The sequence below is a fragment of the Kitasatospora sp. NPDC051984 genome (genome assembly GCF_044593455.1).
Classification (GTDB): domain Bacteria; phylum Actinomycetota; class Actinomycetes; order Streptomycetales; family Streptomycetaceae; genus Kitasatospora.
The window spans coordinates 258991-316661 of sequence record NZ_JBIUCB010000002.1; the positions used below are offsets into that span (position 1 = coordinate 258991).

The following is a 57671-nucleotide window of genomic DNA, read 5'->3' on the forward strand; positions in this document are numbered from 1 at the left end:
CCGCGGTCGAGCAGCGCGGCGGCGTCCGCGGGGCCGAGGTCGGGTGCGTCGGGCAGGGCGAGCAGCCGCAGGGCGCGGGCCTGTTCCTCGGTGAGCCGGGCGTAGGAGAGGGCGAGGACGGGCTCCACCGCGGCCTGTTCGTGGGTGAGTTCGCCGAGCCGGGTGCGTTCGTCGGCGAGGTTCGCGGCCAGCTCGGCCAGCGACTGCGCGGGGTCGGCGGCCAGCCGGGAGCCCGCCACCCGGACCGCGAGCGGCAGGCAGCCGCAGGCGGTGACGATCGCGGCGGCCGCCTCGGGTTCGGCGTCGATCCGGGCCCGGCCGACGACGGCGGCGAGCAGGTCGAGCGCCTCGTCCGCCGTCATCGCGTCGAGCGGCAGGTGGCGGGCGCCGGGAAGCGTGGTGAGCCAGCCGCGGCTGGTGACCAGCACCGCGCAGGTCCGGGAGCCCGGGAGCAGCGGGGCGACCTGTTCGGCGGTGGCGGCGTTGTCGAGCAGGACCAGCAGGCGACGGCCGGTGACGGTGGTGCGGAACAGCGCGGCGCGTTCGGCGAGATCGGCGGGGATGTCGCGGTCCGCGACGCCCAGCGCGGTCAGGAAGCCCGCGAGCGCCTCGCCCGGGTCGAGCGGTACGAGCTGCGCGCCGCGCAGGTCCACGTGCAGCCGTCCGTCGGGGAAGCGCGCCCGCAGGATGTGTGCGACGTGGACGGCCAGGCTGGTCTTGCCGACGCCGCCGAGGCCGTTGATCGCCGAGATGACGACGGCGCCCGGGTCCGGGTGGGAGAGGGCGTCGGTGAGCCGGACGACGTCGGCCCGGCGGCCGGTGAAGTCCGGTAGCCGGGTGGGCAGTTGCTCGGGCACCGCGGACGCCGGGCCGGTCGGCCGTCCGCCGGCGGCGGCGGGGCGGGCGGCGGCGGGGCGGGCGGCGGCGGGGCGGGCGGCGGTGGCGGGGCGGGCGGCGGCGGCGAGGCCCGGGTCGGAGCGGAGGATGCGCCGGTGCAGCGCGTCCAGGTCCGCGCAGGTCAGCCCCTCGCCGAGGTAGAACCGCCGGGCGTCCTCGTACACCGCCCGGGCCTCCGCGGGCCGGCCCGACAGGTGGTACTCCAGCATCAACAGAGCGCGAAATCGCTCCCGGAAGGGGTGCGCGAAGACCGCCTGGTCGAGCTCGACCAGGCAGGACGGGCCGCTCCCGAGTTCGACGTCCAGGCCGAGTTTGGTCTCCAGCGCGTCCAGCCGGCGCTCGGTCAGGTGGCGACGGAGTTCGTCGGCGTGCCGGCCGGGCAGTCCGGCCAGCGGCTCGCCCTCGTGCAGGGCCAGCGCGTCGGCCAGCAGGTCCCGCGCCCGGGGCCGCTCACCGGCGGCGAGCGCCTCGGCGGACCGGGTGACCAGGCGGTCGAAGGCGACGAAGTCCAGCGCCTCGGCGGGGACGTCCAGGCGGTAGCCGCCGTCGACGGTGACCAGCAGGTGCCCGACCGCGTGGTTGCGGAGCTCCCGGCGCACCCGGTAGGCGTGGGTGGCGAGCACGGACTTGGGGTTGCCCGGCGGGTTGTCCTCGTCGAAGATCCCGTCCCCGAGGCGACCGGTGGTCAGCACCCGCCCGGGCGCGGCGATCAGCATGGCGAGGAACGCCTGCTGCTGACGGCGGCCGAGCGCCAGGCCCTGCCCGCCCGCCCACCCGGCGAGCGGCCCGAGCAGCCGGAACCGGATCCCAGCCTCCCCGGCCCTGTCGGCGGCGATGGCGGCTGTCTCCATGTCAGGTCTCCCCGTGAGCTCGGTGCCCCCGTGCCGTCGCGGGCGCCGGACCGGCCGGACACCCACGACGGCACGGGGTGGTGCGTGGTGGTGCGTGGTTCTGCGTGGTGCGTGGTGCGTGGAACGTGGTGGTGCGAAGTGACGGGCCGGGCTCAGCAGTCGGTCGGCACCGGCATCACGACGTACGGGCTCTCGACCGAGCTGGGCGCGTAGATCCCGCCGTGCGTCTGCCCGGGGACGTACGTCGTGCCGGGCTGGCGCTCGAAGACGGTGCGGTTGCAGGCGTCGGTGATCAGCAGGTCACCGCTGCGCCAGAGCGTCACCCGGGCGTGCGGGTACCCGGCGGTGCCGCTCTCCCAGCACAGGCCGCCGTTCGCGTCGAGGACGACCAGGTTGCCGTCGGTGCGGATGACGGCCTTGGCGCCGCACCCGACGGTGCCGGTCGCCCAGGTCGGGTACTGGCGCGAGAAGTCGTTGTTCGGCGCGTAGTAGGCGACGAGGTTGCCGTCGGGCTGCATGACGAGCCGCGCCGTGCCGAACCCGCCCCGGTTGTCGATGTGCGCGCCGTTGTTCGTGAGCTGTTCGCCGTCCCAGATGGTGGCGGTCGGCTGGTCGTAGACGGCGTGGGCGGTGCCCTGGGCGGTCAGCACGCTCGCTGCCGCCAGTGCGAGGGCGGCGAGGGTGGTTCGTACGGTGGTGCGACTCAACGGTCCGGTCCTTTCGATGGTGCTGTCCACGACGGCCGGCCATGCCCGCAAGCTGCGTCTCCGGGCAGATGATCACGTCGTAATCGGATTCTGCGGCGCCCGGATTGACGCGCGATGAACGGTGGCGTTTACGCGTCGGCGGACGACCCGGACGGGAGCATCGCGGAGATCGGCCAGGCGGGACGGCGCACCAGCCGCTCGGCGGCGTCCCGCAGCGCGCGGGGCAGGTGGCCGCAGGCGGCGGCGAGCGCCCGGGCGGCGTCCGGTTCGCGGTCGGTCCGCTCCCGGCCGATCATCCGGCCGAGCAGCTCCAGCGCCTCGTCCGGGGCCAGCGGCCCGACCTGGACCGCACTCGAACTCCCCTCCCCCGCCGTCCCGTTGACGACCACGACGGCGGCGCAGCCCGGCCCGGCGGGCAGCAGCGGCCGGACATCCTCGACGCCCCCGGCGCCGTCCAGTACGACCAGGATCCGGCGGTCGGCGAGCAGCCGGAGGTACAGCGCACGGCGCTCGGGGGCGCTCGCGGGCACCGCCTGTTCCTCGACGCCCAGTGCGCGCAGGAACGGCGCCAGGTACCCGGAGGCGTCGTCCGCGCCGTGCAGGTCGGCGTACAGCTGCCCGTCCGGGTGGTCGGGGCCCGCGAGGTGGGCGGCGCGGACCGCCAGCGCGCTCTTCCCGGCGCCGGGCGGGCCGGCGACGGTGACGAGCGGCGACTGCGTCCGCCCTGGCACGGCCAACAGCTCGCCGATCTCGGCGAGTTGAGCAGTCCGACCGGTGAAGTCGCCTGGATCGGGCGGCAGTTGGAAGGGCCGCAGCACCGACCGGGCGGCACCCGCCCTGAGTTCGACCGGCCCCGCGCCCGGCCCCGCGTCCAACTCCCTGACCGGCAGGTCGAGTTCGCGCAGCGCCTCGTCCCGCCGCCCGGCCAGCATCCGGCGTTCGTGTTCGGCGAAGGGGCCGGGGACGCCGTCCAGGGCGGCCGGGCCCTGCCAGAGGTCGAGCGCGGCGGTCAGCAGCTCGCGGGCGCGCTGCGGCTGCCAGTTCAGGCGGGCGGTGGCGGCGTCGGCGAGCGCGGAGAGGAAGACCGTCCGATCGATGCCGGCCGGGTCGACGTCCAGGCAGTACCCCTTGCCGACGTGCCGCAGGAGGTTCCCGCCGCCGCCCAGCGCGCTGCGCAGCCGGTACATGTTGCCCGGGAGCGCCCCGGCCCGGTCGGGCGCCTCGTCCCCCTCCTCGCCCCAGACCCCGTCGATGATCTCACCGACCGTCACCGGCCGGCCCGCCTGCGCGAGGAGCACGGCGAGCACCGCCCGGTCCCGGGCCCGGTTGATGCGCAGCTCCTGGCCCGCGCGCCGGGCTGTCAGGGGGCCGAGGGTGGTGAAGTGGAGCTCCAGCGCGTCCTCCCCGAGACGATCGTCATGTTGACGTTCCGTCATGTTATCGCTCTCCCTCACGCCACCCCCGGGCCCGCATATGGCCGGCCCGTGCCCGTGCCCGGGTACGGGCCAGGGTTCTCCACGGGCTCGACCGGCCCGCGTTCCCGGGATCGTGAGCGGTGGAGGCCGAAGGGCGGCTTCCCGCACCAGCAGAGGGAGCTGACGAATGATGGAGTTCAAGATCGAGGTTCTGGTCCTCCCGGTCTCGGACGTGGACCGGGCCAAGGACTTCTACGCCCGGATCGGGTTCCGCGAGGACGTCGACTACTCCGGCCCCGGCGGCTTCCGGGTCGTCCACTTCACCCCGCCCGGCTCGGCCGCCTCGCTGATCATCGGCAGCGGCGTGACCGACGCGGCACCGGGCTCCGAGCGCGGCGTGCACCTGATCGTGGACGACGTGGTCGCGGCCCGCGCCGAGCTGGTGGCGGCCGGGGTCGAGGTCAGCGAGGTCTTCCACGACGCGGGCGGCGTCTTCCACCACGCGGGCACCGCCGGCCGGGTGGCCGGCCCGCACCCGGAGCGGCGCTCGTACGGCTCGTTCGCCTCGTTCACCGACCCGGACGGCAACGTCTTCGTCCTGCAGGAGGTCACCGTCCGTGGCCCGGGCCGGATCAGCCACGTGGTGCACCGCGATGCCGCCGAACTCGAGTCGGCGCTGCGCGACGCGGCCGCCGCCCACGGCAAGTACGAGGAGGCACTCGGCCACCACGACGCCGACTGGCCCGCCTGGTACGCCGCCCACATGGCCCGCGCGGCCGGTCTCGACAGCTGAAACGGCCGAAACGGTCAAAACGGAGGAATCAGGCATGAACGGGTACGGCGAGCAGGCCGAACTCACCGCGTTCGTGACATCCGCGTCCGGCGGCGCCCTCGTGCTGCGCGGGGAGGCGGGGTCCGGCCGCAGCACGCTGCTGCACCACGCCGCCGCGCTGGCCGAGCAGCAGGGCCGGGCCGTGGTCCGGGCGGCGGGCGCCGAGGTGGAGTCCGCGCTGCCCTGGGCGGGCCTGCACCAGCTGCTCCACCCGCTGCTCGGCCACCTCGCCCGTCTGGACGACCGGACCCGGGCGGTGTTCGACTCCGTCTTCGGCGGCCTGCGGAGCTGCTCGCCGCCGGTCATGCCGATGGGCATCGCCGTCCTCCGGCTGCTGGAGCTCGCCACCGAGCAGCGGCCACTGCTGCTGGTCCTCGACGACGGGCAGTGGCTGGACGAGGCCAGCGCCGACGTCTGCGGCTTCGTCGGCCGCCGACTGGCCGGCCGCCCGGTGCAGCTGCTGGTCGCGGTCCGCACCGACCTCCCGTCGCGCTTCGACGCCGCCGCCCTGCCCGAACTCCCGGTCGCCTCCGGCCCCGACGAAACCGCGCTGCTCCGGCCGGCCCCGGACGAACTGCACGCCGCCCGGGCCGCCCGCCGCGCCTGCGCCCCCGAGCCGGGCGCGCTGACCTGGCAGGAACGCCGGGTCGCCGACCTGGCGGCGGGCGGCCTGACGAACAAGCAGATCGGCGTGCGGATGCACCTGTCGCCGCGCACCGTCAGCTCGCACCTCTACCGCGTCTTCCCCAAGCTGGGCGTCACCAGCCGGGCGGCGCTGCGCGACGCGCTGAGCCGCGCCGCCGGATGACGTTCTCCCCCCTCGGAAAGGACCGAACATGATCAGCAGGCGTACCTTCACCACCGCGGTCGGCCTCGGCCTCGGCGCCACCGCCCTCACGGGCACCGCGTCCGCCGCCGCACCCACCCCGACCGTCCCGGACATCGCCCCCGGCACCCACACCGCCTTCACCGACCTGAAGCGCGTCCAGGCCGGCGTGCTCGACATCGGCTACGCCGAACTCGGCCCCGAGCACGGCCCGGTGGCCGTCCTGCTGCACGGCTGGCCGTACGACATCCACAGCTACGTCGACGTGGCCCCGCTGCTCGCGGACGCCGGCTACCGGGTGATCGTGCCGTACCTGCGCGGCCACGGCACCACCACGTTCCTGTCGCCGACCACGCCCCGCAACGCCCAGCAGTCCGCGATCGCGCTGGACATCCTCGCCCTGATGGACGCCCTGAAGATCCGGCAGGCGACGCTGGCCGGCTTCGACTGGGGCTCACGGACCGCCGACATCATCGCGGCCCTCTGGCCGGAACGGGTCCGGGCCCTGGTGTCGGTCAGCGGCTACCTGATCACCAACGTCGCGGCGCAGCGCACCCCGCTGCCGCCGAAGGCCGAACACACCTGGTGGTACCAGTACTACTTCGCCACCGACCGCGGCCGCCTCGCCATGGAGACCAAGCAGAACCGGCACGACCTGTGCCGCCTGGTCTGGGACGAGGTCTCGCCCACCTGGGACTTCGACGACGCCACCTTCGAACGCACGGCCGCCGCCTTCGAGAACCCCGACTACGCCGCCATCGTGATCCACAACTACCGCTGGCGCCTGGGCCTGGCCGACGGCGAACGCCGGTACGACCACTACGAACAACTGCTCGCCGCCCGGCCCACCATCCCCGTACCGACCATCACCCTCGACCCCGCCCTCGACCCGTTCCTCCCCTCCACCGACGGCGCCGCCTACCGGCAGCTCTTCACCGGCCCCTACGACCACCGCGTCCTCCCGGGCATCGGCCACAACGCACCCCAGGAGGCCCCGACCGCGTTCGCCCGGGCAGTCCAGGACGCCGACCGGCTGGCGGCCCACAAGTGACCGGCCCCGAGCAGGTCGCCGAGGCCCGCCGCACCCGCTTCGGCACCCTCCCCCAGCGAATCCCCTTCGCGGACATGGTCGAGGAACGCCCGGAGATGTCTACCGATCCGGCCGCCTTCGACCCCGACAGCCAGGCAATCCGGTTCTCCTGCCTGGCTGCCGATCTGGGCCTCTGACCACCCCGGCCGAAGCGGGGACGCCGTCCTACCTCAGCGACCTGAAGGCGGTGCGGAGTTCCTCGGCCAGCAGCTGCGGCTGCTCCCAGGCGGCGAAGTGGCCGCCCCGGTCGACCTCGTTCCAGTGGATGATGTTGCCGAAGGTCCGCTCGCCCCAGCTGCGCGGCGCGGGGTAGATCTCGGACGGGAAGACCGTCACCGCGACCGGCAGCTTCGGAATGGACACCGCGTTGAACGGTCCGCCGCCCGCCTGGGCGCCCTCCCAGTACAGCCGGGACGACGACGCGCCGGTGCCGGTCAGCCAGTACATCGAGATCGCGTCGAGCATCTCGTCGTACGTCAGCACCTTCTCCGGCTGGCCACCGGAGTCCGTCCACTCCGCGAACTTGTCGTAGTAGTACGACGCCATGCCGACCGGGGAGTCGGTGAGCGAGTAGGCGATCGTCTGCGGGGTCTGGTTCATCATCGCCGCGTAGCCGAAACCGTCGCGGTAGAAGTGCAGCAGCCGGTCGTACGCCCGCTTCTCCTCGGCCGACAGGTTCGTGGGGGCCGGGTCGAAGTTGCGCACCCGGCGCAGGATGTCGTCCGGCACCGTCCCCGGCATGTTGACGTGGATGCCGAGCAGCCCCTTCGGCTGCTGGACGGCGAGCACCTCGGAGAGGATCGCGCCGTGGTCGCCGCCCTGCGAGACGTACTCCGGGTACCCGAGGCGCAGCATCAGCTCGTGGAAGGCGTGCGCGATGCGGGTGAAGTTCCATCCGGGCCCGGTCGGTTTGCCCGAGAAGCCGTAGCCGGGCAGGGTCGGCAGGACCAGGTGGAAGGCGTCCTCGGCGCGCCCGCCGTGCGCCGTGGGATTGACCAACGGGTCGATGACCTTCAGCAGTTCGACGATCGAACCGGGCCAGCCGTGCGTCATCAGCATCGGCATCGCGCCCGCGTGCGGGGAGCGGATGTGCGCGAACTGGATGTCCAGCCCGTCGATCTCGACGATGTACTGCGGCAGGTCGTTGAGGCGCCGCTCCAGCGTCCGCCAGTCGTACCCGCTGCCCCAGTACTCCATCAGCGGCCGCATCTTCGCCAGTTGCGCACCCTGGGTACGGTTGCCGACCGTCTCACGGTCCGGCCACCGGGTCGCCCGGATCCGCCGCCGCAATTCGTTGAGCTCCGCCTGCGGAACCTTGATCCGGAACGGACGGATACCCGCCCCCGGTCGCGGCGCCTCCCCGGCGCCCGTCCATCCCGCCACCCGCCCGGTGATCGCCTGCGCCGGAGCGGACAGGGCAACCTGGCCGGCGACGACCCCGGCCGCCGCCAGACCGAGGAAACGGCGTCGGCCGGTGGTGTTTTCGTGCGCTGCCATCGAGGCCTCCTTGCATGAGAAAGAGATGTGAGGTGTTCCGCCCGCGACAGGACGGAATCAGACCGGGACCACCCGGTAGCTCAGCGCCGGCCACGGCAGGTCGAACTGGGCCAGCGAGCCGGTCGCCCACGGGTGGTCGCCGGTGCAGCCCGCGCCGGTGTACAGCACCACGGACGCGGCCCCGGAGGCGACCTGCACCGACCGGGCGGGCGCCGACAACGTGTGGCAGGTGCCGGAGTCGTCGAGATCGACGACGGTCACCGCGCCGCTCCCGCCGCTGCCCGAGTAGAGGTGGGCACCCGGCTGCAACGGGGGCCACCCGGCGGCCTGCGCCGATCCGGCACCGAGGCCGATCACGGCCGCGACGAGAGCCGCCGCGACGGCCGAGGCCTTGGGAGTGAACATATGAACCACCTTCCGCTCGTGGGACGTTGTTGCTGAGGGGATCAGGCCCGGTTCTCCGCCTGGAACATCCAGCTCTGCTTCTCCAGTTCGGCGATCAGCCACCAGCGCCGGATCGAGCAGGTCGACCAGCGGACAGACACGGCGTGTCCCTTCGGAGCGGGCGTGCCCTGTCCATCATTGGCGCCGAACCGCCTTTCGAAATCGGTCATTTGACCGCACATCCGCTTCCCCCGATCCGGCCCCGGGTGCGCGGCGCGTTCAGTCAGATCACGGCCGCCGGCAACGGAGGTCCTCACCGGAGTCGATCTGACCTGGCGGGGCCCCGGGGATCGGTGCCGGAACGGATGCGAGCCCCTCGCGGGGGCGGGCGCGCGGGCCGTGCTGCTGGCCCTGCCCGAGGTGTTCCCGTGCAGCAGGCACCTGTCAGCCGAGGAGGTACGCGAGTTCGTCGTGGACCTCGTCAACGCGACGCGTGATGCCGTCGAACTGTATTCAGGCGATCTCGTACATCCCGGCGCCGTCGAGGTACCGCACCGTGTTGAGGTCGCGCTGGAGCACCGCGTCCACCGGGTGCTCCAGCGTGAGGGTGGCCGGGTAGCCCCGGTCGTAGGTGGTCGGGGTGATCGGGTCACCGGGTTCGAGCAGCACGGTGAGGTCGCGAAAGCTCTCCAGCTCGCGGATCCGGTCGAGGGCCCGGTAGCGGACCAGTCGCCCGGCCGCGGGGGCGACCAGTGCGGCCCAGGCGAACGCGTGCCGTCGTTGGTACGCCCGGCCGGCCCGGGTGCGGAAGCGGTCGGGGCGGGCGTAGGCGTCGACGATCCATTCCAGTTGGCCCTCGCCCAGCAACCGGTCGGTGTAGTACGGGAGTCCGGACATCCGGGCGCCCGCCTCGATCAGCCGCGGGCCGTCCGGCGTCAGCTTGATCTCCAGGTGGGCGGCGCCGTGCCGGATGCCGAGCGCGTCCAGCACCTGGCGTCCGTACGCGGCGAGTTCGGGCACCGGCGGTTCGTCGGAGCGCAGCAGCACCTGCGCGACGACCAGGTCGCGGACTCCGTTGGCGGTGATCCGCTCGGTGCGCCAGGCGTCGGTCAGGTGGTGAACGCCCCTGCTGCTGACGGTGTTCAGGATGTACTCGGTGCCGACCAGGTACTCCTGGGCCACGACTTGCTCGATCGGCTCGCCGTGGATCGTCCCGCTGCCGCGGAGCCGGCGCAGCGCCACGACCGATTCGTCCGGCGAGTTACAGAACGACACGCCGTCGCCCCAGTAGCTGCGCAGCGGTTTGACCACCGCCACCCCACCCAACTGCGCGTGCCAGGAACGGAGTTCACTCTCGCCCCCGGTGCGGAGCTGCCGCATCGCAGGGACGCCGCGGGCCCTGAGTGTCTCGATCTGCACGTACTTGTCCCGGCGCGCGGCGCTCAACTCGGTGCCGTTGGTGGGCAGTCCGAGCTTCTCGGAGAGCGCGTCGGCGAGTTCCACCCCGGTCTCGCGTCCGGGCAGCACCGCGACGACCCCCTCCAGCCGCGCGGTCAAGGCGTCCAATTCACCGTCGTGGACCAGCACTTGAGCAAAACGCGCCGCATCCACCGGCTCGACACCGAACGGCAGCCCGGGCGTGCTCTGCACCTGGACGACCTCGCCGCCGACCGCCGCGAAGGCGTCGATGTGGCCGTAGGCCGGCCCGAACGCGTCGACGACTGCCACACGGAACGCGGACATTCTGCCCCCTACTGGTTGGCCGGAGCCGATGCGGACGAAAGGACTTCCCGGCGGAGTTCGAGCAGCCGGTGGACGGCGTTCGTGAGGACGTCTCGCACGCTGAACCCGGAGGTGCCGGGGTGCTCGGCGTTCAGAATCCCCCGCTCGCCGGCCTGCGCGCCGATCTCCCTGCGGGTCAGCCCGGCCCGGTCCGGGAACGCCTCCGGCAGCATGCGCCGGGTGATGCCGAGGTGCACCATGCGGAAGTCGACGAACCTGTCGATCAGTTGGACCAGCCGGTCGGCCCCGGCTTCGTCGAGCACCAGCCGGCCGTCCCGCACCGACTGCCACACGTTCGTGCCCAGGCTGGAGGCGCTGCGCCACTGGGCGACGACCGGCCGGGACCAGGTCGGGAAGTAGGACATCGCCAGGTCCAGGTAGCTGCCGTACTCGGTGGTCGGCGGCAGCAGGGCCATTTCGAGCAGCTGCACGCTGGGCATGAACGCCCCGCTCGCGCCGCGCGGACCGCCGGGGTGGCCCATGTGGAAGTGCCGGAACCGGCCGAACGCCTCCCCGGACAGCCGGCGGTAGCTCGCCATGTGCGAGGTGAACTCCGCGACGCAGCGGGCGGCGTCGTCCAGCACCGCCACCGGTTTCACGGCGTCCGGCGCGGTGATCAGCGCGCGAAGCCCGTACGCGGCGGACCTGATCCACGGCTCGGACAGGTAGTGTCCGAGGTAGAAGTCCCGTTCCAGGGTGCCGAGTTGGCCGGGCGAGAACACTCGGATGTCACCGCAGCGCCGGTACTCCTCGCAGTTCACGTCGATCAGCAGCTCGTAGCTCAGGTGCGGATCCAGCGAGCGGAACCGCGCGCTCTGCGCGGAGATCAGCTCCGTCAACTCGCGGGGCGCGGCCAGCGGCCCGGCGGGGGCGAACCCGCCCAGCATGAACAGCAGGTCGAGCTGTGTGACGCGCGCGGCGCGCGGATCGTCCCCGACCAGACCAACTGCCTTCACCAACTCCCGCTGCTTGAACGCCAGTTGCCGATAGGAAAGGCCGCCGCGCCCGACCTCGGCCAGGTCCCCCGGAAGGTCGTGCAGAACGTAGTCGCGAAACGGCGACGGGGACGGAACCAACGCACGAGGCGCGGATTCCACGGAACCGTTGAAGAGATCGTTGCTGTCCACTTCCACTCCTTGTCCGCAACCGAAGCAACCGGAGCAACCGAGGACGGGGGGCGGATCGGCGACCCGCCCCCCGTTCAGGTCAGGGCTTGACGCAGCGGAAGCTGCTCGCGGCGTTCGGGTCGCCGAAGGCGTAGCGGGAGACCATCGGGTACCGGCACACGTCCCGGGTGACGTTCCGCCCGTCGGCGGTGGGCAGGGTGGCGTGCAGCACGCCGGGGGCCTGCCCGCGCTCGACCCAGGCGGTCAGCGCGGCCATGTCGTCGGCGCCGTTCAGGGCGCAGTGCCCGACGCCGGGGGCCAGGAAGACCCGGTAGAAGTTGTCGACCTTCGCGCTGCCGCCCATCCGGTCCTCGACGCGCTTGCGGTAGTCGACCGTGCCCGCGGTGGGGATCACCGGGTCGGCGTCGCCGTGCCAGCTGAGCAGCTTGCCGCCGGCGTCGCGGAACGCGGACAGGTCCGCGTCGCGGGTCCCGATGGCCGGGTCGAACTCGGCGCGCGCCTTGCGGAAGATCTCCTCGAACTGCGGGTACGTCAGGTTCGCCGAGCTGAACCCGGGCTGCTTCTGCACGAAGTTGGCGACCCACTCGGCGGGGACGATGAACGGCGCGCCGGTGGTGATGCCGTCCGTGGTGGTGCTGGCGGCGAGGGGGCCGAAGTCGGCGCCGATCGGCAGCCCGTACCAGAGCCGCTTGCCGTCGCCGGAGCGCGGGCCGTCCCAGATCCGGCGGACCACCTCGGCGTCGGCGGCGCTGATCGTGTACTCCTTGCCCTCGCACACCACCTTCGTGCCGATCAGGCGGCGCGGGTCGAAGTCGCAGCGGTTCGGGTTGCTGATCAGTCCGTCCGCGATGCCGTCGAGCTTGTCGCAGGCCTTCAGCGCGGCCTTGTTGAACTCGTTGAACTCGCAGGCGGTCGGGTAGGTGTGCTGCTCGTTCATCACGACCTGCGGCCACAGCGTGGCCACCTCGAACTGGTTCCAGTTGATGGCGGGGGACGCCGCGTTGATGCCGTCGAAGTCGGTCGGGTACTTCTGCGCCTCCATGTAGCCCTGGCGGCCGCCGGTGGAGCAGCCGTTGAAGTAGGAGCGGAAGGCGGTGTGGCCGTAGACGCCGTCGACGACCTGCTTGCCGACGAGCGCCATCTCGTGGACGGAGCGGGAGGCGAAGTTCTCCAGCAGCGCGGCGTTGATCCGGCCCTGCCCGTCCAGCGCCCAACTGCTGTCCAGACCACTGGTGTCGACGCCCGCGTCGGTGGTGGCGGCGGCGTAGCCCTGCTTGACGGCCGCGGCCACCGATCCGATGTTCCCAGCGGCGTACGCGGCGCCGCCGGCCGCCTGGAAGCGACCGTTCCAGCCGGACTCCGGCAGCCAGATCTGCACCTTGGCACGGTCGTTGGCGCCCGGGTGGGTCAGCGTGACGGTCACCTCGCAGTGCGCCGGCACGTCGGGGACCACGCCGCCGCCCAGCGGCGGACTGCCGGGCACCTGGAACGCGCCCGCCGGCACGGCCGTCGCCGTCACCGACTCCACCGAGGCGCCCTCCGGCGCCGAGGGCTGGAACGGGGTACAGGCGAACGGTACGGAACCGGAGGCGGTCAGCGTCGCGCCGCCCGCCTGGCCGGCCGAGGCGCTCGCCGGTGCGTTGACGGCCGCGGCCGCCGCCAGCGAGAATCCTGCCGCCGCGAGCCTCAGAAGCCGTCGATTCATGTGTCTCTCCTCGAATTTCGGGAATCGCGCGACCACTGTCGCCGCCCCGCCGACTGGAACACATCAGTCATCCGACGCTCTGTGGCCATGCAGTCATCCAACCGATGCGGACGCCCGGCGCGCGGGAGACAGTGAACGCCCAAGCCCCCGAAGACCGAAGACCGAAGCCAGGAGCGTCGCCATGTCGATCACCCAGAACGGCCGCGGACGGCGGCTCGTCGCGGCCCTCGCCGCAGCCGCGGGCGTCCTCGCCCTCACCGGCGCGACAGCCGGCCCTGCGACAGCCGGCCCCGCGGCGGCCGACCGCGGACCGAAGCCGACCGTCGTCCTGGAGCACGGCGCGTTCGCCGACGCGTCGAGCTGGAACGGCGTCATCGCCCGTCTGCGCCACGACGGTTACCCGGTCGTCGCCGCCGCGAACCCGCTGCGCGGCCCGGCCTCCGACGCCGCCGCGCTGCGCGGCGTCATCGACCACATCGACGGCCCGGTCGTGCTGGTCGGCCACTCCTACGGCGGCTCGGTCATCAGCGCCGCCGCCGTCGGCGAACCGCGCGTCAAGGCACTGGTCTACGTCGCCGCGTTCCTGCCCGCACCGGGCGAGTCCGCGCTGCAACTGACCGGACAGTTCCCCGGATCCACCCTGGCCGGCGCCCTCGACCCGGTGCCGTACCCGCTCCCCGACGGCAGCACCGGCACCGACCTGTACATCCAACAGGGCAAGTTCCGCGCGCAGTTCGCCGCCGACGTCCCCGCCGAGAAGGCCGCACTGGCGGCCGCCACCCAGCGCCCGATCGCCCAGGCCGCGCTGACCGAACCGGCCACCGCAGCCGCCTGGCAGACCGTCCCCAGCTGGGACATCGTCACCACCCAGGACCTGAACATCCCGGCCGCCGCCCAGCGCTTCATGGCCGAACGCGCCCACGCCCGCACCACCGAGGTCGCCGCGTCCCACTCCGTCGCGGTCTCCCACCCCGACCTGGTGGCCGGCGTCATCGAAAAGGCGAGCATGAGCTGACGCTCGGTCAACTCGAAGCCAGCGCCCCCTCGATCTCCCGCCGGTTGGTGATCCCCAGCTTGCCGAACACCTTCCGCAGGTGCCACTCCACCGTCCGCGGGCTGAGGAACAGCTGCGCGCCGATCTCCGCATTCGGGTGCCCGGCGGCGGCGAGGCGGGCGATCTGCGCCTCCTGCGGCGTCAGTTCCGGCCCGCCGACGGCCCGTTTGCGCACCGTCTCACCGGTGGCGAGCAGCTCGCGCCGGGCCCGCTCGGCGAACGCCTCCTGGCCCATCCGCGCGAACTCCCCGTACGCGGCGCGCAGTTCGTCGCGGGCCAGGGCCCGCCGGTTCTGGCGGCGCAGCCATTCGCCGAACAGCAGCCGGGCCCGGGCCTCGAGCACGCCGAGCCCGCCCGCCTCGAAGTGCCCGACGGCCTCCCGGTAGCGGTCCTCGGCCTGCTCGGGCGGCCCGGCCAGCGCCTCGGCGACCGCCCGCGCGCCGAGCGCCCACGGTGTGCCGGCCCGACCCCAATCGGCCAGCCGCTCCCGCGCCCCGGCCGCCGCGGCCGGGTCCCCGGCCCGGACGGCCGCCTCGACGAGTTCGCCGCACGTCCACTGGTGCACCGCGAGATCCCGGTACTCCGCGCCCCGCAGCGCCGCCTCCAGCGCCAACGGGTAGTTGCCGAGGCCGTTGTGGAGCACGGCCCGCGCCCACGCCGCGGTCGCGGTGAGCCGGCCGAGGCCGCACCGCTCGCCCTCCCGTTCGGCCGCCCCGATCGCGGCCAGGGCCGGCCGTTCCCGGCCCTGGTACGCGCCGATGCCGGCCGTCGCGGCCAGGCGCATCGCCAGGCCGGCGCCGTTCTCGACGGCGCTCGCCCCGGCCAGCAGTTCGCGGGTCTCGGCGAGCCGCCCCGCGAAGCCCAGTGCGGCCGCCCGGTGCGGCAGCGCCGTCGAGAGGATCGACAGCGCGCCCGTCGTCCGGGCGGAGCGGACCGCCCGCTCGGTGACGTCCAGCCAGGCCGCGAGGTCGCCCAGCTCGGCGGCGGCGTTCGCGGCCGCCCACAGCAGGGCCGGGTCGTCGATGTCGGGGACGGCGCGCAGCGCCCGCGCCAGCAGCGGGTGCGCGGCGGCGGGCCCGTCCGTGGTCCACGCGGCGAGGGCGCGCAGCAGGATGCCCGCCGGCTCGTCGCCGGGCGGCAGCGCGCGGGCCGCCCCGGCGACCTGCCGCAGTGCCCCGTCGTCGTGCCGGCCGGCCCAGATCGCGGCGCCGAACGCCATCAGGGCGGTCTCCCGCGCGGCGGCCGGGTCGAGCGCGCCGAGCCGGTCCGCCGCGTCCAGCAGCGGCCGCACCACACCGAGTTCCGGGCCGGCCAGGGCCGCCACCCTGGCCCGCAGCCGGTGCACGTGGGCCTGCTGGAGCGGGTCCAGCGCGCCGAGTTCGGCGGCGGCGAGCAGGTCGGGCACCCGGGCCGTCAGCCCGGCCGCCAGGTACGCGTCCGCGGCGGCCAGCGCGCGCCGGGCCCGTCCCTTCGGGTCGGGGGTGAGCGCGGCGGCCCGTTCCAGGAAGGACGCGGCGGCGGCCCGCCCGCCGCGGGCCAGCGCCCGGTCGGCGGAGCACTCCAGCTCGACGGCGACCTCCTCGTCCGGCCCGAGCGCGGCGTGCGCCCGGTGCCAGGCCCGCCGGTCGGGGTCGCGCCCGCCGTCGGTGGCCTCGGCCAGCGCCTGGTGCGCGGCCCGCAACGCGGACGCGTCCGCGCCCCGCCAGACGGCGGAGCGCACCAGCGGGTGCCGGAACCGCACCGCGGCCCCCACCGTGATCAGCTCCCCGGCCGGCGCCGCCGCCTCCGGCCCGACGCCGAGGAACCGCAGCGCGTCCCACAGCAGCGGCCCGTCGCCGACCGGTTCGACCGCCGCGACCAGCAGCAGCGCCCGGGTGTCGGCCGGCAGCGCCTGCACGCGGCGCCGGAAGCCGTCCTCGACCCGGGTCGCCAGCGGCCCGGCCCCGGGCCCGCCGAAGCCGAACGCCAGCTCCGCGGGCGACAGGCCCCGGGGCAACTCCAGCAGCGCCAGCGGGTTTCCGCCGGTCTCGGCGACGATCCGGTCCCGCACCCGGGCGTCGACCGGCCCGGGCAGCACGCTGTCGAGCAGCGCCCGGGCCTCGGCGTCGCCCAGCCCGCGCAGCGCGAGGTCCGGCAGCCCGGCGAAGCCCTCGTCGCCCGCCCCGTCCACGGCCCGCTCGGCGAACACCAGCGCCACCGACTCGGCGTCCAGCCGCCGTCCGACGAACGTCAGGATCCGCTGCGACATCAGATCCAGCCACTGCGCGTCGTCGACCAGGCACACCAGCGGCGCATCGGCCGCCGCCTCCGCGAACAGCCCCAGCACCGCCATCCCGACCAGCAGCATCTCGGGCGCCGCCCCGCCGCTCAGCCCGAACGCCACCCGCAGCGCGTCCCGCTGCACCTCGGGCAGCCGCTCCAGCCGGTCCAGCAGCGGCGCGCACAGCCGCTGCAACGCCGAGTACGCGAACTCCGCCTCGGCCTCCACCCCGGCCGCCCGCACCACCTGCAACTGCCCGGCCAGCCCCGCCAGTTGATCCAGCAGCGCCGACTTCCCGACCCCCGCCTCCCCCCGCACCACCAACACCCGGCTGCGCCCGCCGCGCACCTCGCGCAGCAGCCGCTCCAGCTCCCCCGACTCCCGCTCCCGCCCGAGCAGTTGACGCTTCGCCTGGTCCGCCATGGTCCCCTCCGGTACGAATCCCCTCCCGGAGGAGCCATGACCATCCTACGAACACCGCCCGAACCGCCGGTCCGGCGTCGGTCCACCCAAGGCTCAGGGCGCCGTGGTGTCCACCAGCAGGTCGAACGCCAGCCCGCTCGCCCCCTCGCCCCGCCCCGCGCCGCGCTGGGCGCCGAGCCAGACGCAGACCCGGCCGCTGCGCCACCGGGTCCGGTGGTAGGCGACGGAGAGCCGGGTGCCGGTCTGCGGGACTTCCTCCTGGTTGACGAAGTACCCGTGCGGTGTGGCCGCGTCCAGTCCCTCGCGCAGCAGCGAGGTCCGCGGCTGGACGGGCGGCAGTACGCCGACGACGTCGGGCATGGCGGCGCGTTGCAGCTGGACGGTGCGGTTGTCGCCGGGGACGTGCACGGGGATGAACGGGATCCAGTGCTCGGGGACGGAGTTCATCGCCTCGTAGGCGATCGGTGCGAGCGGCGCGTCCGGCGGGGCGGGCGGGTGGAGGCGCAGGTGGTAGGCACGGATCTCGGCGGCGACCTCGCTGCCCCGGCGGCCCGGGCCGGTGGGGCGGGGGACGGTCGCCTCGATGCCCCAGACCAGGTCGGCGGCCTCGTCGCGGACCAGCGACACTTCCTCCAGCGCGGGTCCGTCGGCGACCTTGGGCACGCTGGCGGGCAGCAGCAGGCTGGTGTCGGCGGGGGTGTCGGGTCCGGCGTCGATGGTGTCGAGGGTGTACATCGACCAGCGCTGCCAGTTCTCGTCCAGGCCGGTGCCCGCGGGGGTGATCCACAGCCGCTGTCCGAACACGTCGGTGATGGCGAGTCCCTGGATCGACGCGAGGGTGCCGACCGGTAGTTCGCACGGGAGTTGGTACCAGTTGTTGCTGTAGACCAGCGCGAACTCGAGGAAGATCAGCCGGGCCAGGTCGGTGCTGTCCGGCGACACGGCGGCGAAGTTGGTGCCGCCGTCCTCGATCGCCCACCAGCGCGGCAGTGGCATGCCGGCGTAGCGCAGCGGCGCGGGGAAGACGGTGCGGTTGATCGGCGGGAGTGGCGGTTCGGCGCCGCCGACGGGGTGGTCGGGGTCGATCGAGAAGGCGTGCCAGTCGAGTTCGCCGCCGGGGAACTCCTGTGCGGTGAGCACCTTTTCGGTGCCGTCGGGGGCGGTACCGGCCACCGAGAAGCGGTGTTCGAGGCGGCGCGGGTCCCAGCTGTCGTCGCCGTCCGGCTGGTCGATGAGGTCGTCGAACCAGGCGACCAGGCGGGTGCCGAGGGCGTCGAGCGCCGGGTAGTGCAGGTGCAGGAGGTCGTTGATGCCGTCGGAGGCGTGGCCGCCGCCCTTGATGTGCCGGTACAGCAGGTAGCCGTCCATCCGCCGTCCGGCGACGGCTTGGAGAGTGGACCAGGTCTCCGGGTCGGACGTCCGCGGCGCGTCGGTGTCGGTGGTCGGGTCGGGCAGCGCGATCGGGTACATCCGGACGTACTGGCCGCGGAAGTCGAACGCGATGTTGGCCAGCACCTGGTCGCGGCCCAGCAGTTTGAGCCACCGCCGGCCGATCGCCAGCCGCAGGTCGAAGGCGATCGGGTCGCTGCCCGCCACGAAGGCCGGCGGGCGCCGTTCGGCGAGCGCCTCCAGCGGCCGGTCGTCCGGCAGTGCTTCGGCGGCGCCGTCGTCGGGGCGGAACCGGCTGGGCCGGGTCCCGGCGATCGAGTACGTGGCGGTGACGGGTGAGCCGCCGTCGGTGGCGCGGAACTCGCCGAGCTGCCACTGACGGGTCAACAGCCAGAGCGGGTCGCGCAGTTCGGCCCGCAGCGCGCGCTGGAAGTCGGTGGTGCGGGGCCGTCCCTCCAGCCGGTTCCACACCCCGACGGCCGGGTTCGTCCGGCCGGCGAGTGCCGTGGGAAGGTCGGCAATGCGGGGCTCAGGCATGGGCGGCCTTCCAGCGCTGGTTGGCGGTCGCGAGGTCGGTGGAGATGGTGATCGGCTGCCGGGTCGCGGACATCACGGTGGCGGGCAGCAGTTGGGCGTAGGCGGTGTTGTCGAGGTGTTCGGGTTCGACGCCGCGGGTCTTCGCCAGGTCGAGTGTTTCGCCGATCGCGGCGATCAGGTCGTCGGTGTTCCAGGTGCCGGTGCGCACGGGCGGCACGACCAGCAGCATGGCCTGCGGCGGCTGGGAGTCCGGGCCGTCGTAGTGCAGCGCGATGCCGGTGGTCTCGCGGTCGGTGGGGACCACCTCCGTCCATTCGTCGAACAGCAGGCCGACCCGGGTGGTGGAGGGCAGCAGCGGGTCGGGCGCGTAGTGGGCGGTGAACAGCACCTTGTCCTCGGTGATGGGCGTGTCGTCGGCGAACTCCATGGCCAGCCAGTGGTCGCCGGGCCGGAACGGCAGCTGGATCGGCGTCAGTTGCGGTTCGGCGGACTGGAGCAGGGAGCCGAGCAGCCCGCCGGGCCCGCGCAGGGCGTCGCTCAGCAGCACGGCCTGCTCCCACAGCCGGGGCTTGTCGCGGACCCGGGCGATGCCGTGCGCCCAGTCGTCGATCGGGAAGTCCCGCCCGAACGGGGGCTGGGTGAGGTGCTGGACGAGCGTGCCGCTGTTGGCGACGGCGTTCTGCCAGTCGGCGGCGAGCTGCGGGTCGGGCGTGAACTCCGGTACGGCGAGGGCGTCCTGGCCGAGCAGCGCCTTGAGCGCGTCGAGCGCCACCGTGACCTGGTCCGGCCCGGTGACGGCCGCGTCGTACGCGGCGAGCGCCTGGTCGGCGCCGGCCAGCCGGGCGAGGACGTCGGTGTGCAGCGCGCCCGCGCGGTCCAGCAGGTCGCGGCAGAACAGCACCACCCGGTCCTGGAACGGCTGGAGGCTGAGGTCGGTCGGGTCGAAGGCGGTCAGCGGGAGCTTGCCGGCGACTTCGGCGAGCAGGCCGCTGAGCGTGGTGCGGACGGTCCTGGCCTCCGCCCGGAGCGAGGCCAGCTTGTTGGCGAAGGCCTGCCGCCGTCCCACCAGGATCCCGCGCAGGACGGCCGGCAGGGCGGGCAGCGGCGTGGTGGGGGTGGTGGCGATCAGCCGCTCGGCCTGTTGCAGCAGCCGGAACCGTTCGGCGGCGGAGGTGTTGAACGGCAGCGCGTCGTAGGTGGCGAGCAGCGCGTCGGCCTGGGCGAGTGCCCTGGTCATCCGGTCCGCGGCGGCGGCGACGGCGGCCAGCACGTCGCCGAAGACGCCCCGGCGCCACATCGCGAGTTCGCCCCAGCCGCTGCGGACCATGCCGAAGCCGGCGGCCGTGGTGACCAGGTTGGCGTACCCGGTGAGCAGGGTGTCGACGGTGGCGAGGATCTGGGCGCGCTGCGGCGGCGCACCGGCCGGGTAGAGCGGCGCCAGCGTGGCGAGGTAGCTCTCGACGTTGGTGCGCAGCACGTCCAGCGAGGCCCGGACGGCGGCGGGGCGTTCGCGGGGCAGCGAGACGGCGTCGTCGGCGGCCCGGTCGGCGGGGGCCGGTCCGGCGGCGGGCATCAGGTCGGTGGGGCGCAGCGGCCGGGCGGTGGTCAGCAGCGGGCGCAGCACGTTGATCAGCGGGGCGAGTTCGAAGAAGGTGATCTTCCCGGCGACCCGGTCGGTGTAGTGGATGGTCAGTTCGGCGTCGGGCCGCGGGTTGTCGAGGGCGATGACGGCGCCGGTGATCCGGTCGTCGAGGTCGGTCATGGCGCTGTCGCCGGCCGGGCGGACCGCCCAGAGCAGGTCGATCGGCTGGAGGTGGAGGTCGAACTGGCTGAGGGTGCGGCTGCGGGGCTGTCCGGTGATCGGGTCGGTCCAGGTGACCTGGGCGACGACGCCGGTGGCGGGCGGCAGCAGCGCGGGCAGCCAGGCGTTGACGGCGGGTTCGGCCTGGGCGCGCGGGGTGTTGTGGGAGAGCGGGGGCGCGCCGGTGTCGGGTTTGAGGCCGGGGGTGAGGCGCAGGCCGAAGCGGTGGGTGAGGGTGGTGCCGCTTCGGGGGGTGGTGACGACGGCGGGTTCGGGTGGCAGTCCTTCCTTGGCGTACGCGTCGAGGGTGGCGGAGGCGCGTTCGGGGTTGCCGAGCAGCGCCTGGTGGGTGCTTTCGGCGACGGCGAGGTCGGAGAGCGCATCGTGGACGTCGAGCAGGTCCTGGACGGAGCGGTCGACGACGGCCTGCTGGGCGCCGTTGACGGTGGGCAGGCCGTCCAGGCCGAAGGGGTAGGTCTGGGGTGCGTCGCCCCTGGTCACCAGGCGGACCAGGGCGAGGCCGTCGATGACGTTGTGGGCTTCGAGCTGGCCGATCGCCAGGGGTTTGGCCGGGTCGGGCTGGTCGGCCTGGCCGGGGACGGTGTCGGCGATCCGGCCGGCCCGCAGCGGGAACTTGAGGCGCAGCGCGGAGATCAGGAAGTCGACCTCGGCCTGTTCGTGGGCGTCGTGCAGGGCGCGTTCGAGCCGGTAGCCGAGCAGCGCGCCGAGGGACTGCCCCTGCCGCATGCCGTCGAGCAGGCCGAGGGCGATCCGGACCCGTCCGGAGCTGAGGTTGACGGCGAACGAGCCGGGGTTCTGCGGTGAGCCGTTGGCGAGGTAGCCGGCCCGCAGCACGGCGGCGGTGCGGGCGTGGCCGGGGGACGGGGCGTGCAGGTGGCCGCCGTTCTTCGCGTCGTGCAGCAGCGGCGTGCTGCCCTGGAAGACCTGGGCGAGCGGCCCGGTGAGGGTGACTTCGGTGAGTGTGCTGGTGTCGCGGCGGCGGACGTCCTCCAGCCAGCCGTACACGCCGAGGTGCAGGCCGGGGGTGGCGGGGGCGGTGCCGTCGGGGCCGTAGCGCAGTTCGGCGAGGCGTTCGTTGGCGAGGCCGAGGCGCCAGGCGTCGAGCCGGTAGGTGGCGCAGTCGAGGTGTTCGGCGAGGACGCGCTCCAACCGGGCGGTGGGCAGGGTGGTCAACAGGTCGAGGGCGGTGGCCTGTTCGGCGAGGCGGGCGGTGCCGGGGGCGGTGCCGAGAACGCGGGGGATGTGGTCGACGACCAGCCGGGTCGGGTCGCCGGTGATCTCCGGCGCGGCGGAGTAGAGCCGCCGGTAGCGGCTCTCGCTGGGCAGGGTCTGGCCGGGCGCGGGGATCTTGACGTGGATGAACGCCGGGTCGGCGGCGGCCTGTTCGGCGGGGCTGGCGATGCCGGCGGCGATGGCGAGTTCGGTGGCGGCGTCGGCCCAGCCGAGCAGCAGCGCGTGGCGGGCCAGCAGGTAGAGCAGCGCGGACGGCAGGTCGTCGTCGGGGAAGCCGGCCTCGGTGCGGACGGTCTCCAGGTCGGTACGGGCGTGGGCGGCCAGCCACTGGAGGTAGTTGGCGCCGTCGGCGGTGTAGGGCCGGATCGGGTCGGTCTCGGAGAGCGGCCGGTCGTCGACGGGTGGGGCGAGCAGCGGGTGCTGGGTGTCGGTGAAGAGGCGGCGGACCAGGTCGGGGTCCTGGGCGTTGCCGGTGTCGGGGTAGCCGAAGCGGGTCAGCAGGTCGCGGATCGGCCCGGGCTGGCCCAGGCGTTCGAGGGCGGGCAGGACGGTCGAGCCGAGTGCGCCGAGGTTCTCCCGGTTGAAGATGTCCTCGACGCTCAGCGCGTACCGCTGGTAGTACTCGGCGGAGGTGGGGTGCGCGGCGAGGATGTCCAGCAGGTGCTGGTGGGCGTCGGCCCCTTGAGCGCCGAGGTGGGCGACCTTGCCGGTGGCGGCCTGCCAGTCGGCGGCGGCGGCCTGGAGCACGGTGTACAGGCCGCGGCGGTGGGGCGCGACGGGGTTGGTGTCCGGCCAGGCGAGCCGGGAGAACGCGGTGGTGGGCAGGATCCCGTAGGGCTGCCGGCCGATCTGTACGGCGGGGACGGGGCCGCGGCCGGAGACGTGGTCGAGGTAGTACTGCCGGGTCTGTTCGACGACGGCCCGGCCGAAGATCGGGTGCAGCACGGTCTGCAGCTGGTTGCCCCAGGTGGCGGGCCACAGCGCGGTGTCGGCGGCGCGGGCGTCGCGCTGGTCGGTGCTGTCGGAGTTGGCCATGCCGGCCAGGGCGGCGGGGTCGAGGCCGAGCAGTTCGGCGAACCACTGGCCGTCGGTGCGGGTGGTCCAGTCCGCCCCGGCGGCGGCGGAGCGCAGGGCGCTGTCGGCCTGCCGGGTGGGGTCGGTGCCGGCGGGTGCCTGGGCGCTGTTGTTGGTGGGGGTGCCCTGGGGCAGCAGGCCGAGTCCGGCGGGGCTGCGGAGTTGGCGGGTGAGCCGGTCGGTCAGGTCGGCGGCGGACTGCGCCGGGGTGGACTGCGCGCGCAGGCCGAGCACCACCAGCCGGTCGAGGCCGCCGGCCAGGGCGGTGGTCAGTGGGATCCGGAAGCCCATGCCGTCGGTGACGGCCCGGTCGAAGTCGGTCAGCCACAGCAGCGCGTCGGGGACGGTCAGCACGCCGGTGGTCTCGTCGACCTTCATCGGGTCGGTGGAACTCGGGTCGGGGCTGACCTGGAGGCTCGCGGGGACGGGGTTGCCGACCAGGTCGACGACCTTGGTGCCGCCGGCCCAGCCGAGCAGCCGGAACCGGTCGGGCAGCAGGCCGGCGGTGGCGGCGACCGTCCAGGGCTTCTGGGCGATGCCGGTGTCGGGCGGGCGGGGCACCACGGGGAAGGCCACCAGGACGGCGTCGCCGCTCGCCAGCGGCGCGGCGTCGATGCCGGCGGGCCGGCGGGCCCGGATCGGCGCCGCCCTGGCCGGGCCGACGGCGGCGAGCAGCGCGGTGTCGGCGGCCCGCAGCTTCACCCGGTCGCCGTGGGCGCGCCAGACCGCCGTCCAGTAGTCGACCGTCGGCTGCCGGTCGGCGGCGGGCAGCGCGGTCGCGGTGAGGATGACGAGCACGGTGGTGCCGGCGGGGACGGGCATCGGCCGGTCGCCGGGGTTGGCGGGCTGGTGGTTGCTCAGCAGCCAGGTCGCCCGGCCGGGGGCGATCCGGCCGACGAGTTCGTGCCAGGCCGCCCGGTCGCCGACGGGGTCTCCGCCGGTGCGCCACAGCGCCGTCCAGTAGGCGTCGAGGGCGCCGAGTTCGGCCTCGGTGGGCCGCGGTTCGAAGGTGTCGACGGACCAGTCGTCGGGGAAGACGCGGACCAGCAGTTCGGTGGCGGTGAACGTGGTCTCGATCCGTACCGGGCCGAGCAGGACGGGGAAGTCGTCGCTCAGGGCGTTGTCGGCCATACGGGGAGCATCTCCTGTGCGTGAATGGCGACCATGATCGGCGCCCGGAAGAGGATGTAGGCGATGTCGGCGGAGCTGAGCCGGGAGTACCAGAGCGGCAGCGTCGCGTCCTCGGTGTGCTGCTGCTTGGTGTCCGGGTCCTCCTCGGCGGGGTCGAGGGGCGCCAGCGGGACGTTCGTGGTGTCGGTGAACTCGACGAAGCCGGTCCCGCCCGGGTCCACGTCCTGCCAGTTGAGGTCGTTCCACAGCTCGACGGGCGGCTGCGGTCCGGCGTCCGGCTCGTTGAGGCCGAAGCGGGGTTCGCCGGGGCGTTCCTTGAGGACGAAGAACCAGCCGGGGTCGGCGGGCGGATTGCCGCGCGCCTCGGCGGCGTCCAGGTCGAACCCGATCAGGTAGATGTCGGGTTCGACCTTGGCCTCGTAGAGCGGCAGCCGGACCAGGTCGGGCGTCGGGTGGTCCTCGTCGGGCAGCGGCGCGGGGATGCGTTCCCCGGTGGTGATCGGGTTGCCGGCGTCGTCCAGCGGCCAGGCGGCCTTGTGCGCGTACACGGCGGTGTTCGGGTACTTCTTCAGCAGTTCGCCGCGGACGACCAGCACCAGGTCGTCCTTCTGCGCGGTGCCGGGCTGCTGGCGGTTGTCGTTCTCGCCGAGCAGTGCGGCGGGGCCCCAGCGGTGGATCGGTTGGATGTCGTAGAGCCGTTCGCGGCGCTGGTCGGGGGTCTCGCCGGGCGGGGAGAGCGCGGCCCGCGGGTCCCAGAACTGGCGGAACGGGGTGCCGCGCTGGTCGGTCGGGTACTCGCGCCAGAGCATCAGCCGGGCCATCTCGTGGTTGAGGCCGACCAGGTACGACTCGATGAAGCGGCGGTTGTTGGCCAGCAGGGTGATCGAGTTCGCCGGGATCAGGTCCAGGTTCGGCGCGAAGACGTCCGTCGACTGGTCGAGCAGCGAGCGGTACATCGGCAGGTCGATCACCGGGTAGGCCATCGCCTCGATGAAGTTCTCGGCGAACGGGCGCAGCCGCTCCGGCACGTCCACCGAGCCGAGCAGGCAGCGGGGGACGGTGGTGTCCGGGTGCAGCCCCGTCAGCACCGCGTCCGTCGTCCCGGCGACGCCGAGCGGGCCCCGGGCGGGGGCCTGTCCGACGGCGTCGGCGTCGCCCCAGCCCTGGTAGAGCTCGGTGAGGGCGCCCTTGTACCGCTGCGCCTCGGGGCTGTCGACGGTGCCGCCGGTGGTGGGCGGGACGGGGTCGCCGATGTCCTTGAGGACGAAGTCCGGGCTGTGCGGCAGCGAGCCCACCGGATCCGCCGCCGCCAGGCCGACCACGGGGTGCAGGACGTGATCGAGCTGATCCGGGGTGACCAGGGCGGCCGGTTTGACCTTGGGCGCGGCGGCGGTGACGGCGCCGGTGTCGGCGTCCATCCGCGGCAGCAGCGCCTCGCGGGGCTGGTCGGGCGGGAAGGTCAGCGAGCGCATCAGCCGGGCGCCGGGGCGGATGAGGCGACGCATGGTGGCGGACAGCGGGGCCTCGGCGACGCGGCTGGCCGCCACCTGGAAGCCGACGGCCAGTTGCTCGGCGGCGGCGTCGATCGCCGCACCGGGCCCCGGGGTGGTGACGCGGGGGTGGGCGGGCGCGGTCAGCGTCAGGTACTTGCCGGTGGGCGGCGGCGGCACCGCGCCGGCCGGGGCGGCGGGCGGCGACAGGTGCTTGACCTGGAGCCGGTGCCCGACCTCGCGGGCCAGCTGGGCGGCGCGGATCTTCGCGTTGGCCGTCAGGACGTCGCCGATCTGGGCCCACGCGGCGTCCATGAACTCGTCCTGCCGCGCCTGGACGACCTTGGTACCGAAATTCGCGGCGACCCGGTGCCGCGGGTCGAGGTTGAGCCGGTGCACCCAGTTGCGGTTGGCGGGCGAGGGCAGCGGCTGACCGGCGTCGTCGATCAGCAGGTGGTTGGTGAGCGCGTGCCAACGGCCGTACAGCGGCGGGGTGATCACCGGGTCGACGCCGGCCGACAGCGACATCGCCTGGTCGGCCGGCAGCGCGCCGTTCACGGCCGCCGGGGTGGCGGACTGGTAGGCCTCGGCGAGGTTGACCAGGTTGGCCAGCGCCTGCTCGAAGGGGTGCGGGTAGGACGCGGCGGGCGCCGGCCGGTCGTAGAAGTTGTCCCAGTTCTCCCAGGCGTCGATGGGCTGTTCGGGCAGCTGGAGCGCGCCGCCGAGCTTCAGCACCCCGCCGATCGCGGCCGGGGTGGTGATCGGCGGCAGACCCGGCCCGGCCGAACGGTGCACGTCCATGTCCCGGCGGCCGACCGCGGGGTCGGGGCGGCGCGGCTTCAGCAGCCGTACCAGGTACTCGAAGTCGCCGGTGGCGCCGGTGGTGAACGCCCACCGCTGGTAGTAGGGCAGTTGGCCCGTGCCCATGCGGTTGGGGTAGTCCGGGCCCCAGCTGGAGTACAGCGCGGCGGGCGACAGCGCCGGGTCGAACCCGAGCCCCGCGAGCCGCCCGGTCTCGAACGCCGGGACGAGGAACGCCTCGTACGCCACGTCGTGCTGGAGGTGGCGCGGGCAGACCAGCCGCGAACAGGCCCGGTCCGGGTCGGTGCGCAGGATCTCGGCGAGCTCCCCGAGCACCGGGTCACCCGGTCCGCCGAGCTCTCGCGCCACCGGATCGTCCAGCGAACCGTTCACGTGCACGTGCGCCCAGGCGCCGAGCTGGTCGGGCGGCGGGAACACGTTCGGGTTCTTGACGGTGACGAACGGCAGCGGGGTGCCGCCGCCGCCCTCCTCGAACTCGGCGGGCGCACCGTTCGCGTCCGCCCTGGCGGCGAGCACGACGAGCGCCAGCCAGGGCGCGAGCCGGTCGGTGGAACCGTCGGCCACCGCCGGGCTGTACCGCCAGGGGAAGTCCTCGTCGTAGAACTCGATGTGCGCCAGGTAGTTGGGCTCGATGTTGGTGGTGCCCGGCAGCGGCTCCCGCCGGGAGATCGCCCGCCCCTCGACGCCGACGATGTCGCCCGGACCGTACAGCTGCACCGCCCGCTCGACACTCTGACTCAGCGGGCTGCCGTCCAGGCCCTCACCGCTCAGCAGCAGCTTGACCGGGATGGTGGCGCGGGCCGCCGTACCCGGGTCCTGGGTGATCCGGGTGGACAGGCCGGTGCGCAGCCACGGCAGGAACGAGTAGCCGTTCGCGGTCATGCCCCACTCCCGTTGAACAGCTCGGTGGCGGCGGTGAGTTCGGTCGTCGTCGGGTCGGCGGCGGCCAGTCCGGCGCGGGCGGCGCCGCCCGCCGCGAGCACCCGGCCGTCGGGCAGAACGGCCACCGCGAAGCCCCACCGGCCGGTGGGCATGCCCGGTTGGGCGGTCCAGGCATCGGCGGCCGAGTCGTACTGGACGACGCTGCGGAAACCGGCCTCGTCGGCCTCGCTGCCGGTGCCGCCGACCACCAGCACCCCGCCGGTGCCGACCGCGACGGCGCGGTGCTGGGCACGCCCGGCGGGCATGTCCTTGGCGGCGGTCCAGACGCCGGTGGTGAGGTCGTACTTCTCCGCCGTCCGCCGGCTGACCGGGTCGAAGGTGCCGTCGTCCGCGGCCCCCGGCGCCCGGCCGCCGGTCACCAGCACGGTGGTGTCGGACAGCGCGGTCGCCTGGTGCAGAGCGCGCGGACGCAGCAGGCTGCCGGTCGGACTCCAGGTGCCGGTGGTCGGGTCGTACAGCTCGCAGAACGCGAGAGCCGGGTCCTGGCCGGTCCCGACGGACGCGGTCCCGCCGACCGCCAGCACCTTGCCGTCCTTCAGCACCACCGCGACATGCCCCGACCGCGCGTCGGTGAGATCACCCGTCACCGTCCAGGTCCCCGCCGCCGGGTCGTACAACTCGGCGGACCGCAGCGCCTTGGTGGTGCTCCCGGACCGGACGGCGCTGCCTCCCGCCACCAGCACCTTGCCGTTCGGCAGCAGCACCGCGCTGTGCCCCCAGCGGGCCTGGTTCATCGTCCCGGCCGGCGTCCAGGTGTTGGCCACCGGGTCGTAGACCTCGGCCGAGGCCAGCCCCGGCGCGGTGGATCCGCCGATGCCCCCACAGGCCAGCACCTTCCCGTCGGCCAGCGCCACCACCGCGTGCAGCCGCCGCGGCGAGGGCTGAGTGGCGGTCGCCGTCCAGGTGTCGGCGGCCGGGTCGTACACGACGGCCCGCCCGAGAGCCGCTCCGCTCGGGTCGCTGCCGCCGACCGCCAGCACCTTCGAGGTCCCCTTCAGCACGACCGGCCCGTCGTGCTGCCCGTACCAGGCCGTGGCCCCGGTCAGATCGTGAGCGGCGGTCCACTTCGCTGCGGCCGGCGCGATGGTGCTGGTCATGGGGGTCGAACCTTCCGTCATGGGGTTTACGTCATCGGGCCTCGGCGGCGGCGAACGGGTCCGCCCGAAGGCGGGTCACGTCATCAGGGCACGTACGCCTCGACGGCGACGGCCAACTCGACCGGATCCGGCCCGGGAGCCGCCGCGCCGGCCGAGGCGGTCCCGCCCGCCACCAGCACCCGGCCGTCCGTCAGTTCCACCACCGCGAAGCCGTAGCGGCCGGTGCCGAGCGCCCCGGTGGTCGTCCAGCTGCCGGCGGCGGGGTCGAGGACGGCGACGTGCCGGAATCCCGTCTCGAACCCCGGCCCGCCCGTACCGCCGACCAGCAGCACCAGGCCGGAGCGCAGCGCCAGGCAGCGGTGTCCGCGGCGGCCGCCGCCCGGCAGGGGGCCGAGGGCGGTCCAGGCGCCGGTGGCCGGGTCCCAGATCTCGGCGGTGGCGAGGCTGCGCGAGTCCCAACCGGACGGACCGGCCACCGCGTCGCCGCCGGTGACCAGGACGCGGCCGTCGGCGAGCAGCGTGGCCTGGTGGCCCTTGCGGGCGGTGAGCAGGCTGCCGGTCGGCGTCCAGGTGCCGGCGACGGGGTCGTACAGCTCGCAGTGGGCGAGCGCCGCGTCCGGCCCGCCGGTCGGCAGCGCCCCGCCGACCACCAGGACCTTGCCGCCCTTCAGCAGGACGGCCCGGTGTCCGGTGCGGGCGTCGGTCATCGCCGGGCCGGTGGCGGACCAGGTGAGGGTGGCGGGGTCGAGCAGTTCGACGGTGGCCAGCGCCCGGCCATCGGTGTCGGTGCCGCCGGTGACCAGCACCCGGCCGTCGCCCAGCGCGGTGGCGGCGTGCCCGTGGCGGGCGGTGGCGAGCGCGGCGGTGGACGCCCAGGTGCCGGGGGCCGGGTCGTAGACCTCCGCCGAGGCGAGGACAGCACCGCCGGCGCCGAGGCCGCCCGCGACGACCACCCGGCCGTCGCCGAGCCGGCTCGTGCTGTGCCCGGAGCGGGCGGTGGCCAGGCCGGCCGCGGCCGTCCAGGTACCGGCGACCGGATCGAACAGCGCCACCGACCCCAGCGCCGCCCCACTGGCATCCGCTCCCCCGGCCACCAGCGCCTTGCCGTTGGCCAGCCGGACCGCCTCGATCTCCCGCGCGGGCACCGGCAGCGGGCCGACGGCCGTCCAGGCGCCCGACACGGCCGGCGAGCCGACGGACTCCTCCTCGGGAATGACGTGCAGCTGGTTTGCAAGAGCACCATCGAGACCGATCCAGTCGGCGAGCGCGTCCTCGGCGGTGGCCCGGCTGCGGAAGGTCCCGCCGGTGCCGCCGGCCGGCGGGTGTGCCTGGACGTTGTTGCGGATGTTCGCGACCACGAACCGCCGGTCGGTGAGCTGCACCGTCTGGTCGGGCGCGAACGGCTGCCGCAGCTGCGACTCCCGCTGCGAGATCGGCGAGCGGCTGGTGCTGCTGCCCTGAAGCAGCTGGCCGAAGATCGCGGGGCTGACGTTCTGGAAGCGCTTCGGCGCGGCAACGGCGGATCGGGCCGCCATCAGGACGACCCGGCGGGCGGCGGCGGCCGTCGCGGGCGCGCCGCTGTCGATGATGTGCAGCTCGTACCGGGCGCTGCGGCGCACCACCCGAGGCGCCAGCAGGGTGCCGGCGGCCGCGGTCAGTTCCAGTCCGGCGTCCTGGCTCTCGTACGCGGGGCGGGAGAGTTTGGCGGCGTCGTCCAGGTCCTGGAACTGGGCCATCGCGAACCTGTCGCCGGTGACGGAGACCCTGGCGAGGCCACTGTCGGGCGCGGGTGCGATGCCGAACCGCCGTCCGTCGCTGGGCCGTTGGGCGCCGATCCGGTCGAGCCGGACGTCCAGCGGGACGGCCCGCTGGCGGACGAACAGGGTGCCGAGCGGGTGCAGCACCAGCTGGTCGGTGGGGGGCAGCTGCCGGAGGGTGACCAGCGGGTTGAAGCCGCCGGCGGGCAGCTGGGTCTGCCAGCCCTCGATCTTTCCGAACTCCCCTGCCAGCAGCGGGAGTACGGCCACCGGGGGCAGGGTGGTGTTGTGTTCCTCGCCCCAGGTGATGTCGAAGTCGGCGGAGATCTCGAAGAACAGCAGCGAGATGGAGCCGCGGCCGTGCGCCCGCCAGGGCGCGGGGCCCTCGAGGGCGAAGTTCAGGTCGATGCCGAAGACGCCGACGCCGAAGGCCTTCAGGGTGACGCCGGCGGAGATCTGGATGGTGAACGCGAACGGCGAGAAGCGGAACAGCGCATCGAAGGAGAGGTGGCCCTCGATGCGGAACCCGCCGAAGCCGAGCCGGAGTTCGGCCGCAGCACCGAACTGCACGGTGTTGCTGGTGACGGCGAAGTAGCCGGACACCCGGATCAGTTGGCCGGGCCGGTTGAGGATGTCCACGGAGAGCCGCTTGGGCACCGGGAACGGCAGCGGCGGCGGCTTGAAGGACGGGTGGAAGCCGCCGACGGTGAGCACGAAGTCAGGTGCGTCGCCCCAGGCGACCAGCAGGCCCATCCCGCCGTCGATGGTCATCGTCAGCACGTGCGAGTCGAACAGTTCGGCGAAGAACCAGAGCCTCGACTTGTCGACCTCCAGCGCGCCCACGAAGTTCACCTGGAGTGCCAGCAGCGGCAGGTCCTCGCTGGGCAGCAGGCACTTCAGCACGCCGAGGATGGCGATGTCCCCGGGCGGGATCTCGATGACCACGCCGAGCGAGACGCTGACCAGGGTGGGCGTCCCCCAGCCGATCTTGGCCATCGGCCCGATCAGGAACCGGCCCTGCTCGGGCGGGAAGAATGTGCGCAGGTCGGAGAGGATCCGGGGGGCGTTGGCGATGACGTCCTTGGGGAACATCACCGATTCGACCGAGCCGGTCCGGACGCCTTCCGCCAGCGCCTGCAGGTTCATCGACCGGTTCAGGCCGATCAGGCCGCCGACTGCCAACAGCGTGAATCCGTAGCCGAGTTGGATGCCGGTGGAGCCGAAGTCGGTGGTGATCACGATCAGCAGCGAGAAGCCGTTGCTGCCGTCGGGCATCCGGGTGCTGATCAGGCCGATCGCCTTGAGCTCGACCAGTCCGGCGAAGTCCAGGTCGAGGGCGCCCGCGTACTCGCCGTGGTCCGGGTCGAAGGACAGGAACCCGCCGCCCTTGACCGCCCCCGCGTCCACCGAGAGGCCCACTCCCTTGGGCGGTTTGAAGCCGAAGGTGAGGTCGACGGGGCCGAGGTTGCCGTCGCCGCCGGAGCGGAACGCCACATTGGCGGTGAGGCCGACCTGCTCCACCACGGCCGTGACGGGGCCGAGCCCAGCTCGGAAGGACGCGCCGAGGCCGATCGGCAGCCCGTCCGGCCCGGGCGCGACGGAGATGGTGAGGCCCTGGATCTCCAGTGGGCCGAGTTCCAGGTGCGCGGGGAGCTGGATCTCCAGGTTGGAGGTGCCGCGGAAGTAGAAGCCCTGCCGGTAGGAGAGTCCGACGGTGAGGTCGGTGCCGAGGGTGAACCCGCCGGCGGGCAGCACGGAGCCGATGAAGCCGTCCGCGCCGGCCGGGGAGAGGACGAACTCCAGCCCCTCCAGGTCGAATTCGGCGAAGAAGTCGACGGCGTCGCCGACCAGCCGCACCCCGCCCCCGCCGCTGATCCGGCTCAGTTGCAGCCGCGTCCCGTCGGCCTGGCCGAACAGGACGCGCGGCTGGTCGGTCGGCCCGAACCGGTCCACCTGGACGTCGATGGAGCCCTTGGCGTGCACCGGCGCGGAGGACGACTCGAACCCGAGCACCATGTCGATGCCCCGGCCGGGGCGCACCAGCAGCGCGACGCCGCCCTGCAGGTCGAGGTCGCCGCGGATGGTGACGGCGATGTCCGGCCCGAGCTCGAACCGGAAGCCCTGCATCCCGGTGAACGAGGGCAGCAGCGCCAGCCCGGGCGGGGCGCCGTCGGCGGTGGCGGGCAGCGGCAGCAGCCGGATCGCGGCGGTCATCTCGGCCGAGGGCTGGACGCGCTGGAACAGCACGGCGGCCAGCGCCCTGGTCCGCGGCCCGAACGGGTCCGGCGTCGCACCCTGGACGGCCAGCGCGGTGGACGGCACCACCCGCTCGCCCTTGACGTTGGCGCCGATGCTCCGCAGCAGGTTGTCGAGCTGGTTGAGCACCTCCGGCTGGTCGAACGCGGCGGTGCCCCAGCCGAAGGCGTCCTTCAGCACCTGAGCCGGGTCGGCGAGCGCCCGCGGCAGGTCGCCGAGGTCGAGGGCGAGGTGCTGGTACGGCGGCCGGTTCCCGGTGGGCGGGGCGTAGCCGGCCTTCACCACGCCGAGGCCGCGCAGCGCGAAGCCGAGGGTGGGGTGGTAGCGCTGCAGGTAGGTGACGATCAGGAAGTCGATCAGCTGGCCGGGGAAGAGCGTGAGGAAGCCGTCCGCGCGCAGCGTGTCGGGGATGGCGGAGGCGGGCGCGTTGGCGATCGCCTGGATGCCCTTGATGAGCGCCTGCACGGCGCCGAGGGCCCGCCTGATGTCATCCGGTGAGAACGACGCCGCCGCGGCGGCCCCGCCGTCGCCGACCGTGCCGTCGACGTTCAGCCCGCCGTCGCCGAGCAGCGAGTGCAGGCTGTCGTACAGCGTCTCGACGGCGCCCCGCAGGTCGACGAAGGGCTGCGGGATCGCCGTGACCGTCCAGCCGAGGCGGCGCAGCAGCGCGGTGAACGCGGCGGGGGTGGCCAGCCCGTCGCGCAGGGGCAGCAGTGCCTGGCCGATCTCCGCCAGGATCCGTTCGAAGGTGCCCGGCTCACTCATGCTTCTTCTTCTCCGCCTTGGACTCCGGGTAGAACTTCCGGTCGAGGAGCGCGTGGAAGGTGGGGTCGACCCGGTTGACGATCAGCCAGGCGCAGACGTGGCAGAAGTCGGTCTCGCCCTGGCGCATCTTGCAGCGGCCGGTCGGCCGGTAGTGGGCGCCCGCGAAGCGGTCGCCGCCTTCGAAGATCCCGATCGTCCTGGCTCCCTTGCAGGGCGGGCTGAAGTCCGGGATGTCGACCGGGGTGTCCTCCTTGGGGTTGGTGTCCGCGTGGTTCGGGTCCTGGTTGAGCGGGCTCTGGCTGGTCTGGAGGAACCTGAGCACCTCCGGTTCCACCACCTGGAGCGGCTGGTGCAGCTTGTCCTTCAGCGGGACGAAGGCGATCGAGCCCTTCACGAAGGTCGGGAACGGGGCGCTGCCCGCCCTGGTGAGGATGATCGCGCCCTCCCCCGGCAGTACCTGGCCGACGATCAGCCCTTCCAGGTAGTGGGCGGGCGTGGTGTCCAGCGGGAGCTGCTGGCCGCCCGGCGCGATGCCGAAGTTGCGCACCCGCACCTCGGACAGCTGCGTCTTGACCTGCTGCCACTCGGCGATGTTCCGGGTGCCGATGGTGAGTTTGAGGCCCTGGACGGGGCTGGTCACGTTCACCGAGTCGGCCAGCAGGACGGCGGCGGAGCTGATCCGGGGCAGCTGGAACCACTTCACCTTGGCCGGGTCGATGCGCCGGTCCGGGGCCGGGGCGACCCGCAGGAATCCGAGCCTGGACACGTTGTCCCCTGCCAGGTCGACGGGTTGCTCCTCGTCGGGCCCGCCGTCGCCGCGGAACTCCTCGTACTCGTCGAGCAGGTTGAAGCTGTGGCCGAACTCGTGTGCGACGGTGTCGATGACTCCGGCGAAGTTCACCTCGGTGTCGCCGGGCGGGTCGCGGCGCAGTTCCCGCTTGTCGGTGGCGTTGGCGTAGACGTACGAGACCCCCTGGATGGTGTTGACCGTCTGGGCGGTCACCGTCCGGACGTTGAAGTTGGTGCCGCCGTCCACGCCGTCGTTGACGATCAGCGCGATCAGGCCCCGGCTGGGCTGGAAGTGCTGGTCGTCGGGCTGCCACACGGCGCCGACCGGGACCGTCGAGCCGGTGACCTTCAGGCTGCCGACGAAGCGGAGCAGCGTGTTGGCCACGTTGATTTCCGAGGGGTTCATGTACAGCTCGGGCGGGTGCCGGCGGACGTCCAGGGTCAGGTTCCGGGTCGGCCTGTTCCGGTAGAACTCGTACACCCGGGCGACGAAGTCCTTGACCCCTTGGTCCCCGACCGTGTCGGCGGTGGGCCTGACCACCGGGCCGAAGCCCGAGAACCGGTCGCCGGGCCGGGGGCCGAGGCGGACGCCGAAGAAGGTGTCGCGGGCGTGCAGGATCCCGACCGACTGGTGCGCCTTCCAGGCCTTGATCAGGTCGTCATTGATCCTGGCCGGCTCGATGACCAGGTCCTGGGCCTGCCAGGTCGCCACCAGGTTGGTCCGCTGGTCGCCGCGCATCGGGAACCCGACCAGGTGGACCAGCTCCTCCAGGCTGTAGAGGTTGCCTCCGCCGATCTGATTGGTCGGGATCGGGAAGCCGATGCCCCTCGCCTGGCCGGCGTCGATCCGCTCCTCGCCGGCGGCGACCCGGAATCCGCAGGTGACGGTGTGCTGCTGGGAGGCGGTGAAGGCCTTGAAGACGTTGAAGCTCTTGTTCAGCATGCCGTACGGCTCGTGCGCGGGCTTCTCGAACATCTCGTGGATGGCCCGGGTGACGATCTGGTCGAACTTCGGTCGGTCCTGGTCGCGGAACCCCTCGGCGAGGAACAGCACGTTGTGCTTGTCGGCCAGGGTCGTCAGGTCGTCGCCGCCCATCTCCCGGGTCACCGCGTGGTCGGCGGCGTAGTCGACCACCCACACGTTCAGCAGTTGCGCACCGCCCAGGCCGGGGAACAGCCCGGACAGCACCCAGGGGGTGCCGGGCTGGGTGGGCAGCACGCCCCGCAGACGGCCGGTGGGCGACACGGCGAGCTGCCGGGCGTCGGCCGGCACCAGCTGGACGTACCCGTGGCCGGTGATGTCGCCGATCAGGTCCGTCCCGGTGCCGGGGTCGTCGCTGAACTTCGCGTACAGCGACGGCTGGGCGTGCGCCACGGTGGTGTCGAGGGCGGTGGTGATCGAGTCGTTGCCGAACCACCAGCCGACCACCGACTTGTGCACCTGGAGGCGGCCGACGATGTACTGGCCGCCGGTCTGGGCCTGGAACAGGAAGACCCCGGGGGTGGTGGCCGTGACCACGCCGGTGGTGTTGTCGTACACCGGCACCCCGTCGAACCGGTGGCCCTTGTCGTTGAAAGGCGCGAAGAAGTCGACCGTGCACTGACGCGGCAGGACCGGGGTGATGGTGAATCCGTTCGTCGCCGGCACCGCCACCTGGCGGGTGGCCAGCGAGAGGGTGAGCGGCGGCGTTCCGGTCAGCGCCATGTGCAGGTCACTGTGCGGGAACAGCAGCAGATCGGGGGTGGGGTCGGGCGGCTGGGCCACGGAGGACCTCCTGTCCAATGCTTCGCAACCGTACTGACCGGCGCCGGGAAATTCGGCACGAACACGGCGTCAATGCCTCGAAAGAGGTCATTCGCCCCACTGATCGTCAGATCATGTGCCACACAAGGGAGTTGAGCCCGATCACCATTCCACCCGAAGGCTGCGCGGGCTGCGGGTGGTGCCGCCCAGGCGCCACTCGACGGCCGCGCCCGGCTCGGCCAGGCGCAGGCCGGGCAGCCGAGTGGCGAGCCGTTGCAGGACCACCTGGAGCTGGGTCCGCGCCAGCCAGGTGCCCAGGCAGTGGTGCGGGCCCGCGCCGAACGCCAGGGTGGGTGCCGGCAGCGGCGCGAAAAGGTCGCCCGCCATGCCGTCCGGGAAGACCGCCGGGTCCCGGTTGGCGCTGCCGAGGCAGACCGCGACCGTCGATCCGGCCGGGATCCGCACGCCGCCGACTTCGACGGCCTCCACCGCCCGACGGGTGGTGAACTCGTCGTCACCCAGCTGGATGTGATGCAGCAACCACTCGGTGGCCGTCCGTGCCCGCCCCTCCTCCGCGAGCTGCGGCCAGCTGCCGAGCCGCTCACCCAGCAGGTACAGCAGCGCGTTGGCGAGGACTCCCGCGACGCTGTCGCTGCCGCTGGCCGCCAGGCCGCCGAGCAGGTACGTCAACTGTTCCTCGGGGATCCCGCCGGCCTGGTCGGCGGCCTGTACCAGGCGGCTCGCCAGGTCCTCGCCCGGCCGGCGCCGTCGCTCGGCCAGCAGCGCGGCCGCGAATTGCGCGAACTCCCGCTGATCCGACGCCAGTTCACCCCCCGCTTCGGCGTCCTCGACGGTCAGGCAGGCGGCCCAGCGCCGCAGCCGTCCGGGCTCCAGGCCCTCCAGGCCCATCAGTCGCTCCGCCACCGCGAACGGCAGGACGGAGGTGAGACCGGCGACCAGATCGCCCGGCGGTCCGGCCGCCACCAGGTCGTCCAGCAACCGCCCGACCTCCGCCTCCGCCCAGGGCCGCCACTGGGCGACGGCCCGGACCGTGAACGCGCCCTGCGCGGTGCGCCGCAGGCGCTGGTGGCCGGATCCGTTCTGGTTGTAGAGCGACGCCGGATGGGTGGACACGTTGAGCGCGCCGCCACCCCCGGGCTCCAGGTCGCGGACCAACCGCGGATCGGTCAGCACCTGCCGCACCTCGTGGTACCTGGTCACCACCCAGGCCGCCGAGCCGTCCCGCAGGGTGGCCGACCGCGGCGGGGCCGACTCGGGTAGGTCCAGGGCGTGCAGCGGCGAAAGTTGGGCGGGCATGGCACCTCCACGCGGGCGGCGGGATTTTCCGATTACGCTAGCTGATGGATCGTCAGATTTTCTTAAGCCGTGCCACGTCGGTTCCGCGTCGACCGCTCGCCCTGCGGTTAGCATCGAATCCCGTTCAGTTCGGTGACGATTCATCTGGAGGGCCGTTGAACCAGGAAAGATCCTTTGGTCAGACGGCCGAATTTCGCACCGTTCTTCGCTACGCCGCCTATCCCGCCCTGCTGTTCACCGTGCCCGCCTGTGCCGTGGCAACTCTCCACCAGCACTGGGACATCGGCCGCGTCCTCGCCGCGTTCCAGGCCGGCACCATCGGTTACCTCTGGGCCCTCGAGCGACTCATCCCCTACCGGCGGGACTGGCACCCGGGCGGGCGTGAACTCCGCTGCTACGCCGTCTACTTCGTTCTGACGATGGTGGGCGGGGCACTCGGCCAACTGTTGGTCGCCGCCCTGGTCGCCCGGCTGGCGCCGCCGCATCCGACGCTTCCGCTCCGGGTGGAGATCCCGCTCGCCCTGCTCACCGGTTCACTGGCGAAATACCTCTTTCACCGGTGGTCGCACCACCAGCCGTGGCTGTGGCGGCTGCACGGCGTCCATCACGCGCTGGACAAGGTGAACGTCACCAACAACGGCGTCAATCATCTGCTCGACGTCCTGCTCGGGCAGGCGTTGGTGCAACTCGCGCTGGCCTGGCTCGGTTTCTCCCGGGAATCGGTTTTCTGCACCTCGCTGTTCGTCGTCGCCCAGGGCTATTTCGTGCACGCGAACATCGATGTCCGAATCGGCCGGCTGAACCACGTGTTCGGCAGTCCGGAACAGCACCGGCTGCACCACAGCACCGTGTTGGCCGAGTCCGGGCACTTCGGCGCGGACCTCGCGATCTGGGACCACCTGTTCGGCAGTTTCACCTGGCGGCCGGGGCGCCGGCCGGTGGCGGTCGGACTGCACGACCCGGCGAGTTTCCCGCCCACCACCAGCGTCCTCGCCAGCCTGCTGCACCCCTGGCGCCCCGCCCCCGACGCCACCACCGGACCTTCCAACTGACCCCACCCGTCCCCTGCCGGGGCGCCACGAGACACGGATTGGACCATGACGGACTCGACCGACCAACCCCAGGACCGGATCGCGATCATCGGCATCGGCTGTCGGTTTCCCGGCGGCGTCCGCGACCACCGGAGCTTCTGGCGCAACCTGATCGAGGGCCGGGACTGCATCGTCCCGACCCCGGCCGACCGCTACGACACCACCACCCTGGCCAGCCGGGACCGCGCCAAGCCCGGCCGGCTGATCGCCGGGCGCGGCGGATACATCGACGGCGTCGACGAGTTCGACCCGGAGTTCTTCGGCATCAGCCCGCGCGAGGCCCACCACATGGACCCGCAGCAGCGGAAGCTGCTGGAGGTGGCCTGGGAGGCGCTGGAGGACGGCGGACAGCTGCCGAGCCTGCTCGCCGGACGCGAAGTCGGCGTCTACGTCGGCGCGTTCACCCTCGACTACAAGATCCTGCAGTTCGCCGACCTCGCCTTCGACACCCTTGCCGCGCACACCGCGACGGGCACCATGATGACGATGGTGTCGAACCGCATCTCGCACTGCTTCGACTTCCGCGGCCCCAGCGTATCGATCGACACCGCGTGCAGTTCCTCGCTGGTGGCGCTGCACCTGGCCCGGCAGAGCCTGCTGCGCGGCGAGACCGATCTCGCCCTGGCCGGCGGCACGTTGCTGCACCTGGCGCCGCAGTACACCATCGCCGAGACCAAGGGCGGCTTCCTGTCCGCCGAGGGCCGCTCGCGCGCCTTCGACGCGACGGCCGACGGCTACGTCCGGGCCGAGGGCGTCGGCGTGGTGGCGCTCAAACGCCTGGCGGACGCGCTGCGCGACGGCGACCCGATCCACGCGGTGGTGCTCGGCAGCGGCGTCAACCAGGACGGCCGCACCGACGGCATCACGGTGCCCAACGCCGATGCCCAGGTCACCCTGGTCCGCCGGGTCTGCGCGGAGGCGGGCATCGCGCCGGGCAGCCTGCAGTACGTGGAGGCGCACGGCACCTCCACCCCGGTCGGCGACCCGATCGAGGCCCAGGCGCTGGGACAGGTCCTCGCCGACGGCCGGGCGCCGGGCGCGCGGTGCTACGTCGGCTCGGTGAAGACCAACATCGGGCACACCGAGGCGGCGGCCGGCATCGCCGGGCTGGTGAAGACGGTGCTGGCGCTGAAGCACCGTCGGATTCCGCCGCACATCAACCTGGAGCGGCCCACCGACGCGATCGACTGGGCCGCGCTGCCGTTCGAGGTCCCGACCCGGGCGGTGGACTGGCCCGCGCACGAGGGCCCGGCCCGGGCGGGCGTGAACTCGTTCGGCTTCGGCGGCACCAACGCCCATGTGCTGCTGGAGGAGGCGCCGGTGCGCGAGGCGCCCGCCCCGCCCGCACGGGTGCCCAGCTGGACCGTCCTGCCGCTGAGCGCCCGGGACGAGGCAGGCCTGCCCGAACTGGCCGCCGGGATCCGGCAGGAGCTCGCCGGCGCGGACGGCCCGCCGGTGGCCCTCGCCGACCTCGGCCACACCCTGGCCCGGCGCCGCGAGCACCACGAGCACCGCCTGTCGGTGGTGTACCGGCCGGAGTCCGCGGCGTCGCTGGACGAGGCGCTCGCCGCCCACCAGCAGGGCGAGCCGCACCCCCGGGTGCTGACCGGCCGACGGCTCGAGCGCGCGCAGCGGCGGCTGGTGTGGGTGTTCACCGGGATGGGCCCGCAGTGGTGGGGCATGGGCCGCGGCCTGTTCGAGAGCGAGCCGGTGTACCGCGAGACGGTCGAACGGTGCGACGCCGAGATCCGCCGGCAGGCCGGCTGGTCGCTGCTGGACGAACTCGCGCGCGGCGAGGCCGAGTCGAGGATGGCCGAAACCTGGCTCGCCCAGCCCGCCAACTTCGCCGTGCAGCTCGGCCTGGCCGCGCTGTGGCGCAGCTACGGGGTGCGCCCGGACGCGATCGTCGGGCACTCCACCGGTGAGGCCGCCGCGTTCCACGAGGCCGGCGTCCACGAACTCGCCGACGCCGTCGCGGTGATGCTGCACCGCAGCCGGCTCCAGCACCGCCTGGCCGGGACGGGCGGGATGCTCGCCGTCGGCCTGACCGAGGTGGAGGCCGCCCGCCGGATCCGGCCCTGCCAGGACCTGGTGTCGGTGGCCGCCGTCAACAGCCCGTCCTCCGTCACCCTCTCCGGAGACCTGGACGCCCTGAAGCAGCTGGCCGCCGAGCTGGAGCGGGAGCAGGTCTTCGCCCGCTTCCTGCCGGTCCAAGTGCCGTACCACAGCGTGCGGATGGACCCGATCCGGGATGAACTGCTGGCCGCGCTCGCCGACCTGAAGCCGCGCCCGGCCGAGGTTCCGCTCTATCTGACGGCCCGCGAGGGGCGCGCCCACGGCACCGAGCTGGACGCCGACTACTGGTGGCAGAACGTCCGCGAGCCGGTGCGGTTCCGTTCCGCCGTGGACCTGCTGGTCGACGACGGCCACCAGCTGTTCCTGGAGATCGGCCCGCACCCCGTCCTCGGCCACGCGATCCGCGAGTGCCTGGACGGCCGGGAGGCGGCGGGCTGGACGGTGCCGTCGATCCGCCGGGAGGAGGACGAGCCGGAGCGCATCGCCCGCTCGCTGGCCGAACTGCACAACCTGGGCGTCGAGTTGGACTGGGAGGCACTGCACCCCGGCGGCCGCCCGGTGCCACTGCCGGGCTATCCGTGGAAGCGGGACAGGTACTGGGTGGAGCCGGAGCCGGTCGAGCAGATCCGGCTCGGGCGGCTCGACCACCCGCTGCTGGGCCGCCGCACCGCGAACGTCCGGCCGACCTGGGAGGTCCAGCTCGACCTGGAGCGGCTGCCGTACCTGGCCGACCACCGGATCGAGGACGCCGCGGTGTTCCCGGCCGCCGGCTATCTGGAGATGGCCGCGCAGGCGGTACGGGTGCTGACCGGCGCCGACCGGGCGGTGCTGGCGGACATCGAACTGCCCAAGGCGCTGTTCCTCTCCGAGTCGCTGCCGCCGACCGTCCAACTGGGCTTCGACTCCGACGGGGTGAGCTTCTCCGTCGCCTCGGTCGGCGCCGAGCGCACCATCCACGCCGCCGGTGTGGTCCGCACCGATCAGCGCCGCGGGCCCGCCGCCGCGCCGGACCTGCCCGCGATTCGGGAACGCTCCGCCCGGCGGCTCGACCGGGCCGGCTGCTACCGGGAGCTCGCCGAACTGGGCTACGGCTACGGCCCGGCGTTCCAGCGCATCGAGGAGGTCTGGATCGGCCCCGGGGAGGCCCTGGCGCGGATCTGCCCGTCCGAGCCGCGCCCGGCGGACGCCGACGCCGCGCACGTCCACCCGACCCTGCTCGACGCCTGCTTCCAGGCCCTGCTGACGCCTCAACTCCTCGGCGAGGAAAGCCCGGTGAGCGGCATCCGGCTCCCGCTGTCCATCGCGGAGGTCAGCCTCGACCGGGTCGGCGACCGGCCGTTCTGGGTGCACGCGACCGTCACCCGGGAGAGCGGGGACGAGCTGATCGGCGACCTCACGCTGTACGCCGAGGACGGCGACCTGCTCGGCCGGGTCACCGGCTTCCGCGCGGCCGGCGTCGAGGGCGCCTCGGCCTCCGCGGGTCTGGCCGCGATCGACGGCTGGCTGGCCGAACCGGTCTGGATCGACCAGCCGTTGGCGGACGCCGACGCGCCGGCCCCGGAGCGGCTGGTGGTGCTGGCCGACGCCGCCGGTCTCGCCGAGGAGCTCGCCGCGCAGGTCCGCGAGCGCGGCGGCACCTGCCACCTGGTCCGGCCGGGTGCCAACTACCTTTACAGTGACGGCGGTTCGACCGTCCGGCCCGACTCCGCCGCCGACCTGCGCCGGCTGTTCGAGGACCTCGACGACAGCTTCGACACCGTGCTGCACCTGTGGAACCTGGACCTGCCGTCGCTCGACGCCGTCGGCCGGGAGCAGTTGGCGGACTGCGGCACCCTCGGCGGCTGGTCGCTGATCGCGCTCGCCCAGGTACTGCCGTCCGCCCGGCCCGGCGGGCGGCTGCACATCGTCACCCGGGGCACCCAAGCGGTGGTCGAGGGCGAGCCGGTGGAGCCACTGGGCGCGCCCGCCTGGGGCATCGGGCGGGTGCTGTGGCAGCAGGAACTCGTCGCACAGCGCGGCAAGTTGATCGACCTGGGGGCGGTGGCCGAGCCGCACGAAGAGGCGGCGGCGCTGCTGCGGGAGCTGGCGGTGGCGGACGCGGAGGAGATCGCGCTGCGCGGCGAGCGGCGCGCCACCTGCCGCCTGCGCCGGCCCGCCGGGCTCACCCGGCCGCTGCCGCTGCGGCTGCGCGCCGACGGCTCCTACCTGGTGACGGGCGCGTTCGGCGCGCTCGGGCGGCTGCTGTGCCGGACGCTGGTCCGGCGCGGCGCGCGGCGGCTGATCCTGGTCGGCCGGACGGCGCTGCCCGCGCGCGAGCAGTGGTCGGAGCTCGACCCGGCGAGTGCGGCGGGTCAACGGGTGGCGTTCCTGCGGGAGTTGGAGGCGCTGGGGGCGCACCCCGTGCCGGTTCCGCTGGACGTGACCGACGAGGCGGCGCTGGCCGACTGGCTGGCGGACTACCGGCGCCGTCAACTCCCGCCCGTACGGGGCGTGTTCCACCTCGCGGGGCAGGTCAGGGACGCGCTGGTGCCCGAGCTGGACCGGGAGGTGTTCGACGCCGCGTGGGAGCCGAAGGTGGTCGGCGCGCACATCCTGCACCGGCACCTGCGCGAGGAACCGCTGGACCACTTCGTACTGTTCGCCTCCATCGCCTCGGTGCTGACCACCGCCGGGCAGACCAACTACGCGGCGGGCAACGCCTTCCTGGACGCGCTGGCCCACCACCGCCGGGCCCGCGGCCTGCCCGCGCTGAGCATCGACTGGGGTCCGTGGGCGACGGGCATGATCGAGGAACTGGGCCTGGTGAGCCACTACCGCGAGGCGCGCGGGATGAGTTCGCTGCCCCCGGCGGCGGGCATGGCGGTGCTGGAGCGGGTCATCGGGCAGGACCGGGCGCAGCTGCTGGTCGCCACGGTCGTCGACTGGCCGGTGTTCCAGGCCTGGTACGCCACACCGCCCGCTCTGGTCGCCGAGCTGGCGGCCGCCGCCGACGTCCCGCAGGCCGCCCCGGCCGGGGGTTTCCCGGCCGCTTTCCGGGCCGCCGATGCCGGGGTGCGGCGCCAGTTGGTGACGGAGCGGTTCACCGAGCTGGTGGCGCACGTGCTGCGGGCGAACCCGGAGCGGATCGACCCGGCGGCGGGCCTGAACAGCCTCGGTCTGGATTCGCTGCTGGCGATGGAGCTGCGCGCCCGCACCCAAGCCGAACTGGGCGTCGCCCTGCCGGTGGTGACGCTGCTGAGCGGCGATCCCTTCGACGAGTTGGTCGAGCGGCTGTACACCGGACTGCTGGAGAAGGCGGCGACCGACGGACCCGCGCCGGAGGCCGAGGTGGAGGTGCACACCGACGAGCACCGGTATCCGCTGACGCACAACCAGAAGGCCCTGTGGTTCCTCAAGCACCTCAACCCGGACGCCTTCGCGTACAACATCGGCGGCGCGGTGGAGATCCGCACCGAGCTCGACCCGGAGCTGATGTTCGACGCCTTCCGGGTGCTGCTGGAGCGGCACCCGGCCCTGCGGGCCAACTTCGTGCTGGAGGACGGCCGGGCCGTCCAGCTGATCTCCCCCGAGGCCCGTCCGGACACCGGCCTGTTCGACGTCCAAGGCCGGGAGTGGGACGAGATCCACGGGATGATCGTCCAGGAGTACCGCAAGCCGTACGACCTCGAACGGGACCCGCTGGTGCGGCTGCGGCTGTTCAAGCGCGGCCCGGACCGCTGGGTGCTGATGAAGGCCGTCCACCACATCGTCTCGGACGCGATCTCGACCTTCACCTTCATCGACGAGCTGTTCACCCTCTACGAGGGGCAGCGCCATGGTCGCCGGGTCGAGCTGCCGCCGGTGTCCGCGCGCTACCTGGACTTCCTCAACTGGCAGAACCGCCTGCTCGCGGGGCCGGACGCCAAGCCGATGCTGGACTACTGGCGCTCCCACCTGCCGGACGGGGCGCCGGTGCTGGGCCTGCCCACCGACAAGCCCCGCCCGTCCGTGCAGACCCACAACGGGGCGTCCGAGTTCTTCCGGCTGGACGAGGAACTCAGCGCCCGCGTGCAGGAGTTGGCCCGCGAGCACGATGTCACGGTGTTCATGGTGCTGCTCAGCGCGTACTACCTGCTGCTGCACCGGTACTCCGGGCAGGACGACATCATCGTGGGCAGTCCGGTCACCGGCCGCACCCGCGAGGAGTTCGGCTCGGTCTACGGGTACTTCGTCAACCCGCTTCCGCTGCACGTGAATCTGGCCGACCGGCCGTCGGTGGCCGAGCTGCTGGGCCGGGTCCGGGAGACCGTGCTGGGCGGCCTGGACAACCAGGAGTACCCGTTCGTGCTGCTGGTCGAGCAGCTCGGGCTGCAGCGCGACCCGAGCCGCTCGGCGGTCTTCCAGGCGATGTTCATCCTGCTCACCCACAAGGTGGCCACCGACAAGTACGGCTACCACCTGGACTACATCGAACTCCCGGAGGAGGAAGGGCAGTTCGACATCACACTGTCCGCCTACCAGGACCGGGCAGACGGCTGCTACCACTGCGTGTTCAAGTACAACACCGACCTGTTCGAGCCCACGACGATGGAACGGATGGCCGGGCACTACCGCAACCTGCTGGACGCGCTCACCCGGTCGTCCGCCGAGCAGCCCGCCGACCGGTTGCCGCTGCTCGACGCCGCCGAGCGGGAGCGGCTGCTCGACCGGTGGAGCGGCGCGGGGCGCACCGAGCCCGCCGAGCTGCCGGTGCACGAGCTGATCGCCCGGGCCGCCGCCGAGCGGCCCGAGGCCCTCGCCGTGACCCTCCCGGCGCCGGACGGCACCGTCCGGCGGCTCGACTACGGCGAGCTCGACCGCCGCAGCCGCCGGGCCGCCGGGCAGCTGCGCCAACTCGGCGTCCGGGACGGCTCGGTGGTGGCCCTGTGCCTCGACAAGTCGCCGGAGCAGATCGTCGCCCTGCTGGCCGTGCTCCGGGCCGGCGGCGCCTACCTGCCGCTGGACCCCGGGCACCCGGTGGACCGGCTCACCTACATGACGTCCAACGCCGACGCCGTCCTGCTGCTCACCGACCGCGACCGCCCCGAACTGGCCGGCCTCGCCCCGCGGGTGCTGACCCTCGACGAACTGGACGCGGCGCCCGAGGGCCCGGCCCCCGAGGCCGTCGCCCTGGACGCCCCCGCGTACGTCATCTACACCTCCGGCAGCACCGGCCGCCCCAAGGCGGTCCGGGTCAGCCACCGCAACCTGGCCTCGGTGTACGCCGGTTGGCGCGCCGAGTACCGGCTGGACAGCGAGGTCCGGGTGCACCTCCAGATGGCCGCCCAGTCCTTCGACGTCTTCACCGGCGACCTGGTGCGCGCCCTGTGCTCGGGCGGCCACCTGGTGCTGGTCGACCGCGACCTGCTGTTCGACACCGCCCGGCTGTACCGGACGATGGTGCAGGAGCGCGTCGACTGCGCCGAGTTCGTCCCGGCGGTGGCGCGCGGCCTGCTGGCGCACTGCGAACGCGAGGGCCACCGGCTGGACTTCATGCGGCTGCTGATCGTCGGCTCGGACGCCTGGAAGGTCGAGGAGCACCGGCGCCTGCACGCGCTGTGCGGCCCCGGCACCCGGCTGGTCAACTCCTACGGGCTGACCGAGGCGACCATCGACAGCGCCTGGTTCGAGGGCCCGGCCGACGGCGTCGAACCGGGCCGGATGGTGCCGATCGGACGGCCGTTCCCGAACAGCGCGCTCTACGTCCTGGACGAGCACGGCGAGCCGGTGCCACCCGGGGTGGCGGGCGAACTCTGGGTCGGCGGCGCGGGCGTCGCGGACGGCTACGTCGGCGACCCGGAGCAGACCGCCGAACGCTTCACCGTGCGCTCCCCGGGCGGCCGCCCGGTCCGGCTGTACCGGACCGGCGACCTGGCGCACTGGGCCGCCGACGGCACCGTACGGCTGCTCGGACGGGCCGACAACCAGGTCAAGGTGCGCGGCCACCGCATCGAACCCGGCGAGATCGAGACCCAGCTGGCCGCTCTGCCCGGCATCGCCGCCTGCGCCGTGACGGTGCGCCAGGTCGACGACGACGGCGGCGGCGTGCTGTGCGCCTACTACGTCCCCGAGCCCGGCGCGCAGCCCGACCAGCGCGAGCTGCGCCGCCAACTCGCCGACCGGCTGCCCGCGTACATGACGCCCTCGCACCTCACCGAGCTGCCCGCCCTGCCGCTCACCCCGAACGGCAAGGTCGACACCGCCGCGCTGCCGTCCCCCCGATTCGACCCGGGCGACGGCGAACCCGAGCCGCCGACCACGCTGTTCGAGGTACGGATGGCCGCGCACTGGACGTCCCTGCTGGGCGTGGAACGGGTCGGTCTTCAGCACGACTTCTTCGAGGCGGGCGGCAGTTCGATCAAGCTGATCGAACTGATCCACCACCTGCGGACCGAGTTCAACGTCTCCATCCCCGTCAGCCTGCTGTTCGAGTCCACCACGCTGCGCGGCATGGCCCGGACCCTGGAGCACGTTATCACCGGCCGGATCGCCGGCGCCCAGCCGTACCTGCGCTTCAACCCCGGCGACGAGAACGGAACGGTGTTCTGCTTCCCGCCCGCCGGCGGGCACGGCCTGGTGTACCGGCAGCTCGCCGCGCACCTGACGGAGTACCAGTTCGTCGCGTTCAACTACCTGACCGGCGAGGACAAGATCGCTCGCTACGCCGACCTGATCGAGTCCTTCCGGGAGCAGGGCCCGTACACGCTGCTCGGCTACTCGCTCGGCGGCAACCTCGCCTTCGAGGTGGCCAAGGAACTGGAACGCCGCTCCCACGAGGTGCCTCACGTGCTCATCGTGGACTCCTACCGGATCACCGACTCCTTCACCCTCGAAGCCGAGCACCTCGACGCCTTCGAGCGCGAACTGCGCGAACACCTGCGCCGGCACACCGGATCGGACCTGGTCGCCGAGGAGACGCTCAGCCAGGCCCGGGAATACCTGCACTTCTGCGCCCGCACACCGAACCTCGGCGCCGTCCGCTCACTGATCAGCGTGATCTCGGACCAGGAGAAGGTCCCGTTCTACGCGGCGGGCAACCAGGGCACCTGGCACGGCAGTTCGACCACCCGGACCACCGTGTTCCGCGGCTTCGGCAGCCACGCCGAAATGCTCGACCAGGACTTCGCCGCCCGCAACGCGGAACTGACGCGCGGCATCCTCACGGGAGGGGCGACCGGTGCCGCAGGGTGACGACGGACCCCGGGTGATCGTCATCGGCGCCGGGCTCGGCGGGCTGGCCACCGGCTGCTACGCCCGGATGAGCGGGATGCGGACCCAGATCTTCGAGAAGCACGTCCTGCCGGGCGGCTGCTGCACCGCCTGGTCCCGCAAGGGCTACCTGTTCGACTACTGCATCGACTGGCTGATCGGCACCGCCCCGGGCAACGACGCCAACCGCGTCTGGCGGGAACTCGGCGCCCTCGACGGGAAGAGCGTCACCAACTTCGACCTGTTCAATCGGGTGGTCGACGAGCACGGCCGGGCGGTCAGCTTCTACAACGACCCGGACCGGCTGGAGCGCCACCTGCTCGACCTCTCCCCCGCCGACGCCCGCCCGATCCGGGCGTTCTGCCGGGACCTCAGGCGGTTCGCCGCGCTCGACCTGCACCCCTTCCTCAAACCGTCCGCCCTCCAGACGCCCCGCGAGAAGCTCGCCACCCTGCGGAAGGTACTGCCCTCGTTCCGGCTGCTGTGGCGGACGGCGGCGACCCCGCTCAACACCTTCGCCGACCGCTTCCAGGACCCGCTGCTGCGCCAGGCGTTCCGCAACATCCTGTTCCAGGACCCGGACGGCTTCCCGCTGCTTCCCTACCTGTACAGCATGGCCGCCGCGCGCAACCTCAACGCCGGTTTCCCGCAAGGGGGTTCGCTGGGCCTGGCACGGTCGGTCGAGCACCGCTACACCTCGCTCGGCGGCGAGATCGCCTACCGCGCCCGGGTCGAACGCATCCTGGTCGAGGACGGGCGCGCGGTCGGCGTGGAACTCCGCGGCGGCGAACGGCACTACGCCGACCACGTGGTCGCGGCCTGCGACGGACAGACCGCCATCTACCGTCTGCTGGAAGGCCGTTGGACCGGGCCGCGGATCGACCGGCTCTACCAGGACGTGCTGCACGAGCCGGGCACGCTGTTCCCGGCCGTGGTCTCGGTCTTCCTCGGCATCGACGGCGAACTCGACGCCGGCGGCCCGCACTGCACCACCTACCTGCTCCCCGCCGAACAGGCCGCCGAACTGCCCGGCGCCCTCCAGCGCGGCCTGGTGGTGCAGCAGCGCTCGCACTACTCGGACGGCTTCGCCCCGCCCGGCAAGTCGGTGATCCACTGCACCTACTTCAGCGACTACCACCACTGGAAGTCGCTGCGCGGCCGGGACCGCCGGGCGTACCGGGCGGAGAAGCAGCGGGCCGCCGACGTGGTCCGGGGCTTCCTGGAGCGGCGGTACCCGGGGATCGGCGAGCGCATCGACCTGATCGAGGTCGCCTCGCCCGCCACCATGGAGCGCTACACCGGCAACAGCTTCGGCAGCATCCTCGCCTGGAAGGCGTTCTCCGGGGCCGACGACCTGGTGACCAAGCTGATCAACCGGGACCGGATGCGCCTGCCCGGACTGAGCGGCTTCTCCATGGCCGGCCACTGGGCCAGCCTCGGCGGCCTGATCCGCGCGGCGTCCAGCGGCCGGTTCGCCGTCCAGTACCTCTGCGAGGAACTCGGGCTGGAGTTCCGGGCCTGGGAGAGCGACAACCAGGACCCCTGGCACCCCGGCAAGCTCGGACACCTGCCCCAACTCGCCCGCTGGAGCGCGTCGGCATGACGGAACCACGCAGAGAAACCATGATCGTCATCGGTGGCGGCCTGGGCGGACTGTCGACCGCCTGCTACGCACAGATGAACGGCTACCGCAGCACCGTCGTGGAGATGCACGAACTGCCCGGCGGCTGCTGCACCGCCTGGGACCGCGGCGACTTCACCTTCGACTGCTGCATCAGCTGGCTGCTCGGCTGCGGACCGGGCAACGAGATGCACCAGATCTGGCTCGAACTCGGCGCCCTCCAGGGCAAGCAGATGCGGCACTTCGACGTCTTCAACATCGTCCGCACCGAACACGGCGAGGTCTACTTCTACTCCGACCCGGACCGGCTCGAGGCCCACCTGCTGGGCATCTCGCCCCAGGACGCCCGCCCGATCCGGGAGTTCTGCGCCGGGCTGCGCAAGTTCCGCGCCTGCCTGGCGAGTTACCCGTTCCTCAAGCCGGTCGGCCTGATGGGGACGGTGGAGCGCTGGCGGATGCTGGCCGGCTTCCTGCCCTACTTCAACGTCGTCCGGCGCTCCATCGGCACCCTGATGACGGACTACTCGGCGCGGTTCCGGCACCCGCTGCTGCGCGAGGCGTTCAACTACATCCTGTACGAACGCCACCCCGCCTTCCCGGTGCTGCCGTTCTACTTCCAGCTGGCCAGCCACGCCAACCTGTCCGCCGGCGTCCCCGAGGGCGGCTCGCTCGGGCTGGCCCGCTCGATCGAACAGCGCTACCTGCGGCTCGGCGGCGAGATCCACTACAACGCCAAGGTGACCGAGGTGCTGGTCGAGGACGACCGGGCGATCGGCGTGCGGCTCAGCGACGGGCGCGAACTGCTCGCCGACATCGTGGTCTCCGCCGCCGACGGCCGCACCACCCTGATGGACCTCCTCAAGGGCCGCTATCTCGGCGACACCTACCGGGAGTTGTACACCAGCACCATCACCCGGCCCGGCATGGTCTTCCCCGGCTACGTCACCGTCTTCCTCGGCCTGCGCCGCCCCTTCCCCGAGGGCGATCCGTGCACCACATACCTGCTGGACCAGGACCGGGCCGACGCGCTGACCGGCATCCGCCACCCCAGCATCAACGTCCAGTTCCGCAGCCGGCACTACCCCGAACTGTCGCCCCCCGACTCGACCGTCGTCTACGCCAGCTACTTCTGCGACATCGCCCCCTGGCGGGCCCTCAGCACCGGCCCCGAACAGGCCAGCCGGGTGCGCCGCGGCGAGGAACTGCACACCCTGCCCACCGGGCGCGGCAAGGCCTACCAGACCGCCAAGCGCCAAGTCCGGGACACCATCGTGGACTTCCTCGACCAGCGCCACCCCGGCCTGAAGGCCGCCGTCGCGGTCAAGGACGTCTCCACCCCGCTCACCCAGGTCCGCTACACCGGCAACTACGACGGCACCGTGCTCGGCTGGCAGCCGTTCGTGACCAGCGGCGAGACGCTGGAGACCGAGATGAAGCGCAACGGCCCCGTACTGCCCGGGCTGCGGAACTTCTACCTCTCCGGCGTCTGGGCGACCACCGGCGGCCTGATCCGCGCCGCCGCCGCCGGACGCCACGTCATGCAGTTCGTCTGCCGCGACGACGGCGTGCCGTTCCGCGCCGAGATCGACCGCAGCGCACCCCTGCCCACCCATGTCGTCATCCCCGTAGGCCGTTGAGTCGTTGAGTCGTTGAGTCGTTGAATCGTTGAGGAGAACAGCACCGTGCAGATCGCCAAGTGGGTCGTCCAGGAACACCTCGACGGAGTGCCCGATGCCCGACGGATGTACCGGAAGGTGGTCGAGGACACCGACATCCGCCTGCGGGACGACGAAATGCTGTTCCGCACCCGCTACCTCTCGCTCGACCCCTACCTGCACGGCATCACCCTGGACACCCCGATCGGCGACCTGATGGGCGGTGACGCCGTCATGGAGGTGGTGGCGGCCGGGCCGCGCGCCCGGTTCGCGGTCGGCGACCTGGTGCAGGGCTACGGCGGCTGGTGCACCCACCTGGTCGGCACCGGGGAGGCCCGGCTGTGGCAGACCGGAACCTTCCCGATGATCTTCCCCGACTACCGCCGCCTCGACCCCGCGCACTACGACGACACCCTGCCGATCAGCACCGCGCTGGGCATCCTCGGCGGCCCCGGCATGACCGCCTGGGGCACCCTGACCAAGTTCATGACCGTCCGCCCCGGCCACACCGTCCTGGTCAGCGCCGCGAGCGGCGCCGTCGGCTCGCTGTTCGGACAGCTCGCCACCCGGGCCGGCGCCCGCGTCATCGGCACCACCAGCTCCGAACAGAAGGCCGACCACCTCACCGGCCTCGGCATCGAGCCGCTCCTCTACCGGCACGGCGACCACCCCGACCGGATCGGCGAACTGCTGCGGAAGGCCGCGCCCGACGGCATCGACCGCTACCTCGACAACCTCGGCGGCGCGATCACCGACGCGGCGTTCACCATGCTGAACGTCGACAGCCAGGTCGCGGTCTGCTGGCAGTGGGCCACCCAGGTCGGCAACGACCACACCGGGCCCCGCCTGCTGCCGTACATCATGTTCCCGCGCACCACCGTCCGCGGGATCTTCGCCCCCGAGTGGTTCACCGAGCCCAACTGGACCGCACTCCGCACCGAGGTCGGAAGCCTGGTCCGCAGCGGCGAGATCTTCCACCGCCAGACCGTCCACCAGGGCTTCGACGCCATCCCCACCGCCTACCAGAGCCTGTACGGTGAGGCCCGAACCGCCAACCGGGGCAAGGTAGTTGTCGAACTCTGAAGCACTGCCGCCCCCTCGGAAAGGACACCACGATGGCCCGACCCCCCGAACCGGGCACGCCCGCCCCCGACTTCACGCTGGCCGGGGTACAGCTCGACCAGGACACCGCCCACCGCCGCGAGTACCGGCTCGCGGACGCCAAGGGCACCCCGCTCGTACTGGTCTTCTATCCGGGTGACGACACCCTGGTCTGCACCCGGCAGCTCTGCTCCTACAACTCCGAGCTCGACCAGTTCACCGGACTCGGCGCCGCCGTCTGGTGCATCAGCGGCCAGGACCTCGACAGTCACGAACGCTTCGCCCGCAAGCGCGGCCTGCGCCTGCCGCTGCTGGCCGACACCGGCGAGCGGGTCGCCAAGCTCTACGGCATCACCGCGCCGGGCATCGGGGTGCGCCGCTCGGTCTTCGTGCTGGACGCCGAGGGCGTGGTCCGCTGGCGGCACGTCGCACTGGCCGGGCTGACCTTCCAGCGGCCCGGCACGCTGATCGAACAGCTCGCCGCACTGGCCTCCTCACCCGCCTGAGCCGTCCGGGCCGTTCAGCGGCCTGAGCAGGCCGGACGGGTCAGCGGCCTGAGCAGGCCGGACGGGTCAGCGGCCGACCTCGCGGGTGCGGAAGTCGTCGACGGTCTCCCGGCGGATCAGCAGCCGGATCCGGCCCTCGCGGACCGCGGCGACGGCCGGGCGGCCCACGTGGTTGTAGCTGGAGGCCATCGACAGGTGGTACGCCCCGGCGGCCGGGACGGCCAGCAGGTCGCCCGGCCGCAGGTCGGCGGGGAGCGGCGCGTCGCGGGCCAGCAGGTCGCCGGCCTCGCAGTGGCAGCCCACCACGTCGAACGGCCTGGTCGGGGCGGTGCCGGTGCGGCCGATTGGGCGGACGGTGTAGGCGGAGCCGTAGAGCGCGGGCCGCGGGTTGTCGCTCATGCCGCCGTCGACGGCGGCGAAGGCGCGGCCGTCGACAGTGTGCTTCACGGAGAGCACCCGGTAGACGGCGACTGCGGCGGGGGCGGCGATCGCCCGGCCCGGCTCCACCGTCAACTTCGGTACGGCAAGGCCGTGTTCGGCGCAGCGGGCGGCCAGCCGGGCGGTGATCTCGGCGGCGAATCGGGCGGGGTCGAGTTCCGGGTCGCCGGGGAGGTAGCGGACGCCGTGGCCGCCGCCGAGGTCGAGTTCGGGCAGCTCGACGCCGTGCCGGTCGCGGATCCGGGCGAGCAGCTCGACCAGGCGGTCGAGCGCCGTGAGGTAGGGGGCGGTGTCGGTGATCTGCGAGCCGAGGTGGCAGTGCAGGCCCGCCAGTCGGAGGCCGGGCTGGGCGAGGATGCGGCGGACGGCTTCGGCGGCCTCGCCGGCGGCGATCGAGAAGCCGAACTTCTGCCCGTCGACGCCCGTCCGGACGGCGCTGTGGTGTCCGGCCGCGACACCGGGCAGAACGCGCACCAGGACGCGCTGCGGGGTGTCGGCGGCGGTGAGGGCGGCCAGGCGCGGGATCTCGGCGAGGTTGTCGACGACGATCCGGCCCACCCGCAGGCGGCGGGCCAGCCGCAGCTCCTCCGGGGACTTGGCGTTCCCGTGCAGCAGGATCCGCCCGGGCGGGAAGCCCGCGGCGGCGGCCAGACGCAGTTCGCCGGCCGAGCAGACGTCGAGGCCGAGGCCCTCGTCGGCGATCCAGTCGGCCATCGCCGTGCACAGGAACGCCTTCGCGGCGTACAGCACGTCCGACTGCGGCAGGGCGCGGCGGTAGGCCCGGGCGCGCAGCCGGACCTCGTCCTCGTCGAGCACGTACAGCGGGGTCCCGAAGCGCTCGGCGGCCTCGCGCAGGCCGACACCGCCGAGCAGCACGTCGCCGCCGCGCCCGGGGACGGCGGACGCGGGCCAGGGGCTGCCGAGGGGCCGGGGCGGGTCGTGCGGGTGCGCGAGCGGGCGGGTGGACAGGGTGGTCATCGCGGGGGTTCTCCTGGGCTCGACGGGAGGGTACGGGCTTCGGCCCGGTGTGCGGGGCGCCGTCAGTCCTCGTAGTGCATGGTGAAGCGGCAGTGTCCGGCGGCGGGGCGGCCTTCCGGGCGGTCGTTGGTGCGGTCGGGTGCGGCGTCGAGGGCCGGTGTGCGCAGCAGGCGGCGGAGGATCGCGTCGTCGGGTCGGTCCTGCTGCGTGCTCGGGGCGGGGTTCAGCAGGTTCGCGGGGACGAGTTGCAGGTCGGTCATGGTGGGCTCGCTTTCGCCTGGAGGTCACGGGGGCCTTCGTCCGGGCCCCGACCACTCCAGTGCAAGCCCGGCGCGCGCCGATCGCACCCCTCCTTGACGCAGGGGCTACACCGATCGGCCTTGCCCTGACGGGACGTTGACGGGCGTCACGGGGCGCGCGTCAACGGGCCGTACGGATCTTGCCGGAAGGTGACAGCCCCGGTGGTGAGCGGGGATAGCGTCTCTGCTGCGCCCGCGAGCGGCGCTTGGTGTCTCGACCGTTGTGTGGAGGTATGCCGTGAAGCAGCAGTTGCACCCCGTCCGTCCGAAGCCCTCGGAACGCACCCCGGCCGGACGGCTGGTGGTACCCGTCCGGCCGGGCCCGCTGGGCCACACGGTCCGTGTCTTCCGTACCGCCGTCGGTGACCGCACCGCGGTCGCCTTCTCGTCGGAGCAGCAGCTGATCGCCGTGCTCGGCCCCGGTCAGCCCTGGATCTCGCTCGCCGAGCCCGCGCTGCGCGCCCTGTTCGAGCCGCTGGGCGTCAGCGCGCTCACCCTCGACCCGCAACTGACCGCGGCGGCCCCGATCCCGCTGGACCTCGGAGGAGTCGCGGCCTGACCTGCGGGTACAGGCAGGGAACCGGCTGGGTTCGTGGTGTGTACCGTTGTTGCAGGTGGTGGCCAGGTCGGTGGCCGCCCGGGAACTGAAGGCGGTGCTGGGCGGTGAGCCCCGAAGAGCCCCCGACCCGGCGCATATTCGTGGCGCTGGCACCGCCCGACGAGGCCAAGGACGAACTGGCCCGCGCGCTGGCGCCCGCCTACGCCGCCCACCCGCAGCTGCGCTGGAACCGGATCGAGGACTGGCACATCACGCTCGCCTTCCTCGGTGAACTCCCCACCGCCGTCGTGCCGTTGCTGCTCACCGCACTGGCCGGCACCGCCGGCTCGCGGCCGGCCCTGGAGCTGCGGCTGCGCGGCGGCGGACACTTCGACGGCCGGCTGCTGTGGAGCGGCATCGACGGCGACCTGGCGGGGCTGCACGCCCTCGCCGACGAGGTCCGGCGGCTGGTCAGGTCCTGCGGGATCGACTTCCTGGAGCGCCCGTTGCGCCCGCACCTCACGCTGGCCCGGGCCCGCCGCGACGACCCGCTCGGCGTCCCGGCCGTGGCCGCCGACCTGGCCGGCTTCACCGGGCGCAGCTGGCACACCGACCGGCTCCACCTGGTCGGCAGCAACATCGGCCGCGGCCCCGGCCCGATCCACTACCGGGACATCACCGCCTGGCCGTTCGCCGCCGCCACTCCCTCGCAGCCGTAGTCGTCAGCGGCAGCGCGAGTCGGCCACGGCCCGGTAGTCCGCGAGCGTCATGACCTCCTGCTCGTGCCCGCCCTGACCCCGGACGACCTGGTCCGCGCCGAGCCCCAGCAGGACCGCACCATCCACCGTGAACGCGCCGGTGTGCGGCCGGTCACCCCGGCTGACCGTCACCGTGGGCCCCCGAGGTGGGCGAGCGCTACCGGCCCAGTGAGGTGCCGGCCGGCTGGCGCGGGGCGCCGGACGGGGTGTGGATGCACTGGCAGCCCGCCGAGCCGGTGATCGCGGAGCAGGGCTGGAAGGTGCAGGTCTCCACCACGGTGGCGCGCTTGCAGTTCAGCCTCGACACGGTGGCGCGGATCTGCTTCGAGGAGGGGCCGGCCTTCAAGCACCGGGCGAGCCGGGCGTTCTTCGAGACCGTGATGGGCCGGCTCAGGGTGGATACCGAGCGCCACTCGGCATACCTCGCCAAGGTGGAGCAGCTAATGGCGGAGGTACCCGCCCCGGAGGCGCTGTGGCGCACCGCGACCAGGTACCACGGGGCGGCCACCCCGGAGACGCCGAGCAACTACGATCTGCCCACCGCCGCCGAGCTGGACGAGAAGCCGGAGCAGGACCAATCTGCGGACGCAGTAGCGGTGTTGACGGAGAACGGCCCCGCCACGCAGGCTCGTCCGGTGGGGGCTCGGGGTGGGTGGCGGTGGAGAGAGGGGGTCAGGTGGTCGAGTGCGACGGGGGCTGCACAGAGTGCTCGAGGGGCGCTCGAGGGAGCCTTGATTAAAAACCGACCCGCCTGTATCTTATTGGCTACTTGCTCTTGATCGATGAAGTCAGCCGGCCGCCCCGGAGCTTGTGCGGGGCGTTCTGGGGTGTGGCGTCCGATTTGTTCGGCGGGCGTACGGGGTGTAGTGGCTGTTATTCGATCAGGGTGATGCGGCGATCAGTGGGACGTGCGGTGCGACTGCCCGCTCACGTTCGCCCGCGCGCGATCCACCCAACTGGCCAGAGTTCGCTTCTCATTGCTGGAGCCGTCATGCCAAGGTCGCTGTGCACCGCAACACAAAGCCGCACCACCCGGAATGACGGTGGCGCGGCTCACGACTCGCCCTACGGGGCCGTCAACTCCTCGTACACCTGACCACCTCGGTCGGCGCCGTAGAGCAGGGCGGCGAGGACGGAGGGGACGACGATGCTCGGCAGCAGGTAGCGCAGCAGGGACTGGGCGCGGCGGTCGAGGTCCTGGTAGCCGGTGAGGGCCTCGGACATGGCCTGGATGCCGCCGAAGGAGCCGACGACCACGTCGGAGGCTTCCGCCACGTCGACATGGGGCAGCAGTTCGCCCTGTTCCTTCGCGGCGGCGAGGATGCTGCGGCAGATCCTGCCGAACTCCTGGAAGGGGCCGGAGCGGTCGAGGTCCTGCTCCAGCGAGTTGAGGGTCAGGCGCACCGAGGCGCGGACCAGCGGGTCCGTCTGCAGGCGGTGGGCGTGCAGCATGACCAGGTCGACCAACTGCTGGGCCTTGATGTTCCGGTCGGGCAGTTCGGCGGTCTGCCCCTGTTCCGCGAGGACCCCGCGGGCCAGGTCCTCCTTGGACTTGAAGTGGAAGTACAAAGCACCCTTTGTCACGCCGGCCTCTTTGAGGATCTGCATGATCGTGGCGGCCTGGTACCCGTGCTCCTCGAAGACCTTCGCCGCCGCGGCGACGATTGTCTTTCTGGTTCGGATCGCCCTGTCCTGAATGGCCATACAGCCTCCTCCGTGCCCCTCAAGCGTTGCTGGTTACTGAACGCACACTGACACATACTCACCGTACAGCGAAACCGTCCAGTCTGTATTTTACAACACATTACCTACCCCAAGGGGGGGACCATGCTCGAGGCGACGCTGACCGCACCCGACGCACTGCACGTTCAGCCGGAATCCGGCATCGCGACGCTGGAGATGCTCCACCGCGCCCGCGCCCAGGACGCGTTCCTGCACGGCTGGCGGCGGACCGGCGCGGACACCTTCGTGCTGACCGGGCAGTGGCCCGCGCGTCACCCTTTCTTCGAGCTGATGGCCGGGCGCCGGGTGGATCCGCTGCTGGTCGCCGAAACCGTGCGCCAGTCCGTCCACTTGGTGGCGCACGCGGGCTTCGGCGTCCCGGTCGGCCAGGCGTTCGTGCTGCAGAACATGCGGTACCACTGCTCCCCCGAGCGTCTCGCGGTCGGGGCGGATCCGACGGACCTGCGGGTCCGGGTCTCGATTCCGGGCTTCGGGGGCAGGTCGCGGGGCACGACCGAGGCCAGGATCGAGATCCGGCTGGCGGAGGTCACCGTGGCCGGTGGCAGCATCGACTTCCAGGTGGTCAGCCCGGGTGTGTACCGGCGGCTGCGGGGCGGCCGGACCGATCTGCTGTCGGTGCGGCCCA

General features: G+C 73.0%; 34 protein-coding genes and 2 pseudogenes (2 of these 36 only partly in view). 16 read left to right on the top strand and 20 right to left on the bottom strand.

What is annotated here, in order from left to right:
- The 3 genes from ACIHEI_RS05165 to ACIHEI_RS05175 form a co-directional block, all read right to left on the bottom strand.
- Positions 1 to 1748, bottom strand: partial view of an AfsR/SARP family transcriptional regulator gene (locus ACIHEI_RS05165; protein ID WP_396605659.1) — the 5' portion only. The gene continues 1207 nt to the left of window position 1, outside the view; the window shows 1748 of its 2955 coding nt (coding positions 1-1748); its start codon is at positions 1746 to 1748; the stop codon falls past the left edge of the window.
- A 152-nt stretch (positions 1749 to 1900) separates the two neighbouring features.
- The gene (locus tag ACIHEI_RS05170; RefSeq protein WP_396605660.1) at positions 1901 to 2455 is read right to left on the bottom strand and encodes a hypothetical protein; all 555 of its coding nucleotides are present in this window, start codon (positions 2453 to 2455) and stop codon (positions 1901 to 1903) included.
- Positions 2456 to 2583: 128 nt separating this feature from the next.
- Positions 2584 to 3891: a BTAD domain-containing putative transcriptional regulator gene (locus ACIHEI_RS05175; RefSeq protein WP_396605661.1), complete on the bottom strand. Its 1308-nt coding sequence runs from the start codon at positions 3889 to 3891 to the stop codon at positions 2584 to 2586.
- Between the two features lie 166 nt (positions 3892 to 4057).
- Here ACIHEI_RS05175 and ACIHEI_RS05180 point away from each other — a divergent pair, with 166 nt between their 5' ends.
- The 5 genes and pseudogenes from ACIHEI_RS05180 to ACIHEI_RS05200 all read left to right on the top strand — a co-directional run bounded on the left by ACIHEI_RS05180 (position 4058) and on the right by ACIHEI_RS05200 (position 6755).
- Entirely contained in the window at positions 4058 to 4663 is a 606-nt protein-coding gene (locus tag ACIHEI_RS05180; RefSeq protein WP_396605662.1) for a VOC family protein, read from the top strand.
- Positions 4664 to 4697: 34 nt separating this feature from the next.
- Positions 4698 to 5144 (top strand): annotated as a pseudogene (locus ACIHEI_RS05185) (ATP-binding protein); the annotation flags it as partial.
- Between the two features lie 177 nt (positions 5145 to 5321).
- Positions 5322 to 5510: pseudogene (locus ACIHEI_RS05190) on the top strand (helix-turn-helix transcriptional regulator); the annotation flags it as partial.
- 28 nt (positions 5511 to 5538) lie between these two features.
- Positions 5539 to 6579: an alpha/beta fold hydrolase gene (locus tag ACIHEI_RS05195; protein WP_396605663.1), complete on the top strand. Its 1041-nt coding sequence runs from the start codon at positions 5539 to 5541 to the stop codon at positions 6577 to 6579.
- Positions 6576 to 6755, top strand: a complete 180-nt coding sequence (locus ACIHEI_RS05200) for a hypothetical protein (RefSeq protein WP_392950466.1) — start codon at positions 6576 to 6578, stop codon at positions 6753 to 6755. The genes ACIHEI_RS05195 and ACIHEI_RS05200 overlap by 4 nt, the downstream gene beginning before the upstream one ends.
- Positions 6756 to 6783: 28 nt before the next feature.
- On the opposite strand, the gene ACIHEI_RS05205 is transcribed toward ACIHEI_RS05200, so the two are convergent.
- The 5 genes from ACIHEI_RS05205 to ACIHEI_RS05225 all read right to left on the bottom strand — a co-directional run bounded on the left by ACIHEI_RS05205 (position 6784) and on the right by ACIHEI_RS05225 (position 13113).
- Entirely contained in the window at positions 6784 to 8115 is a 1332-nt protein-coding gene (locus tag ACIHEI_RS05205; protein WP_396605664.1) for an alpha/beta fold hydrolase, read from the bottom strand.
- 57 nt (positions 8116 to 8172) lie between these two features.
- On the bottom strand, positions 8173 to 8520 hold the full coding sequence (locus ACIHEI_RS05210) for a hypothetical protein (protein WP_396605665.1): 348 nt from the start codon (positions 8518 to 8520) through the stop codon (positions 8173 to 8175).
- Between the two features lie 492 nt (positions 8521 to 9012).
- A complete protein-coding gene (locus ACIHEI_RS05215) occupies positions 9013 to 10242 on the bottom strand; it encodes a biotin carboxylase (protein WP_396605666.1) in 1230 nt (409 codons plus the stop codon).
- Between the two features lie 8 nt (positions 10243 to 10250).
- Entirely contained in the window at positions 10251 to 11408 is a 1158-nt protein-coding gene (locus ACIHEI_RS05220) for a hypothetical protein (RefSeq protein WP_396605667.1), read from the bottom strand.
- Positions 11409 to 11487: 79 nt separating this feature from the next.
- On the bottom strand, positions 11488 to 13113 hold the full coding sequence (locus ACIHEI_RS05225; protein WP_396605668.1) for a tannase/feruloyl esterase family alpha/beta hydrolase: 1626 nt from the start codon (positions 13111 to 13113) through the stop codon (positions 11488 to 11490).
- A 181-nt stretch (positions 13114 to 13294) separates the two neighbouring features.
- Here ACIHEI_RS05225 and ACIHEI_RS05230 point away from each other — a divergent pair, with 181 nt between their 5' ends.
- The gene (locus ACIHEI_RS05230; protein WP_396605669.1) at positions 13295 to 14128 is read left to right on the top strand and encodes an alpha/beta fold hydrolase; all 834 of its coding nucleotides are present in this window, start codon (positions 13295 to 13297) and stop codon (positions 14126 to 14128) included.
- 7 nt (positions 14129 to 14135) lie between these two features.
- On the opposite strand, the gene ACIHEI_RS05235 is transcribed toward ACIHEI_RS05230, so the two are convergent.
- The 8 genes from ACIHEI_RS05235 to ACIHEI_RS05270 form a co-directional block, all read right to left on the bottom strand.
- Positions 14136 to 16850: an ATP-binding protein gene (locus tag ACIHEI_RS05235; RefSeq protein WP_396605670.1), complete on the bottom strand. Its 2715-nt coding sequence runs from the start codon at positions 16848 to 16850 to the stop codon at positions 14136 to 14138.
- Positions 16851 to 16943: 93 nt separating this feature from the next.
- Entirely contained in the window at positions 16944 to 18776 is a 1833-nt protein-coding gene (locus ACIHEI_RS05240; RefSeq protein ID WP_396605671.1) for a hypothetical protein, read from the bottom strand.
- A complete protein-coding gene (locus ACIHEI_RS05245) occupies positions 18769 to 24036 on the bottom strand; it encodes a hypothetical protein (RefSeq protein WP_396605672.1) in 5268 nt (1755 codons plus the stop codon). The genes ACIHEI_RS05240 and ACIHEI_RS05245 overlap by 8 nt, the downstream gene beginning before the upstream one ends.
- The gene (locus ACIHEI_RS05250; RefSeq protein WP_396605673.1) at positions 24018 to 27230 is read right to left on the bottom strand and encodes a hypothetical protein; all 3213 of its coding nucleotides are present in this window, start codon (positions 27228 to 27230) and stop codon (positions 24018 to 24020) included. The genes ACIHEI_RS05245 and ACIHEI_RS05250 overlap by 19 nt, the downstream gene beginning before the upstream one ends.
- The gene (locus ACIHEI_RS05255) at positions 27227 to 28387 is read right to left on the bottom strand and encodes a Kelch repeat-containing protein (protein ID WP_396605674.1); all 1161 of its coding nucleotides are present in this window, start codon (positions 28385 to 28387) and stop codon (positions 27227 to 27229) included. Before ACIHEI_RS05255 ends, ACIHEI_RS05250 begins: the two co-directional genes overlap by 4 nt.
- Positions 28388 to 28470: 83 nt before the next feature.
- Positions 28471 to 33165 (bottom strand): DUF6603 domain-containing protein, encoded by a 4695-nt coding sequence (locus tag ACIHEI_RS05260; RefSeq protein WP_396605675.1) that lies wholly within the window; start codon positions 33163 to 33165, stop codon positions 28471 to 28473.
- The gene (locus tag ACIHEI_RS05265; RefSeq protein WP_396605676.1) at positions 33158 to 35719 is read right to left on the bottom strand and encodes a hypothetical protein; all 2562 of its coding nucleotides are present in this window, start codon (positions 35717 to 35719) and stop codon (positions 33158 to 33160) included. Before ACIHEI_RS05265 ends, ACIHEI_RS05260 begins: the two co-directional genes overlap by 8 nt.
- Positions 35720 to 35860: 141 nt before the next feature.
- Positions 35861 to 37015 (bottom strand): cytochrome P450, encoded by a 1155-nt coding sequence (locus ACIHEI_RS05270; protein WP_396605677.1) that lies wholly within the window; start codon positions 37013 to 37015, stop codon positions 35861 to 35863.
- A gap of 155 nt (positions 37016 to 37170) precedes the next feature.
- Between ACIHEI_RS05270 and ACIHEI_RS05275 the strand changes: the two genes are divergently transcribed.
- Genes ACIHEI_RS05275 through ACIHEI_RS05300 form a run of 6 tightly spaced genes read left to right on the top strand, consistent with a single transcriptional unit; the run spans position 37171 to position 52292 of the window.
- Positions 37171 to 38067 (top strand): sterol desaturase family protein, encoded by an 897-nt coding sequence (locus tag ACIHEI_RS05275; protein WP_396605678.1) that lies wholly within the window; start codon positions 37171 to 37173, stop codon positions 38065 to 38067.
- 45 nt (positions 38068 to 38112) lie between these two features.
- Positions 38113 to 47391 carry an amino acid adenylation domain-containing protein gene (locus tag ACIHEI_RS05280; protein WP_396605679.1) on the top strand — a complete coding sequence of 3093 codons (9279 nt, stop codon included), beginning with the start codon at positions 38113 to 38115 and terminating at the stop codon, positions 47389 to 47391.
- Positions 47378 to 49012, top strand: coding sequence for a phytoene desaturase family protein (locus ACIHEI_RS05285; protein ID WP_392950434.1), 1635 nt, complete (start codon positions 47378 to 47380; stop codon positions 49010 to 49012). The genes ACIHEI_RS05280 and ACIHEI_RS05285 overlap by 14 nt, the downstream gene beginning before the upstream one ends.
- Positions 49013 to 49032: 20 nt before the next feature.
- On the top strand, positions 49033 to 50667 hold the full coding sequence (locus ACIHEI_RS05290) for a phytoene desaturase family protein (protein WP_396605868.1): 1635 nt from the start codon (positions 49033 to 49035) through the stop codon (positions 50665 to 50667).
- Positions 50668 to 50712: 45 nt separating this feature from the next.
- Positions 50713 to 51768, top strand: a complete 1056-nt coding sequence (locus ACIHEI_RS05295; RefSeq protein WP_392950431.1) for an MDR family NADP-dependent oxidoreductase — start codon at positions 50713 to 50715, stop codon at positions 51766 to 51768.
- A gap of 32 nt (positions 51769 to 51800) precedes the next feature.
- Entirely contained in the window at positions 51801 to 52292 is a 492-nt protein-coding gene (locus tag ACIHEI_RS05300; RefSeq protein ID WP_396605680.1) for a peroxiredoxin, read from the top strand.
- 66 nt (positions 52293 to 52358) lie between these two features.
- On the opposite strand, the gene lysA is transcribed toward ACIHEI_RS05300, so the two are convergent.
- On the bottom strand, positions 52359 to 53708 hold the full coding sequence (gene lysA / locus ACIHEI_RS05305; protein ID WP_396605681.1) for a diaminopimelate decarboxylase: 1350 nt from the start codon (positions 53706 to 53708) through the stop codon (positions 52359 to 52361).
- Positions 53709 to 53770: 62 nt separating this feature from the next.
- Complete coding sequence (locus ACIHEI_RS05310) at positions 53771 to 53968, bottom strand: hypothetical protein (RefSeq protein WP_387858984.1); 198 nt, start codon at positions 53966 to 53968, stop codon at positions 53771 to 53773.
- Positions 53969 to 54245: 277 nt separating this feature from the next.
- On the opposite strand from ACIHEI_RS05310, the gene ACIHEI_RS05315 reads away from it, so the two are divergent.
- Both ACIHEI_RS05315 and thpR read left to right on the top strand, forming a co-directional pair.
- Positions 54246 to 54566, top strand: coding sequence for an SAV_915 family protein (locus ACIHEI_RS05315; protein ID WP_392950420.1), 321 nt, complete (start codon positions 54246 to 54248; stop codon positions 54564 to 54566).
- 104 nt (positions 54567 to 54670) lie between these two features.
- Complete coding sequence (gene thpR / locus ACIHEI_RS05320) at positions 54671 to 55264, top strand: RNA 2',3'-cyclic phosphodiesterase (protein ID WP_396605682.1); 594 nt, start codon at positions 54671 to 54673, stop codon at positions 55262 to 55264.
- Positions 55265 to 55267: 3 nt separating this feature from the next.
- On the opposite strand, the gene ACIHEI_RS05325 is transcribed toward thpR, so the two are convergent.
- Positions 55268 to 55435, bottom strand: coding sequence for a hypothetical protein (locus tag ACIHEI_RS05325; RefSeq protein ID WP_396605683.1), 168 nt, complete (start codon positions 55433 to 55435; stop codon positions 55268 to 55270).
- A gap of 14 nt (positions 55436 to 55449) precedes the next feature.
- Here ACIHEI_RS05325 and ACIHEI_RS05330 point away from each other — a divergent pair, with 14 nt between their 5' ends.
- Complete coding sequence (locus ACIHEI_RS05330) at positions 55450 to 56082, top strand: hypothetical protein (protein ID WP_396605684.1); 633 nt, start codon at positions 55450 to 55452, stop codon at positions 56080 to 56082.
- Between the two features lie 286 nt (positions 56083 to 56368).
- Here the strand turns inward: ACIHEI_RS05330 and ACIHEI_RS05335 are convergent, their stop codons facing one another.
- The gene (locus ACIHEI_RS05335) at positions 56369 to 57007 is read right to left on the bottom strand and encodes a ScbR family autoregulator-binding transcription factor (protein WP_392950401.1); all 639 of its coding nucleotides are present in this window, start codon (positions 57005 to 57007) and stop codon (positions 56369 to 56371) included.
- Between the two features lie 123 nt (positions 57008 to 57130).
- On the opposite strand from ACIHEI_RS05335, the gene ACIHEI_RS05340 reads away from it, so the two are divergent.
- On the top strand, positions 57131 to 57671 hold the 5' portion of the coding sequence (locus ACIHEI_RS05340; RefSeq protein WP_396605685.1) for a ScbA/BarX family gamma-butyrolactone biosynthesis protein. 383 nt of this gene lie beyond the right edge of the window; 541 of the gene's 924 nt are visible here — the first part of the coding sequence; its start codon is at positions 57131 to 57133; its stop codon lies beyond the right edge, outside the window.

Excerpts from the sequence above, each read along its gene's own strand:
- ACIHEI_RS05180 (WP_396605662.1), top strand. The coding sequence starts at position 4,058 with ATGATGGAGTTCAAGATCGAGGTTCTGGTCCTCCCGGTCTCGGACGTG.
- ACIHEI_RS05215 (WP_396605666.1), bottom strand. The coding sequence starts at position 10,242 with ATGTCCGCGTTCCGTGTGGCAGTCGTCGACGCGTTCGGGCCGGCCTAC.
- ACIHEI_RS05240 (WP_396605671.1), bottom strand. The coding sequence starts at position 18,776 with ATGCCTGAGCCCCGCATTGCCGACCTTCCCACGGCACTCGCCGGCCGG.
- ACIHEI_RS05270 (WP_396605677.1), bottom strand. The coding sequence starts at position 37,015 with ATGCCCGCCCAACTTTCGCCGCTGCACGCCCTGGACCTACCCGAGTCG.
- ACIHEI_RS05255 (WP_396605674.1), bottom strand. The coding sequence starts at position 28,387 with ATGACCAGCACCATCGCGCCGGCCGCAGCGAAGTGGACCGCCGCTCAC.
- ACIHEI_RS05335 (WP_392950401.1), bottom strand. The coding sequence starts at position 57,007 with ATGGCCATTCAGGACAGGGCGATCCGAACCAGAAAGACAATCGTCGCC.
- ACIHEI_RS05210 (WP_396605665.1), bottom strand. The coding sequence starts at position 8,520 with ATGTTCACTCCCAAGGCCTCGGCCGTCGCGGCGGCTCTCGTCGCGGCC.
- ACIHEI_RS05245 (WP_396605672.1), bottom strand. The coding sequence starts at position 24,036 with ATGGCCGACAACGCCCTGAGCGACGACTTCCCCGTCCTGCTCGGCCCG.
- ACIHEI_RS05260 (WP_396605675.1), bottom strand. The coding sequence starts at position 33,165 with ATGAGTGAGCCGGGCACCTTCGAACGGATCCTGGCGGAGATCGGCCAG.
- ACIHEI_RS05230 (WP_396605669.1), top strand. The coding sequence starts at position 13,295 with ATGTCGATCACCCAGAACGGCCGCGGACGGCGGCTCGTCGCGGCCCTC.
- ACIHEI_RS05235 (WP_396605670.1), bottom strand. The coding sequence starts at position 16,850 with ATGGCGGACCAGGCGAAGCGTCAACTGCTCGGGCGGGAGCGGGAGTCG.
- ACIHEI_RS05290 (WP_396605868.1), top strand. The coding sequence starts at position 49,033 with ATGATCGTCATCGGTGGCGGCCTGGGCGGACTGTCGACCGCCTGCTAC.
- ACIHEI_RS05175 (WP_396605661.1), bottom strand. The coding sequence starts at position 3,891 with ATGACGGAACGTCAACATGACGATCGTCTCGGGGAGGACGCGCTGGAG.
- ACIHEI_RS05310 (WP_387858984.1), bottom strand. The coding sequence starts at position 53,968 with ATGACCGACCTGCAACTCGTCCCCGCGAACCTGCTGAACCCCGCCCCG.
- ACIHEI_RS05280 (WP_396605679.1), top strand. The coding sequence starts at position 38,113 with ATGACGGACTCGACCGACCAACCCCAGGACCGGATCGCGATCATCGGC.
- lysA (WP_396605681.1), bottom strand. The coding sequence starts at position 53,708 with ATGACCACCCTGTCCACCCGCCCGCTCGCGCACCCGCACGACCCGCCC.
- ACIHEI_RS05205 (WP_396605664.1), bottom strand. The coding sequence starts at position 8,115 with ATGGCAGCGCACGAAAACACCACCGGCCGACGCCGTTTCCTCGGTCTG.
- ACIHEI_RS05300 (WP_396605680.1), top strand. The coding sequence starts at position 51,801 with ATGGCCCGACCCCCCGAACCGGGCACGCCCGCCCCCGACTTCACGCTG.
- ACIHEI_RS05195 (WP_396605663.1), top strand. The coding sequence starts at position 5,539 with ATGATCAGCAGGCGTACCTTCACCACCGCGGTCGGCCTCGGCCTCGGC.
- ACIHEI_RS05250 (WP_396605673.1), bottom strand. The coding sequence starts at position 27,230 with ATGACCGCGAACGGCTACTCGTTCCTGCCGTGGCTGCGCACCGGCCTG.
- ACIHEI_RS05225 (WP_396605668.1), bottom strand. The coding sequence starts at position 13,113 with ATGAATCGACGGCTTCTGAGGCTCGCGGCGGCAGGATTCTCGCTGGCG.